51 protein-coding genes (2 of these 51 cut by a window edge) are annotated in these 57,671 nt (G+C 49.1%); 25 read left to right on the plus strand and 26 right to left on the minus strand.

Going from position 1 to position 57,671, the window contains the following annotated elements; genetic code table 11:
- The 3 genes from ribD to G459_RS0109110 all read right to left on the minus strand — a co-directional run.
- On the minus strand, positions 1-33 hold the 5' portion of the coding sequence (gene ribD / locus G459_RS0109100) for a bifunctional diaminohydroxyphosphoribosylaminopyrimidine deaminase/5-amino-6-(5-phosphoribosylamino)uracil reductase RibD (protein WP_026967378.1). It extends 996 nt beyond the left edge of the window; 33 of the gene's 1,029 nt are visible here — the first part of the coding sequence; the start codon lies at positions 31-33; its stop codon lies off the left edge, out of view.
- Positions 30-821 (minus strand): DUF4382 domain-containing protein, encoded by a 792-nt coding sequence (locus G459_RS0109105; protein ID WP_026967379.1) that lies wholly within the window; start codon positions 819-821, stop codon positions 30-32. Before G459_RS0109105 ends, ribD begins: the two co-directional genes overlap by 4 nt.
- Positions 822-907: 86 nt before the next feature.
- Positions 908-1,720, minus strand: coding sequence for a DUF4382 domain-containing protein (locus G459_RS0109110; RefSeq protein WP_026967380.1), 813 nt, complete (start codon positions 1,718-1,720; stop codon positions 908-910).
- Positions 1,721-1,826: 106 nt separating this feature from the next.
- Here G459_RS0109110 and dgt point away from each other — a divergent pair, with 106 nt between their 5' ends.
- Positions 1,827-3,173: a dGTP triphosphohydrolase gene (gene dgt, locus G459_RS0109115; protein ID WP_026967381.1), complete on the plus strand. Its 1,347-nt coding sequence runs from the start codon at positions 1,827-1,829 to the stop codon at positions 3,171-3,173.
- Positions 3,174-3,283: 110 nt separating this feature from the next.
- On the opposite strand, the gene G459_RS0109120 is transcribed toward dgt, so the two are convergent.
- Both G459_RS0109120 and hflX read right to left on the minus strand, forming a co-directional pair.
- Positions 3,284-3,484: a hypothetical protein gene (locus tag G459_RS0109120; protein WP_026967382.1), complete on the minus strand. Its 201-nt coding sequence runs from the start codon at positions 3,482-3,484 to the stop codon at positions 3,284-3,286.
- Between the two features lie 166 nt (positions 3,485-3,650).
- Positions 3,651-4,916, minus strand: coding sequence for a GTPase HflX (hflX, locus tag G459_RS0109125; RefSeq protein ID WP_026967383.1), 1,266 nt, complete (start codon positions 4,914-4,916; stop codon positions 3,651-3,653).
- Between the two features lie 315 nt (positions 4,917-5,231).
- On the opposite strand from hflX, the gene G459_RS0109130 reads away from it, so the two are divergent.
- From G459_RS0109130 to G459_RS0109165, 8 genes are all read left to right on the plus strand, one after another.
- Complete coding sequence (locus G459_RS0109130) at positions 5,232-5,981, plus strand: tyrosine-protein phosphatase (RefSeq protein WP_026967384.1); 750 nt, start codon at positions 5,232-5,234, stop codon at positions 5,979-5,981.
- A 10-nt stretch (positions 5,982-5,991) separates the two neighbouring features.
- On the plus strand, positions 5,992-6,951 hold the full coding sequence (locus G459_RS0109135; protein WP_026967385.1) for an NAD-dependent epimerase/dehydratase family protein: 960 nt from the start codon (positions 5,992-5,994) through the stop codon (positions 6,949-6,951).
- Positions 6,952-7,113: 162 nt separating this feature from the next.
- Entirely contained in the window at positions 7,114-8,529 is a 1,416-nt protein-coding gene (locus G459_RS0109140) for a tetratricopeptide repeat protein (protein WP_026967386.1), read from the plus strand.
- 17 nt (positions 8,530-8,546) lie between these two features.
- Positions 8,547-9,317 (plus strand): phosphosulfolactate synthase, encoded by a 771-nt coding sequence (locus G459_RS0109145; protein ID WP_026967387.1) that lies wholly within the window; start codon positions 8,547-8,549, stop codon positions 9,315-9,317.
- 56 nt (positions 9,318-9,373) lie between these two features.
- Entirely contained in the window at positions 9,374-10,306 is a 933-nt protein-coding gene (locus G459_RS0109150; protein ID WP_035455493.1) for a polyprenyl-phosphate transporter, read from the plus strand.
- Positions 10,306-11,043, plus strand: coding sequence for a shikimate dehydrogenase family protein (locus tag G459_RS0109155; protein ID WP_026967389.1), 738 nt, complete (start codon positions 10,306-10,308; stop codon positions 11,041-11,043). Before G459_RS0109150 ends, G459_RS0109155 begins: the two co-directional genes overlap by 1 nt.
- A gap of 9 nt (positions 11,044-11,052) precedes the next feature.
- Positions 11,053-11,922 carry a formyltetrahydrofolate deformylase gene (gene purU / locus G459_RS0109160; protein WP_026967390.1) on the plus strand — a complete coding sequence of 290 codons (870 nt, stop codon included), beginning with the start codon at positions 11,053-11,055 and terminating at the stop codon, positions 11,920-11,922.
- 46 nt (positions 11,923-11,968) lie between these two features.
- Positions 11,969-12,550, plus strand: a complete 582-nt coding sequence (locus tag G459_RS0109165; protein WP_026967391.1) for a DNA-3-methyladenine glycosylase I — start codon at positions 11,969-11,971, stop codon at positions 12,548-12,550.
- Here G459_RS0109165 and G459_RS0109170 read toward each other — a convergent pair.
- The 3 genes from G459_RS0109170 to G459_RS0109185 all read right to left on the minus strand — a co-directional run bounded on the left by G459_RS0109170 (position 12,547) and on the right by G459_RS0109185 (position 16,617).
- Positions 12,547-14,061, minus strand: a complete 1,515-nt coding sequence (locus G459_RS0109170) for a sodium:proton antiporter (RefSeq protein ID WP_026967392.1) — start codon at positions 14,059-14,061, stop codon at positions 12,547-12,549. The two genes, G459_RS0109165 and G459_RS0109170, sit on opposite strands and share 4 nt — an antisense overlap.
- A gap of 180 nt (positions 14,062-14,241) precedes the next feature.
- Complete coding sequence (locus G459_RS0109180) at positions 14,242-15,468, minus strand: Glu/Leu/Phe/Val dehydrogenase dimerization domain-containing protein (protein WP_026967393.1); 1,227 nt, start codon at positions 15,466-15,468, stop codon at positions 14,242-14,244.
- A gap of 75 nt (positions 15,469-15,543) precedes the next feature.
- Entirely contained in the window at positions 15,544-16,617 is a 1,074-nt protein-coding gene (locus G459_RS0109185) for an anhydro-N-acetylmuramic acid kinase (protein WP_026967394.1), read from the minus strand.
- A gap of 92 nt (positions 16,618-16,709) precedes the next feature.
- Here G459_RS0109185 and G459_RS0109190 point away from each other — a divergent pair, with 92 nt between their 5' ends.
- From G459_RS0109190 to G459_RS27120, 11 genes are all read left to right on the plus strand, one after another.
- A complete protein-coding gene (locus G459_RS0109190; protein WP_026967395.1) occupies positions 16,710-17,426 on the plus strand; it encodes a type III pantothenate kinase in 717 nt (238 codons plus the stop codon).
- Positions 17,416-18,699 carry a BamG family beta-barrel-assembly machinery protein gene (gene bamG / locus G459_RS0109195; RefSeq protein WP_026967396.1) on the plus strand — a complete coding sequence of 428 codons (1,284 nt, stop codon included), beginning with the start codon at positions 17,416-17,418 and terminating at the stop codon, positions 18,697-18,699. Before G459_RS0109190 ends, bamG begins: the two co-directional genes overlap by 11 nt.
- A 94-nt stretch (positions 18,700-18,793) precedes the next feature.
- A complete protein-coding gene (locus G459_RS0109200) occupies positions 18,794-20,095 on the plus strand; it encodes a tetratricopeptide repeat protein (RefSeq protein WP_026967397.1) in 1,302 nt (433 codons plus the stop codon).
- Between the two features lie 90 nt (positions 20,096-20,185).
- Positions 20,186-20,725, plus strand: a complete 540-nt coding sequence (gene lptC / locus G459_RS0109205) for an LPS export ABC transporter periplasmic protein LptC (RefSeq protein ID WP_051315146.1) — start codon at positions 20,186-20,188, stop codon at positions 20,723-20,725.
- A gap of 104 nt (positions 20,726-20,829) precedes the next feature.
- The gene (locus G459_RS0109210) at positions 20,830-21,039 is read left to right on the plus strand and encodes a hypothetical protein (protein WP_026967399.1); all 210 of its coding nucleotides are present in this window, start codon (positions 20,830-20,832) and stop codon (positions 21,037-21,039) included.
- Positions 21,040-21,041: 2 nt separating this feature from the next.
- Positions 21,042-22,325 carry a hemolysin family protein gene (locus G459_RS0109215; RefSeq protein ID WP_026967400.1) on the plus strand — a complete coding sequence of 428 codons (1,284 nt, stop codon included), beginning with the start codon at positions 21,042-21,044 and terminating at the stop codon, positions 22,323-22,325.
- 84 nt (positions 22,326-22,409) lie between these two features.
- On the plus strand, positions 22,410-24,518 hold the full coding sequence (locus tag G459_RS0109220; RefSeq protein WP_026967401.1) for a SurA N-terminal domain-containing protein: 2,109 nt from the start codon (positions 22,410-22,412) through the stop codon (positions 24,516-24,518).
- 88 nt (positions 24,519-24,606) lie between these two features.
- Entirely contained in the window at positions 24,607-24,873 is a 267-nt protein-coding gene (locus G459_RS0109225; RefSeq protein ID WP_026967402.1) for a DUF493 domain-containing protein, read from the plus strand.
- Between the two features lie 12 nt (positions 24,874-24,885).
- A complete protein-coding gene (locus G459_RS0109230) occupies positions 24,886-25,119 on the plus strand; it encodes a 4a-hydroxytetrahydrobiopterin dehydratase (protein WP_026967403.1) in 234 nt (77 codons plus the stop codon).
- A complete protein-coding gene (gene rsmI, locus G459_RS27115; RefSeq protein ID WP_051315147.1) occupies positions 25,116-25,862 on the plus strand; it encodes a 16S rRNA (cytidine(1402)-2'-O)-methyltransferase in 747 nt (248 codons plus the stop codon). Before G459_RS0109230 ends, rsmI begins: the two co-directional genes overlap by 4 nt.
- 110 nt (positions 25,863-25,972) lie before the next feature.
- Entirely contained in the window at positions 25,973-26,785 is an 813-nt protein-coding gene (locus G459_RS27120; protein ID WP_035455497.1) for an inositol monophosphatase family protein, read from the plus strand.
- Here G459_RS27120 and G459_RS0109245 read toward each other — a convergent pair.
- Positions 26,777-27,685, minus strand: a complete 909-nt coding sequence (locus G459_RS0109245; protein ID WP_026967404.1) for an AEC family transporter — start codon at positions 27,683-27,685, stop codon at positions 26,777-26,779. The genes G459_RS27120 and G459_RS0109245 overlap by 9 nt on opposite strands.
- A 105-nt stretch (positions 27,686-27,790) precedes the next feature.
- Here G459_RS0109245 and G459_RS0109250 point away from each other — a divergent pair, with 105 nt between their 5' ends.
- The gene (locus G459_RS0109250; RefSeq protein WP_026967405.1) at positions 27,791-28,018 is read left to right on the plus strand and encodes a hypothetical protein; all 228 of its coding nucleotides are present in this window, start codon (positions 27,791-27,793) and stop codon (positions 28,016-28,018) included.
- Positions 28,019-28,025: 7 nt separating this feature from the next.
- Here the strand turns inward: G459_RS0109250 and G459_RS0109255 are convergent, their stop codons facing one another.
- Positions 28,026-28,400, minus strand: a complete 375-nt coding sequence (locus G459_RS0109255) for a hypothetical protein (RefSeq protein ID WP_026967406.1) — start codon at positions 28,398-28,400, stop codon at positions 28,026-28,028.
- Between the two features lie 257 nt (positions 28,401-28,657).
- Between G459_RS0109255 and glyA the strand changes: the two genes are divergently transcribed.
- The 4 genes from glyA to G459_RS0109275 all read left to right on the plus strand — a co-directional run bounded on the left by glyA (position 28,658) and on the right by G459_RS0109275 (position 32,623).
- Positions 28,658-29,926 (plus strand): serine hydroxymethyltransferase, encoded by a 1,269-nt coding sequence (gene glyA, locus G459_RS0109260; protein ID WP_026967407.1) that lies wholly within the window; start codon positions 28,658-28,660, stop codon positions 29,924-29,926.
- Between the two features lie 17 nt (positions 29,927-29,943).
- Positions 29,944-30,810 (plus strand): twin-arginine translocase subunit TatC, encoded by an 867-nt coding sequence (tatC, locus tag G459_RS0109265; protein WP_035455499.1) that lies wholly within the window; start codon positions 29,944-29,946, stop codon positions 30,808-30,810.
- Positions 30,811-30,821: 11 nt separating this feature from the next.
- On the plus strand, positions 30,822-31,259 hold the full coding sequence (gene rpiB, locus G459_RS0109270) for a ribose 5-phosphate isomerase B (RefSeq protein ID WP_026967409.1): 438 nt from the start codon (positions 30,822-30,824) through the stop codon (positions 31,257-31,259).
- 281 nt (positions 31,260-31,540) lie between these two features.
- Positions 31,541-32,623 (plus strand): AI-2E family transporter, encoded by a 1,083-nt coding sequence (locus G459_RS0109275; protein WP_051315148.1) that lies wholly within the window; start codon positions 31,541-31,543, stop codon positions 32,621-32,623.
- A 140-nt stretch (positions 32,624-32,763) separates the two neighbouring features.
- Here the strand turns inward: G459_RS0109275 and G459_RS0109280 are convergent, their stop codons facing one another.
- The 16 genes from G459_RS0109280 to G459_RS0109355 all read right to left on the minus strand — a co-directional run.
- A complete protein-coding gene (locus tag G459_RS0109280) occupies positions 32,764-33,096 on the minus strand; it encodes a hypothetical protein (RefSeq protein ID WP_026967411.1) in 333 nt (110 codons plus the stop codon).
- Positions 33,097-33,156: 60 nt separating this feature from the next.
- A complete protein-coding gene (locus G459_RS0109285) occupies positions 33,157-34,791 on the minus strand; it encodes a S8 family peptidase (protein WP_026967412.1) in 1,635 nt (544 codons plus the stop codon).
- Between the two features lie 65 nt (positions 34,792-34,856).
- On the minus strand, positions 34,857-38,849 hold the full coding sequence (locus tag G459_RS27125) for an eCIS core domain-containing protein (RefSeq protein ID WP_051315149.1): 3,993 nt from the start codon (positions 38,847-38,849) through the stop codon (positions 34,857-34,859).
- Between the two features lie 8 nt (positions 38,850-38,857).
- Positions 38,858-39,043: a hypothetical protein gene (locus tag G459_RS0109295; RefSeq protein ID WP_026967413.1), complete on the minus strand. Its 186-nt coding sequence runs from the start codon at positions 39,041-39,043 to the stop codon at positions 38,858-38,860.
- A 10-nt stretch (positions 39,044-39,053) separates the two neighbouring features.
- Positions 39,054-40,403, minus strand: a complete 1,350-nt coding sequence (locus tag G459_RS0109300) for an ATP-binding protein (RefSeq protein ID WP_026967414.1) — start codon at positions 40,401-40,403, stop codon at positions 39,054-39,056.
- The gene (locus G459_RS0109305) at positions 40,397-41,962 is read right to left on the minus strand and encodes a contractile injection system tape measure protein (RefSeq protein WP_026967415.1); all 1,566 of its coding nucleotides are present in this window, start codon (positions 41,960-41,962) and stop codon (positions 40,397-40,399) included. The genes G459_RS0109300 and G459_RS0109305 overlap by 7 nt, the downstream gene beginning before the upstream one ends.
- Complete coding sequence (locus tag G459_RS27130; RefSeq protein ID WP_035455501.1) at positions 41,962-45,327, minus strand: carboxypeptidase-like regulatory domain-containing protein; 3,366 nt, start codon at positions 45,325-45,327, stop codon at positions 41,962-41,964. The genes G459_RS0109305 and G459_RS27130 overlap by 1 nt, the downstream gene beginning before the upstream one ends.
- A 12-nt stretch (positions 45,328-45,339) precedes the next feature.
- The gene (locus G459_RS0109315; protein WP_157373301.1) at positions 45,340-49,539 is read right to left on the minus strand and encodes a hypothetical protein; all 4,200 of its coding nucleotides are present in this window, start codon (positions 49,537-49,539) and stop codon (positions 45,340-45,342) included.
- 4 nt (positions 49,540-49,543) lie between these two features.
- Positions 49,544-52,939 (minus strand): baseplate J/gp47 family protein, encoded by a 3,396-nt coding sequence (locus G459_RS0109320; protein ID WP_026967417.1) that lies wholly within the window; start codon positions 52,937-52,939, stop codon positions 49,544-49,546.
- Positions 52,936-53,349 (minus strand): GPW/gp25 family protein, encoded by a 414-nt coding sequence (locus tag G459_RS0109325; protein WP_026967418.1) that lies wholly within the window; start codon positions 53,347-53,349, stop codon positions 52,936-52,938. Before G459_RS0109325 ends, G459_RS0109320 begins: the two co-directional genes overlap by 4 nt.
- A gap of 25 nt (positions 53,350-53,374) precedes the next feature.
- A complete protein-coding gene (vgrG, locus tag G459_RS0109330; protein ID WP_026967419.1) occupies positions 53,375-55,132 on the minus strand; it encodes a type VI secretion system tip protein VgrG in 1,758 nt (585 codons plus the stop codon).
- A 3-nt stretch (positions 55,133-55,135) separates the two neighbouring features.
- On the minus strand, positions 55,136-55,927 hold the full coding sequence (locus G459_RS28920) for a CIS tube protein (protein ID WP_051315150.1): 792 nt from the start codon (positions 55,925-55,927) through the stop codon (positions 55,136-55,138).
- Between the two features lie 10 nt (positions 55,928-55,937).
- Positions 55,938-56,093 carry a DUF5908 family protein gene (locus G459_RS29820; protein WP_157373302.1) on the minus strand — a complete coding sequence of 52 codons (156 nt, stop codon included), beginning with the start codon at positions 56,091-56,093 and terminating at the stop codon, positions 55,938-55,940.
- Between the two features lie 2 nt (positions 56,094-56,095).
- A complete protein-coding gene (locus G459_RS0109345; RefSeq protein ID WP_026967420.1) occupies positions 56,096-56,569 on the minus strand; it encodes a phage tail protein in 474 nt (157 codons plus the stop codon).
- Between the two features lie 3 nt (positions 56,570-56,572).
- Positions 56,573-57,007 carry a phage tail protein gene (locus tag G459_RS0109350; protein WP_026967421.1) on the minus strand — a complete coding sequence of 145 codons (435 nt, stop codon included), beginning with the start codon at positions 57,005-57,007 and terminating at the stop codon, positions 56,573-56,575.
- 35 nt (positions 57,008-57,042) lie between these two features.
- Positions 57,043-57,671: the end of a phage tail sheath family protein gene (locus G459_RS0109355; protein ID WP_026967422.1), read on the minus strand. 823 nt of this gene lie beyond the right edge of the window; the window shows 629 of its 1,452 coding nt (coding positions 824-1,452); its start codon lies beyond the right edge, outside the window; the stop codon is at positions 57,043-57,045.

The following is a 57,671-nucleotide window of genomic DNA, read 5'->3' on the forward strand; positions in this document are numbered from 1 at the left end:
CCGCAGCATGAAGCGTGCGTCCTGGCCGGTCATCTTTTTTCCAGTGTGATTCGCTCCAAGGTCGTCGTTTTTCCAGATACAACTGACACGTTGAGAAGCGTGTCTGCAAGGTACTTGCTGTCCTTGGGATTGATGTAGACCGTGTACGACCCTGGTTCCAGTCGAAATTGGAAATTGCCGGACGTATTGGTATGAGTGCTCACAGAATCCTGATCCTTGATCGCGTAGATCACCGGTTGAAGCTCCGCTGGACTGGTAATCCCCGCAAGGTCTCCTCTCCCGATGCCTGTAAAAGCCTCGATGGTCGGATTAAAATATAGCGTCAATGGGTCCGGGTCGGTCACCCGAATGGACTTTTCCAGGTCAAAATCGATGATCAGGTCGTAAGAAAATCCATTCTCCAGATCGACAAGGAGGGGTTGCGAATAATCAGTATTTCCGCCCGGAAGCTCCAAAGGATACCGATCTTCATCCAGATAAAGTGCATTTGCCGGGCCTAGTCGCAGTGTAATTCCGGTGATTTGTCCCAGATGCATCTCACTTCTGGCGACCGGAAGGGCGACGCCTCCCACCAGTTGGGAAATGTCGATTTCCTTGTCTCCCGGCTCGTAGGGAAGAAATATTTTCTGAATCTCCCCATCTCTGCCGTTCGGGACAAAATCGAGCTCTACGCCTTGAATCTCCACGATCACCGAATCCCATTGGGCGGGCGCATCGATCAACACGATGTTGACTAACGCTTTTGGGCTGTCGTCGAAGTCTTTACACGACCAGATGAGCAGAAGAAAAATTAAAAGCAGTAGGTTTTTGGTACGATTCACGGCCTAAATTTAGTCCAAAACTTTTCATTGCAGGGGTAGTGGACATTGGGGGGAAAAAAAATTGCCGGATTTACCGGCAATTTTTCTTAGGGCTTATGTTCCAGTGTGACAGTTTCCGGTGTGGTGACATCGTCCTCTGTCACTGTGATATCGGTCAGGGTCTGAGGAAGGTAGTCTTCATTTGGAGTAAAAGTGATCGAATAGGTCCCGGGAGCGAGGCCCATGATCGAGTAGTTCCCGGTTTCGTCCGCAAAGGAATTGACTTCCGTTCCCTCACCCGTGACGGTGATCTGAACTGGCTCGGCTTCCAGCGGAAAAACTTGTCCCTGGATTCCTTGAGTTTCCTGAAGATAGGCTCTTAAGACTGGCTTGAGTATCACATTTCCGGAGTTTCCAGCGGTGACGATTGATTTGGCCGCGTCGAAGTCGATGACCAGATCGTAGGATTCACCGCCGTGAATCTCCTGGTCGACCTTAATTTTCAAGCCGCTTTGCTGAGCGCTTGGTGTTTTTAGGCTGATTTCCTCGCCATCCTTCATGAGGTAGTTATTTTCTCCCAACATTAGTCTGATTTGGTCGATTTCTCCCTCTTGGAAATTTTCCGATCCCAGCAGGATCGAGTTTCCGCCTGTTAGATCCAAAAGATTTACCATCTGGGGGCCTTCATAGATGATCTCCTCCCAAGTGTCGTCATTGTCGTCCATTTCGCTGCCTTCGTGGTCAGCCTTCACGCGGAGCGCCAGCACTTCTATCCAGACTTCATCGTACTCCGCGGGGGCATCCACTAGCCGGAAGTTCACTTTTGCTTCAGTGGATTCGGGCTGGTCGTCGAATGCCTCACATGCGGTCGTGAGTAGCAAGATGGTAAAGAGACTAGATACAATGGCTAGTGTTTTCATTTGGTTGTTGCGTTTTGTACAGGCAGTTGAGCAAACCATATCTGTGCCAGATGCGGATTCCTGAAATTTTCCCGGAGGAAATCTATGGAGATTTCTAATTTTGGGCATGATGAAATGGGAGAAGCTTCTGGCAGACGGAAGATTTGGAGACAGCCTGCGGGCAACGACCTTGGATACGGCCAGAAGCGAATTTGAAATTGACTATGACCGGGTGATTTTTTCGGCTCCATTTCGGAATCTGCAAGACAAAACGCAGGTGTTCCCGCTTCCGGATCAGGCTTTTGTCCATACGCGGCTGACCCACAGTCTGGAAGTTTCCAGCGTGGGAAGGTCTCTGGGCAAAGGAGCGGGTGAACTGCTCTTGGAGAAATTCCCGACATTGCATAAACAGGGCGTCACTCCTTCTGCCATCGGATCGATCGTGGCTGCTGCAGCGTTGACCCACGATATCGGAAATCCTCCTTTTGGACACGCGGGAGAGGAGGCGATTTCGGATTTTTTCAGATTGCATCCGGATGGTCTTCGCTGGGAAAAGCATCTCCGAGTTGACCAATGGGCTGATTTGGTGAATTTTGAGGGAAATGCGCAGGGTTTTAGAATGCTCATATCGAAACAGTTTGGGTTGAAGCTGACCTACGCGACGCTGGCGGCGTTCACCAAATACCCCAGACCGAGCCTAATTGCCCAGCGTGACATCGCCCGCAAAAGCCAGAGGAAATACGGCTTTTTTATCAACCAACTGTCTGATTTTGAGCAGATGTGTGGGGTGCTTGGAATCGAAAAGACCAGCGCCGACTGCTGGGTGAGGCATCCGCTGGCTTTTTTGGTGGAGGCGGCCGATGACATTTGCTACAGTATCATTGACTTGGAGGATGGCTGCGCAATGGGCTTGGTGAGCTTTGAGGAGACGCTTGAGCTTTTGAAGCCTATTCTGAAAGGGAAATTCGATCCGGAGAAATTAAAAAACAGAACGAACACCCAAAATCTTGGCGCATTGCGGGCAATGGCAATTGGCCAGCTGATCGTCGAAACTGTAGGCGTCTTTGGGCAATATGAGGAGAATATGCGCAAGGGTAATTTTGACAAGGCCCTGACGGATATTATTCCATCAGCCAAGGCTCTGGCCGAGATCTCTGCAGTCTCGGTTCAAAAAATCTACCGGAGCAAGGTGGTTTTGGAAAAAGAAGCTGCGGGCTTCCAGGTCTTGGAAGGCTTGCTTTCGATCTTTTCGAGAGCGCTTTACCACCATTTCTACCAGCCGGATTCTTTCTCGGGCCAGGATAAAAGTGTGCTTCGTCTGCTGCCGGAGGATTTTCCCATGAAAGGCTGGGGAGCTGAAGTCAATCCCTATCCGATGCTAAGGACGTTGGTGGATCATGTCTCGGGAATGACAGATAAATATGCCCTGAACTTGTATCGAAAAGTCAACGGGATCTCTTTCCCGGGCATTTGATAACTATCAAATCTGTCGGATTTTATCCCCCAGCTCGTGATTGGAAGCTTTTTTGGCAAAGAAAAGCCGGTGCAGGATAGACCCACACTGGCGATTTCTTTCTGTGACGTTTACGCTGCGACTGTATCTACCGCGGTGGTGTCCATCATCGTAGTATCGGCTGGCGCCTCCTCGATGACCGGAGCCGGTTCCTCGATCGTTTCTTCTTCTATCACTTCTTCTTTTTTTGCTCCGCAAGAAGCAAGTGTGGCTGCGGTAAAGCCGACAGCAAATACCATCAATGTTACCGATTTGAATGTTTTCGTAATCATAGCAAGGGGTTGATTAGGTTAGAGTATTTTCACCCAAAAGGGGTGAAATGTTACATAAAATTAAAAGATATAGATCAAAAACAAACAGGTTTTCAAAGAGATGTGAATTTTTTTGAAAATCCTGAAGAGTTTTTACACCCGATTTTTTGAATACAATATCCGTGCCTTAATCCTGCTCGCCCTTTTCTGCCCAATCGATCACTTCATCTTCGAGGTAGTGGGGATAGATCTTACGGTGCTGTTTCTTGACTTCGGCGAGCAGTGATTCCCGGAATTCCTCCACATTCTCGGCGGAAGCCGCGGCCATAAATACCGGCTTGATCCCGGTTTTCTTTTCGTAGGCGTCACTGAGCGCTTTGAAGTCGACATAGCGGGTCTCCTGCAGCTCGTGCTCGCTGATGTGCTGTGCCTCTTCTTCGGAGGGCATCTGCAGTACCAGGTCGATTTTGTTGAAAACCAGTAAAACCGGTTTGTCACCTGCCTTGATTTCGTTTAGCGTCTGAGTGACCACGGCGATGTGCTCTTCAAAGGCGTGATGGGAGATGTCGACTACGTGCACCAGCAAATCCGCTTCACGAATCTCATCCAGCGTGGACTTGAAGGACTCAATCAGGCGTGTGGGAAGTTTGCGGATAAAGCCAACGGTGTCTGAAAGCAGAAACGGAATCGTGTCCAGGACGACCTTTCTCACTGTAGAATCCACCGTGGCGAAAAGCTTGTTTTCGGCCAGGATATCTGTTTTGGTGATCAGGTTCATCAGGGTCGATTTGCCCACATTCGTATATCCCACCAGTGCAACGCGGACAACGCCGGCGCGGCCTTTTCGCTGGGTAACGCCCTGTTTTTCGATTTCTTCCAGCTTTTCTTTCAGCAAGGTGATCTTAGCCCGGATGTCCCGCTTATCGGTTTCTATTTCTTTTTCACCCGAACCACCCCGAGTTCCGGTCCCGCCTCGCTGCCGCTCCAAGTGAGTCCACATATTCGTCAATCGTGGCAAGAGATATTGGAATCTGGCCAATTCTACCTGGGTTTTGGCTTGGGCGGTCTTTGCCCGCTGCAGGAAGATATCGAGAATCAGCAGGGACCTGTCATAGATCTTGACTTTGATTTCATTTTCCAGGTTTCGCATCTGCGAGGGAGAGAGGTCGTCGTCAAAGATGACCATGTCGATCTCAAAATGCTCGACATAAGCTTTGATCTCTTCCAGTTTACCCGACCCGACAAACGTCCGAATGTCTTGTTTTTCCATTCGCTGGGTGAATCGGTGGACCGTCTTGGCACCCAGCGTCTCTGCCAAAAAGGCGAGTTCGTCCAGGTGTTCCTCGACTTCCTGCTCACTTTGCTGTTGGCGTATCAGCGTGACCAAGATCGCGGTCTCTTGCTTGGGTGCGGTATCGTGGAGTTTTTGGAGTTTTCTTGAAAATTTACTCATATCGGGATCTTTTCGGGTACTTAGAAGGTCAAAACAGCGAATTTGGTTCCGCTTTTTCGGAAGATGTCAGTGAGAATCAAGTTGCTGGAATGGAGGTGGTCAAACTGAATGGGGCAAATTTGGGCATAATTCCTTAGAATAGATTAGGATAGTCTCTGGCGGAGTGGTTATTTTACCACCTCAAGCCGTAGAATTTATACCCAAAATGGCAGAATTGCGAAGCACCCCGATCTCAGGTCTCCCTGAGATTTTTCCCCACATATTCCCGGACATCAAAGGTTATTTCTTCCAATCCTTTAGACAAGGAGGTCGGTGATGGGATGGCTTGATATGTTCAAAAGAACCCCCGTTGAAATCACGCCGCTGGACCTGTCTTGGCTGCGGGTGGACATGCATTCCCACTTGATTCCTGGGATAGACGACGGATCCAAGACGATGGAGGAATCGCTGGACTTGGTGAGAAGACTGGCTGGATTTGGTTTGGAAAAAATCATCACCACGCCGCACATCATGTCCGAATACTACCGCAATACGCCCGAGATTATCGGGATGGGCCTGGAAGATCTGCGAAGAGCAGTCAAAGCTGAAGGGATCGCCATCCAGATCGATGCGGCGGCAGAGTATTACATGGATGAGATTTTCTTGGAGAAAGTAAAGGCCGGGGAAAAGATGCTCACGTTTGCCGACGATTATATCTTGGTGGAGACGGGATTTATCAACAAGCCCCAGATGCTCCTGGATACAATTTTTCAGCTCGAAATGGCGGGATATAAGCCCATCTTGGCGCATCCTGAGCGATATCAATATCTGATTGCCGATAAGAAGCTCCAAGAAGAACTGATCGATAGAAAGCTGCTCTTCCAGGTGAATTTGCTGTCTTTCACGGGCTTTTATTCCAAGCAGGTGAAGGATTTTGGAGAAATGCTGGTAGAGAGGGGAGTCGTAGCCCTCCTCGGCACGGATTGTCACAACACCCGCTATCTGGATATGCTGGAGACCTTGCCCAAGCATCAGAAAATCTACGAGAAGATCCAAAAACTTGATTTGATCAATACGCAACTGTAGCCGCAGCTAGATGAATATTCTGATTACCGGGATCACGGGACTGTTTGGGAGTCAGCTGGCTAGGGAATTTAGTCTGTTGGGAAATATTCATGGCTTAAAGAAAGAGCAATCGAGTCTGGCACTTTTGCAGGATATTGATTTCCCCATCAAATGGCATCAGGGGGAGCTTTCCGAAGTGGATTCGTTGCTGGAGGCATTGCAGGGAATTGACTTGGTTATTCATGCCGCCGGACTTGTTTCCTTTTCGTCCAGGGACAAAGAGCGGCTTTTTGAAGTGAATACCACTGGCACCACCAACCTCGTCAACGCCATGCTGAGCTCGGGAGTGACCAAGTTGGTGCATGTGAGTTCGGTCGCCGCGATCGGAAGAACTCCGGAATTGAATGTGCTAAATGAGAATTTTAAGTGGATCGAATCTCCTCTGAATACGACTTATGCCGTTTCTAAGTATTGGGCCGAGCTGGAGGCTTGGCGGGGCGAGCAAGAGGGCATCGACCTCATCGTGGTGAACCCGGCTGTTTTGCTGGGCAAGGCCAGCCACACCAAGAGCAGCTCGGCAATTTATTCCTATGTCTTGAAGGAAAACAAGTTTTATCCAAAAGGAGACCTGAACTATATAGATGTCAGAGATGCCGCGAAGCTCACGCGGCTGTTGGTTGAAAAGAAAGCATGGGGTCAGCGGTTTATTCTCAACAAGGAGAGTATCTCTTTTCGCGAGTTTTTCGCAGCGATAGCAGTAGCATTTGGCAAAAAGGGACCGAGCATTCCCTTGACTGATTGGCAGGTGGCGTTGTTCTCGGGGATCGTTTCTTTTCTCCGGATTTTTGGAGTGAAAAACATCCCGCTCAACAAGAAAAGCGCGATGCTTTCCCAGCAAAAAATCTACTTCGAGAACAACAAGGTCCAAGAGCTTTTGGACTATCGGTATTTTTCACTGAGGGAAAGTCTGGATTGGGCCAAAACGCCCTGACGCAAACTAATTTTTCGCCGGATTCGTTTAGGAATAAAGAAACCCAAAAATTACCATCCATTCCGTATCGGGAAAAACTCCTTCGGAAAGGCAAAATTTAACAAAAGCGAACTTTGAGATAGCCGTTTTATTGGTATCTTAAATAAACCATAACACCATCGAATGACCGGAGATCACGATCAAGACTGGGAAGAGGACAAAAAGCTCGTGGAGCGTTTCGAGAATTCCCTTAAATCAAACCTCGACCTCTATTTCGAAGAAGAAGAACTGGAAGACATCATCCGGTTTTACTTTGATCAGCAAAAATTTCTCAAAGCCCTTAGAGCCGCCGAGTTCTCTCTGGAAAAGTTTCCTTTTTCGGTGGAGATTCGTCTGCTCAAAGCGCAATGCCTGATCTTCAACGACGAACTTGAGGAAGGTTTGGGTATTCTGGAAAACCTCAGCAACCTTTCCCCAAACAACGAAGACATCGTCTTGGCGCTGGCCAATGCACACATTCTGGCGGGAAACCATCAGGAAGGGATCGAGCTATTGGAGAACTATTTGCCTATGGCGGAGGACAAAGCCGAGGTGTTTTATTCTCTGGGAAATCTCTACCGCGCCAAAGGCGACAACGCGAAAGCGAGTGACTACTTCAAAGAGGCGGTGAAAAACCGGATCAACCACGAAGACGCGCTCTTCCAACTGGCAATGATCACTGAGGAGGAAGGGTCTTTTGACGAGATCCTCCAATTCTATCAGGAATTTATCGACCAGGACCCTTATTCTGCTGGAGCTTGGTATAATCTGGGCGTGGTTTATAACCGGCTTGGCCGTTTTGAGGACGCTATTTCGGCCTATGAATATGCATTGATCATCGATGATGCGTTCGCTTCGGCGTATTTCAACATGGGAAATTCCCTGATGAATACCCAAAACTACGAAGCGGCGCTGGAGGCCTATCAAAACACCATCAACTGCGAAGGCGTCAATGCCGAAAACTGCTGCTACATGGGCGCCGCCTATGAGAAACTGGAGAAGATTGACGAGGCGTTCAAGTATTTTAAGAAGTCCGCAAAACTAGACGAGGAATACGATGATGCCTGGTTTGGACTGGGGATGTGCATGCTGAAAAAGGAGAAATTTTTCGAAGCAATCCACTATTTCAAAAAGGCGCTGAATCTGAACAAAGACAACGCGAACTACTGGGTCGGTCTGGCCGATGCGGAGTTTAACCTGGGAAATATGCAGGCCAGTTCCGATGCCTACGAAGAGGCTATCAATCTGGAACCCGGCATCATGGAGACCTATGTCAACCTATCGGTAATTTATTTTGAACAAAACCGCTTTGAAGAGGCGATCGATGTAGTCCGGGAGGGAATTGAGGAGGCACCTGAGGAGCCGGAATTGTATTATCGCATGGTTGTTTACCTTGTCAAGATGGGCAAATACAAAGAGGCGTTTTCATATTTAGAAAATGCGTTAACTTTGGACTTTGATAGGCATACCATCTTGTACGAATTGATGCCGGAGCTGAAACAACAAAAGGCCATCTACAAGATCATCGCCCAACACCGGGATGACCATTCCCAGCTCTAAACTTTAAAACCTGGCAAATGAATTATGTGCTGAAGAATATTCCTGTACGGACTGAGAAGCCACGTACCACGGGATTTACTATGGCTATGGACAAGGGTCTTAGCCTTCGGGAAACCGAGGATTTTGTAGATAGCTGCTCTGACTTTGTGGACATTGTCAAATTGGGATGGGCTACCTCCTACGTCACCAAACAACTCAATGAGAAACTAGCTGTCTACAAGGCTGCTGGGATTCCGGTTTATTTGGGAGGGACACTTTTTGAAGCTTTTATTGTCAGGGGTCAATTTGAAGACTACCAACGGGTACTCGACAAGTATGAACTGGAATTTGCTGAAGTATCCGACGGATCTATCTCGCTGAATCACGACAAAAAATGTGAATACATTCAGACGTTGGCTAAGCAGGTGACCGTACTTTCCGAGGTGGGTTCCAAAGATGCCGCCAAGATCATCCCTCCCTATAAGTGGATCGAGCAAATGCAGACGGAGCTTGCTGCCGGTGCCTGGAAGGTGATCGGGGAAGCGAGAGAAGGCGGGAATGTCGGACTTTTCCGTGATTCAGGAGAAGTTCGTCAAGGTCTTGTTGAAGAAATTTTGACGCAAGTGCCAGAGGAAAGAATCATCTGGGAGGCTCCTCAAAAATCTCAGCAAGTCTGGTTTATCAAGCTGCTCGGTGCCAATGTAAACTTGGGAAATATCAGTCCTTCGGAGGTGATTCCCTTGGAAACCATCCGATTGGGACTCAGAGGGGATACTTTTGATCACTTCCTCGGAGAAATAAAGCTTTAAAGAACACACCAAACCTATAGGCTGATCGATTCATCGGTCAGCCTTTCTTTTTGTATATGAAGTCGATCAAAAAATACGCCCTCACCTACCTCAAGGGAATGGCAATGGGTGCCGCAGATATAGTTCCGGGTGTCTCGGGAGGATCTATTGCCCTGATAGCGGGGATCTACCAGGAGTTGCTGAACAGTATCAATTCTTTTTCGCTTGAGAATCTCAAGCTGTTGGGAAGATTTGAGTTAAAGGCTTTTTTCAAAGCGGTCAACGGTGCTTTTCTACTGAGTCTCTTACTTGGGATTCTGACCAGCATTTTTGCGCTTTCCAGTGTGATTACGTACCTGATGGCTAACCATCCGATCCCGCTTTGGTCGTTTTTTACCGGACTTATCTTAGTCAGTGCATTTTTGATTTTGAAAGACATTAAGAGATGGCATTTGGGAATCGTATTGGCAGTCTTAATCGGGGCTGCAATCGCTTGGTGGGTCACCAACCTGCCTCCCACCACCACTCCCAACGCGATGTGGTTCACCTTCGTATCCGGATCTATTGCGATCTGTGCTATGATCCTTCCGGGAATTAGCGGGAGTTTTATCCTTTTGATACTAGGCCAATACGAGCCAATCCTCGAGGCGGTAAAGGATCGAAATATCTTGAAGCTGGCGGTTTTTGCGCTAGGTTGTGCCGTGGGTATCCTCAGCTTTAGCCGGGTTGTGTCCTGGCTTTTGAGAAAATATCACTCTGTCACCATCGGTTTACTTTCGGGATTTATGCTCGGATCGGTTAATGAGCTTTGGCCGTGGAAATTGGTCCTTTCGTGGAGAACCAGTTCTTCAGGCGAGCAGAAACCTTTTCTTGACGAAAATGTGCTTCCCGGAGACTACTTGGAGCTGGTCGGCAAAGAACCGCAACTGATGGCGGCGATTGCTGCATTTGCTTTTGGGATCGTTTTGGTTTTGGCAATCGAATGGCTTGCTTCTAAACTGCTGGACTGATGAGAAAATTTGGCCTGATCGGATATCCGCTGACGCATTCTTTTTCGAAGAAATACTTTTCTGCAAAGTTTGAGAAAGAATCCATCTGGAATTGCCAGTTTGACCTTTATGAGATTCCCCAAATCACGGATCTTGAACCGATCTTGGGAGAAAATCCAGAGCTGGAGGGCATGTCGGTGACGATTCCTTACAAGCAGGAGGTCATTCCTTTTTTGGATGAGTTGGATCCTGCCTGCGCGGCGATAGGCGCGGTCAATTGCATCCAGTTCCGGGACGGAAAGCGAAAAGGCTTCAACACGGATTACATCGGTTTCAAAAATTCCCTGCAAGGTTGGCTGGGAGATATCCTTCCAAACGCGCTTGTGCTCGGGACCGGCGGTGCGTCCAAAGCAGTGAAAGTGGCATTGGCAGATCTTGGAGTGACCTTTCTTTCCATATCCAGAAGCAAAGGGGAAAACCAGATCACCTACTCGGATCTTTCAAGCGATCCGGAGATTTTGAAAAATTATCCGCTGATCATCAACACGACGCCACTGGGGACTTTTCCCAAAACAGAAGAAATGCCCGAGATCCCGCTGGAGATGCTCAATGCGTCACATCGCGTCTACGACCTGGTGTATAATCCCTCCGAGACGACTTTGATGAAAGCCTGTGTCGAAAGAGGTGGTAAAGCCAAAAACGGCATGGATATGCTGGTGCTGCAGGCTGAAGCTGCTTGGGCAATTTGGAATTCCTAGTTTGGCGTTATGAAATCGACCACGACGAAAAAGGCCATCCTTCTCATCCAATGCCCTGACCAGAAAGGAATCGTAGCGGAAGTCTCCCGGTTTTTGTATTCCTACAATGGAAACATTCTGGAGGTAGATCAACATGTGGATGTAGAGATGGGGATGTTTTTCATGCGGGCGGCTTGGGAGTTGGATTCTTTTTCTCTGGGGAAAGATGAGATCCTGTCCAGCTTCGAAGCAGAGGTCGCAGAGCGTTTCCGCATGGAGGTCAAGCTTCATTTTGATTTTCCAAAGCCGAGAATGGCAATCTTCGTCAGCAAGCTGTCTCACTGTCTTTTCGATATTTTAGGTCGGCACCACGCTGGCCAGTTGGAAGTAGACATCCCGATGGTGATCTCCAATCACCCGGATTTGAAGACGATTGTGGAGGCTTTTGGGATTCCATTTTTCCACGTCCCGGTCACTGCTTCAGATAAAGAGACGATTGAGGCGCAACAATTGGAGCTTCTCGCCGCGCACCAAGTAGACTTTATTGTACTGGCCCGCTACATGCAGATCGTGTCGGGTGAGTTCATCCGACATTTCCCCAATCGGATCATCAACATCCATCACTCTTTTTTGCCGGCATTTGTGGGAGCAAGGCCTTATCACGCTGCCTATGAGCGGGGTGTAAAGATCATCGGAGCGACCGCCCACTATGTGACTGAAGAACTTGACGCGGGTCCGATCATAGAACAGGAAGTGGCGCGGGTGCGGCACCACAATACCATCGCTGAGCTGGTGCAGATCGGACAAGACGTGGAAAAAGTCACGCTATCCAAGGCAATCAAATACCATATTGAGCGGAAGGTCCTGTCCTTCAGAAATAAAACAATTATCTTCTATTAATCTTTTGCCAATTGCTTCCTGTGGGAATATTGGTGATTTTTCGGGTATGGAAAAATCAACTGAAATCATCCGCTGCCCCTGGTGCCTTGGCTTTTCCGAGTACGTGGCCTATCACGACACCGAATGGGGAGTGCCTGTCTATGACGACCGAATCCATTTCGAATTTTTGATATTGGAAAGTGCCCAGGCGGGATTGAGTTGGGCGACTATCTTGAAAAAGCGGGACGGCTATCGCAAAGCATTCGCAGATTTCGACTACAAAATTGTTGCGGAGTTCCCGGAAAGTTATGTCCAGGAATTACTTCTAGATCCCGGAATCATCCGAAATACCTTGAAGATTAAAGCTGCGATCAACAATGCCCGCTGCTTTATGAAAGTTCAGGAGGAATTCGGCTCTTTTTCAAATTACATCTGGGGTTTTGTCGGCGGAAAGCCAATTCAAAATTCTCTGAGATCAATGGGAGGAGCACAAGCTACTACGCCGGAATCCGATCATTTGGCTAAAGACCTCAAGAAGCGTGGATTCAAGTTCCTCGGAAGCACCACCATCTACGCCCATATGCAGGCGACAGGTTTGGTCAACGACCATTTGACCAGTTGCTTCAGATATGAGCAAGTGAAGATTTAGACAAAGGCAAAGAAGGCCAGCCAGACCAAAAACAGGATTGGGAGAAGGATTGGGATCGTAAATCGGATCAGATAGCCAAAGAAGGAAGGCATCTTGATACCGCTCTGCTCGGCGATGGATTTGACCATGAAATTGGGACCGTTGCCGATATACGTCATTGCTCCGAAGAATACCGACGCGATGGCGATGGCAGCCAACTGGAAGGTCGTATCAGTGTCATTCATCGAATTGTCGGCAAACTCACGGACCTCAGCAATACTGTTGATATTGGCACCTTCAGACGCCATGGCCGCAGCCAGGAAGTTGAGATAGGTCGGAGCATTGTCCAGTACGGCAGAGAGGGTTCCGGTACCCCAATAAAGCGTATTGACGGTAATCATCTCAGCGCCTTCTGGCGACTTGGCGAAATTGCCCACCAGTTCCAAAGCTGGCATCATCGTCCCAAATATTCCCACGAAGATAAAAGCTACCTCCCGGATCGGCTCAAAATTGAATTCGTTTCCTTTGATGGCCCGCTGGTCGGCAAACTTGTAGGAAAAGAATGCAACAGAAAGCATGATCACTTCTCTCAGATAGGAGAATTTTTGCCCGTCATACACGATGGCAGGCACTCCTTCGATGACGTTGGGGTCCAAGAACACCGCGCAAATGATGATCAGCAACCAGCCGAAATTTTTTGCCCCGATGAGGGTGAATTTGTTGGTATAGGTGATTTCTTCGGTGTATTCGTCCTCATTGGCTTTGCCCAGCTTGCGATCCAGGAAGTAAAATCCGATGGCCAGCAGGATCAAGGCCATCGCCCAAGCCGGCCAGTTGTGCTCGATCGTCCAGAAGAACGGCACGCCTTTCAAGAAGCCCAAGAACAACGGAGGATCGCCGATCGGGGTCAACGAACCGCCGACGTTGCTCACCATCAGGATAAAGAACACGATGTGATAGGCTTGGATATTTCCTTTGTTCAATCGGATAAACGGGCGAATTAGCAACATCGAAGCGCCGGTCGTGCCGATCAGGTTGGAGACCACGGCGCCGATCAAGAGCAAAGAAACATTTGCCAGCGGTGTGGCTTTTTTGTCTATCTCAATCAAAATCCCGCCTGAAGCCACATAGAGGGAGGCAAGCAGCGCAATAAACTGGATGTACTCGGCCAGCGCATGCACTGGGGCGTGGACATTTCCCAACACAAACAGGTAGTAGAGCACGACTAAAATCGAAAACCCGACCGCCACTTTTGGATAGTTGTGATGCCAGAAATGCTCATAAAAAAGCGGTCCTGTGGCTATCATCAACAGCAAGGTGACAAATGGGATAACCAACCAAGCCGGAGCGTAATGATGAACTTCGGCGTCGATGGGATCCACTGCCCCGTCAATGTGCCCTTCAGAGGCATCCGCCTGAGCGATCAATTCTGGAGTATTTTCTGCCAAAAAAGCATACGAATCCGCCGGGTTGACCATTCCAAAAAACAATATTCCGAAAAGTATGGATAAACTTATAAGATATTTCTTCATTTGATCGGTTTGATATGCTTGGGCGTACTTTTCGGAATATTAAGCAAATTATAATCGGGGTCTTTCCTGGATTGCCGTTCGCTAAACTACTGATTTTGATGCAAACTGTCCAACATATGAAAGAGCTGGCACAGGAATTCATCAAAAATTAACTCAGGACAGGGATCTTGCGGTACGGTTTTACACGAGTTGTGTCAAAGCTATTTTAAAGGACGTTTGAGCCAGTTTGGTTTTTTGGGGATTTTCAGAAAACGTTTTTTCCATCGCAGTTTTGATGGTGTGGGACACATCCGCGAAAATCGCCTGGTCCGTGACTTCGGCATCATCACTCATCAGGTAGGCAAATACACGGGCCATCCCGCAGTTGGCAATGAAATCGGGGATGACCGCGATCTTCTTGTCCGCCCAGACACCGATGGGACCAAAGAATATCTCCGAATCGGCAAACGGTACATTGGCACCGCAGGAGATCACCTCCAAGCCGGCGGCTACCATCCGGGATACTTGGTCCTGAGAGAGTAGCCTTGACGCAGCGGCGGGAATGAAGATTTCACTTTTCAGATCCCAGATGCTTGCGTTGATTTCTTCAAAGGGAATCAGATCTTCTGCTGCCAGCTTGTTTCCAGTTCTTTTCAGGAAAAGCTCTCGGATTTCATCCAGTTGGAATCCTTCGTCTTTGATCAATCCTCCCTCCCGATCGATGATTCCGACGATTTTCACACCGGATAGGGCCAGAAAGCAGGCGGCAGCAGCGCCTACATTTCCCCATCCCTGGATGATTGCGCGCTTATTCCGGATGTCTCCACCCCAAATCGAATAATAATGAGATACCGCCTCGGCCACACCATAGCCGGTGATCATATCGGCAACCGTATATTTTTTCGGACCGTTTGGGGTAAACTTCGGATCCTCCAGCACCTTGGACACGCCCTGTCTCAATTGCCCGATCTTTCGGATCTTTTGCGGTTCATTGGCGTGTAAGTGGCCGTTGACGATTCCTTCCTGCGGATGCCAAAGACCATAAGATTCGGTGATCGGGATGACCTCATGAATTTCGTCCACGTTGAGGTCGCCACCGGTTCCATAGTAATTTTTGAGCAGGGGCATCACTGCCTTGTACCAGCGCTCCAAAACGCCCGCTTTTCTGGGATCAGCTGGATCGAAGTTGATTCCCGATTTTGCTCCGCCTATCGCCGGACCAGACACCGTAAACTTTACCTCCATTGTTTTGGCCAGCGACTCAACTTCCCGCTTATCCAAACCTTTTCGCATTCGCGTTCCCCCGCCGGCTGCACCGCCGCGAAGGGAGTTGATCACCACCCAGCCCTCGGCTTCGGTTTCCGAATCACTCCATTCAAATACAATCTCGGGTTTCTTGTTTTCAAATTTCTCCAGCAGGTCCTGCATTGTTTTTTGGGTTTACATTTTGGCCCAAAAATAGAAAAATTACCGGTCAGAGATCAATCATCTTCGGACGGCCGATCAGCCATAGATCGTTCCGCCACAGCTATCTCTGGAGGCACCCGTCACAGAAGCGAGACAGTTGACTTCGCCTCGAAGCCGCAAAACTCCCAAAAAGGCGAATATCAGCGCCTCTTTGAACTCGATCAGCTGGGTAGGCGCGTCAAAAAGCTGCCAATCTCTTTCGAGGTAGTGATCGAGACGCTCGATAAAGTAGGTGTTGAAAGCGCCTCCGCCGGTGATCAGCACGAGCGGGGATTTTTTAGTGGAAAAAGTCCGGATCACCGAGGCAATCTGGAAGGCGTAGTGCTCGACCAAGGTGCTCAGTTTGTCAGCGGGACTTAGGTGAGATCGCTCGACCAGTGGAAAGTAGTCGTTCTCCATTTCCTCCCTACCCAGCGATTTTGCGGATTTTTTGGAGTAAAAAGGAAGCTCGTTGAGCGCTTCGAAGAGCGGCAGGTTGATCTCACCCGAGCGGGCGATAGAGCCTCCATCGTCGTAGCTTTTCCCAAGTTTTTTGGATTCAGCGTTGAGAGGAAGATTAAACGGGCAGCAGTCAAATGCGATGCGGGAGCCGTCGTATTCCATGGAAATGTTCGCAATTCCTCCTAGGTTGAGGCAAAAGTCCACGCTTGGAAAGAGCAATTTGTCGCCGACCGGAACCAGGGGCGCCCCCTGTCCACCTAGCTGGACGTCTCCCATGCGGAAGTCATTGATGACTTGCAGACCGGAGGCTTGGTGTAGCGCCCAGCCGTTTCCGATTTGCAGGCTGAGCCCCTTTCCCGGCTGGTGAAAAACCGTATGTCCATGCGATGCCACTGCCATAGGCTTTAGGCTAAACTCCCTGCAAAAGTCTCTTACCTGGGTTCCCATCCATTTCCCAAAATCCACATCCAACTGGGACAATTCCAACCCGGAAAGCGAGTGGGCACGTGCTAGATTTTCCCCCAACTCACTGGGAAAAGGGCGGGTCTGTGCCTGAGCAATCTCAAAGCTCCATCCGTGCTCATTCTCAAAATTGACAAAGGCGATGTCAAGACCGTCCCCGGAAGTTCCCGACATCAATCCGATCAAGTTATATTTTTCCGAGGACATGGGTTAAAGATTGTTAAGTGCAGAGGCGAGCCAAAGATAAATTTAGTGACTGAAAAGTCCAGTTTTTTATTAATCTCTAATTTGCGTGAATTATGAGAAATCTAGTCATTGACATTGGCAATACGAGGATCAAGTCGGGGCTTTTTGAAAACGATACACTGATCGCTGACCATGTTTTTGAAGAGTTGGGCGCAGGGCTATCCGTTTGGGAGACACTGGATTTCGATGCCTGCATGATCAGTTCGGTCAGATTTAGGTTCGAGGAACTGGCTGAGCTAGTCCCGTTTCCTTTTCATTTTCTCAGCCCAACTACTCCCCTGCCGGTGACAAATGGATACGCGACGCCGCATACACTGGGTGTCGATCGGATCGCTGCGGCTGCGGGAGCCTGGCAACTGGCCGGTAAAAAGGCGATCCTTGCCATAGATATGGGAAGTTGTATTACTTTCGAGTTCGTGGATGAGCTGGGAGTGTACAGAGGAGGCGCGATAAGTCCCGGGCTGAAGATGCGCGCCAGTGCCATGAATTCATTTACTGCGAGACTTCCCTTGGTTGATGTAGACCGAAAAGCGCCAGATCTCACCGGAGATTCTACGGTCAGCTGCATGCAGGCAGGAATCTGGTACGGAGTTGAGTTTGAACTGACTGGCCAAATCGAAGCCTATCGTCTTAAAATTCCTGAAATAACTGTCTATATCTGCGGGGGTGATTCTCAATCTTTTGAATCATTGGCAAAAGACCACATATTTGTAGTCCCAAATTTAGTCCTTCATGGACTCAATTGTATACTAAACCACAATGTCGAGTAAAAACTGGTTGAAATCGCTGGGTGTGCTATGCACCCTTTTAGTAGTAACAGAGGCCAGAGCGCAGACCAGCTCCTCTACTTACAGTGCCCTGGGAATCGGGGAGTTTAACTATTCCGGCCTTACCCAAAATCAAGGAATGGGCGGAATGGGGATCAGCTATGGTACCGGATGGAACGCCAACAACGTCAATCCCGCGATCACCACGAAAAACACCATCTTCAACTTTCAGGCGGCGCTGAATTACAAGCGCATCAACGTGGACAATGGGACGGAAACTTCCAAGGTGGACGGGGGAGGACTCTCCTACATTGCGCTTTCGTTTCCAATCAAGGTAGGGAAGATGACCTCCGGTATGGGATTGGGGCAGATCACCAGTGTCAACTATCGGCTGAGAGTCGAGAGTGAGGTAGCCAATTCTGATCTTATAGCGAATAATTTTCTCCGCGGTGACGGGGGGATCTCCGAAGCCTATCTCAACTTTGGGTACCTTCTGGCCAAAAACCTCAGCATCGGGGTTCATGGCTCCTACCTTTTTGGCTCCACCATCCGATCCAATACCTTGATCGTGTCAGATGAAGAAGGGGCAGCTGTAGGCAACAATTCGGAATATTACGAAAGATTGACTGTGTCGGACGTGGGGTTCAAGCTCGGTGCACACTACCAGTTAAAAGTTTCTGACAGAGGGAATCTCCACTTAGGAGCCATTTATCAGAAATTAGGGGACGTTAGTGGAACCGGATTTGCAAAACTTGCCGAGATTGGCCAAGCTAGCAACCCGGACTCACAAGGAGACCTGATCGCCAACGATGAGAAGGGAAGCATTTATATTCCCAATCGCTACGGATTCGGTGTGACATATGAGAAAATGAATAAATTTGCCGTCGCGCTTGAAGGTCAGTTTCAGGATTTTGCGAAATACCAGAATTTCTTTGGTGAAGAACTCGATCTGATGGAGGCGAAAAAAGTGGGATTGGGCTTCCAGTTTATACCAGACTACCTTTCGTTTGACAATTTGTTGATGCGGGCAACTTACCGGATCGGGGTGGAATGGATGCAGACTCCCTATTATCTGAATCAAACCAACATCGATGATATCGGCTTGACGCTCGGGGCATCGATACCGGTCAATCAGCTTTCATTGGTCAATATGGCGTTCAAAGCAGGCCGTAGAGGCACGCTGGACAATGGATTGATCAAAGAAAATTACATCAGCTTCACACTCGGATTCTCCCTGAATGACAACAGCTGGTTTTACAAGCGAGTATTTGAATAACATAATTTAAGAATTGAATTAAAAGCAAGGCCTGATACTTGCAACATAGAATTAAGATCAAACCAAAGAAACCGAAATTAAAACCTTACTGAATATGAAAATCAAATCTACTCTTCTAGGACTGGGAGCCTTGCTCCTCTCAGGGTTGGTTCAGGCTCAAGATGGCTGGAACTGGCCAGCTGATGCGGCGCAAGAAGCAAAGGCGAGAGAGCTCAATGCGGCCTATGTGGACTACATGAAGTCCGAGCAGTTTGTGGAAGCTACCAGGCCGCTCAACTGGCTGCTGGTGAATACACCGGAGCTGAACGAATCCATCTACATCAACGGAGTCAACGTGTACAAAGGTGCCGCTGACAAGACTGCCGATGAAGCGAAAAAAGTGGTTTATCAGGACAGCGTGATGGCGATCTATGAGAAAAGACTGACGCTCTATAATAATGAGGCGAAGTGGATAGAAAACAAAGCCTACTTCGGATACTTGTTTTTCAAAGGCGACAAAGCAAAAATTCCTGCAGTCATTGCTGATTTTGAAAAAGCCATTGAATTGAACGGCAATATCAACCACCAATTGGTTGGTGCATATTTCGACCTGGTCTACAGAAACAATGCTTTGAACCAAGCCTACACCGGTGAAGAGGTATTGGCCAAGTATGAGATGGCAAATGGACTCTTAAACAAATCTGAAGCTGAAGGAAAGGATGTCACCAGTTCCAGAAATTTATTGGAGCAAGTATTGGTGAACATGGAACTGATCGACTGCGACTTCATTGAGAACACCATGGGACCTAAATTGGCTGCTGATCCTACCAACGAGGAGTTGGCTAATCAGATCTTCAAGTATTCTGTACAATACAAGTGTTATTCTTCCAATTCTTTCCTGACGGCACTGGAGCTGATCGACTCTAAAAAGCCAACCTTTGCAACATCTCAGGTGAGAGCGATGAGATACATGGCTCAGGGGGATTTTGAGAAAGCTCAGCCTGTGTTGGAAAAAGCCCTGACCTTGGCGGAAAATGACAAGCAAAAAGGCGAGATCAACATGGAATTGGCCAAGGTCCATGCGAAAGCAGGGAGAAAAAGTGATGCTAGAACTTCAGCAAAGACAGCAGCTTCGTTGGATTCCGAACTCACCAGCTCCGCCTGGGGTCTGATCGGCGACCTGTATATGTCAGCATCCAATGATTGTCGTGGCGGTACCAGCCGTGCCAAAGATTATTCAATCTTCATCGCAGCTTACAACGCTTACCAGAAGGCGGGTGATTCCAAAGGAATGGGTGAGGCGAGAGCCAGATTCCCTTCTAAAGAAGAATTATTTACCGAAGGGCTCCAAGTGGGCAGCTCCATCAGCACAGGATGCTGGGTAGGTGAGACAGTGACTTTGTCTACGAGAGATTAAGAATTTCTTTAAAACTAAAAGAGAGGCAGTCCAAAAGGCTGCCTTTTTTCGTTAACCTGAATTGAGACTATTCGATTATCTTTGGCATCAATGAAGTACCGGTATCTGTTTCTTTTGCTCGGAATGGGATTATTTTTCTCCTCTTGTAGAGAAAGTGTAGATCCTGATGCGCTCAAGGTCTACGACGGCCCAATCAGCTCCTCTACCAATATATACTTGGTCAACAGTGACTCAGCGATCGTCAGGTCAGAGATCAAGGCTGGCCGTCAACTGGAATTCCAAAATGGCAACATGGAATTTCCAGAAGGGATCGAAATCAAGTTTTTCACCAAAGACGGAGAATTGGAGACCACGATGGTAGCGGACCGGGGGTACTTCATCAAAGACGAAAACCTATACCGTGGCGAAGGTGATGTCCAAGTCGAAAATTTGATCAAAGACCAAAGTCTAAAAACAGAACTGATTTTCTGGAATAGGGCGACAAAGAAAATCTATACGGATAAGTTTGTGACTATTCGGGAAAGAGGAACCTTGTTTAACGGGACCGGCATGGAATCCGACGACAGCTTTGCCAAATATCAACTCAAGTCGGTCACCGGCCGCACTGAACTACCCGGAGAAGGACTATGAGATCGCGCATGTGGCACACACTGTGATGATTAGTAACTGTGCGAGATTCTCCCTCAGACAGATCGGGACAGGCTATATGACCATTGAAGACAATTATTAAACAGATGAAAATAGGAGATGTATTGATCCTTTCGCTGGCTTTGGCGCTTGTGGTGATCGGAGTTCACCAAAGTATGACCGTCGGAGTAGGCGGATCTTATCCGATTTTCATGTTTGCGGTCGCGATGTTATTTTGGTTTCAGCTGCGAAGAAACAAGGCCGTGCGGACTGACGACGAACCACCGGCTAAACCAGAAAAGAAAAAGAAACGCTGAGCATGGAAACAACCTATTTGCTTTATGTAATCATCTCGTTGGTTTTCTCGGCGTTTTTTTCCGGGATGGAGATTGCATACATCTCGGCCAACAAGCTACAGATCGAGCTTCAGAGTAAGCAAGGCATGCTAAGCGGCAGGATTCTAAGTCAGTTTGTTCAAAAGCCGGGGCAGTTTATCGGTACGACGCTGATCGGAAACACAATCATGCTGGTACTCTACGGCACGTTCATGGCCTTTCTGCTGGACCAGCCACTCAGGTTGATTCTCCCGGATTGGCTTAATAACGAAGCCGTCATTTTGGTGAGCCAGACGGTTCTGTCCACCATGATCGTGTTGGTCACCGGGGAGTTTCTCCCCAAGAGCTTTTTCATGCTGAATCCCAACAGCATGATGACGGTTTTTGCAATTCCGTTTTTTGGCATCTATTACCTGATGTACCCGATTGTCTGGTTGATTGTGGGCCTTTCCCGGCTTTTTATCACCAAGATCCTTCGCTTGGATTACAACGAAGAAAAGCCCGTCTTCACTGTCACCGATCTCAATTCCTTCATCAAGGAACATTTCCGTCAGGCCAACTCCAACAGCAAGATGATGGAAATAGACTCCAAGATTTTTGACAATGCGATCGAGTTTAAAACCGTCCGGATCAGGGAATGCATGATTCCGCGTACGGACATCGTAGCGGTGGAGGTAGACGATACGATCGAAGATCTGAGAGCGGTGTTCTTGGAAAGTGGCCATTCCAAAGTAATCGTCTACCGCGAGACCATCGATGAGGTGATTGGCTATTGCCATCAGTTGGAGCTTTTCCGCAAGCCTAAGACCATCGAGGAAATCCTGACCCCTATCATCATCGCTCCCGAGTCGGCACTGGCCAATGAACTGCTGATCCAGTTTATTCAGGAGCGAAAAAGCCTCGCTTTGGTGGTGGATGAGTTTGGCGGGACGAGCGGGATCGTTTCCATGGAAGATATTATTGAGGAAATTTTCGGAGAAATCGATGACGAATACGATCAAGATGACCTGATCGAGCAAAAGGTCGATGCCGATGAATATCTTCTGAGCGCACGGCATGAGATCGATTATCTCAACGACAAATATGGTTGGGATCTGCCATACGGAGACTTTGAGACGCTTTCCGGGTTGATTTTGTCGCTGACAGAGAACCTGCCAAACAAGGGAGAACATGTGACTTTTGGGAGATACACCTTCACGATTGTGACCAAGTTGGCTCATCGGTTGGAGACTGTCCGGCTGAAAATCAACGAATCAGGGAATTTTTAGATCTGACTTTGTTCTGGGGGAAATTTTGAATTTCGCCCCTAATGCTATTATTTTGCGACACTTCTAAAAAGCGTAGTATCAATAATGGCGTTAATTAAGCAAATAAGACAGCGAACAGGTCTCGCAATCGGTGTAATAGCCGGCGGGTTAATCTTATTCCTTCTCGGTGGGGATCTCTTGAGTCCAAACTCTTCCCTTCTCAATTCCAACCAAAACATCGTCGGTGAAATCGCGGGTGATGAAATCACGCTTGAAGATTATTCTCTCAAAGTAGAGGAGTTCAAGGGGATGTTTCAGCAACGGACTGGACGGGTAGCCTCGGAGCCGGAAATGGTATCGGTAAGAGAGCAAGCTTGGCAGGCGATGATTGTCGAGCGAGTGTTTGACGAGGAATACGAGAAACTCGGTCTGGAGATATCCAGTCAGGAATTGGTGGACATGGTGCAGGGCAAGAATATCGTGCCCGAGCTCAGAGGCCAATTGGTCAATCCACAGACAGGCCAGTTTGACAAGACTCAGCTGATTGCTTTCCTTCAGACCTTGGAGACAGCCGATCCTGCGCAGCAGGCAGCTTGGGCACAGCAAGAGAAGGTTTTTGCCCAGTCTAGACTACGGATCAAATACGACAACTTATTGGCGACTTCTGAGTACGCGACGACCGCGGAAGCGAAACTCGAATACAAAGCCGCAAATACGATCGCTGACGCATCTGTTCTTTTTGTGCCCTACTATGTTATTCCTGACGGAGAGATCAAGATCGAAGACAGCGAGTTGACAGCTTATTTGAACAAAAACCAGGACAAATTCACGGTTGGAAATACCGCAAACTTGGAATACGTCTCTTTCAGCATCTTGCCAAGCGGAGAGGATTCTGCGGAAGTTATCTCCAAGATCAACGAACTGACTGAGGAGCTGAGAACTGCTACAAATGACTCTGCTTTGGTCAGCCAAAATTCTGACATCCAGAATCCATTTGCAACCTTCAGACCAGGTGATCAGCTTCCAACTAGCCTTACCTCGAATGCAGGTGAGATCGTAGCTGGACAGACTTACGGTCCCTATGTCACTGCAAATTCCACGTATGTGACCTACAAGGTGTCTAGCCAGTACGAAGGAACTCCAAGAATGAGAGCGTCCCATATCCTCTTCAGTACCGAAGGAATGGACGAAGCCGGCAAGGCCGCTGTCAAAACTCAGGCTGAGACGGTGCTAGCCGATGTCAAAGCCAACGGAAACTTTGCCGTCGCTGCCAGACAACATGGTCAAGACGGTACCGCACAGAACGGCGGAGATCTGGGTTGGTTCGCCAAGGAAGATTTCGTAGACCAATTTTCAGATGCTGCCTATGGCGCCAGTTCTATCGGCCTATTGCCTAGTCTAGTTGAGACCGAATATGGTTACCACATCATTGACGTGACAGAGCTTCCACAATCAACCTACACCAAGCTTGCTGTGTTGGAGCTCGAGCTCGTTGCCTCAGACGCAACCAGAAACGAAGCATTTAGAAACGCGGATGCATTCGCAGCGGAAAGTGGAAACAGAAATGAATTCACTGAAAATGCTACTGAAAAAGGCTACAGAATCCTTCAGGCAAATGGAGTAGATGCTACTTCAAGAAACCTCAACAACATGCAAAATGCCCGTGAGATCATCATTTGGGCGTTTGGTGAGGCATCTCCGGGTGAAGTGTCTGATGTCAAAGAATTAGACAATTCCTATGTAGTTTCAGCTTTGGTCAGCAAGAAAGAAGAAGGCGAAGCCAAACTGGAAGACGTACGAGACCAAGTGACCCAAGAGGTACTTAAGGAGAAGAAAGCTGCTCTTATAGCTGAAAAATTGGCCGGAAAAACTACGCTGGAAGAAATGAAGGCAGTTTATTCAGATGCAGCCATCAATGAAGTTCCTGATTTGAGATTGAATGCCTCGGTCATTGCCGGTATCGGTTTTGCGCCAAAAGCAATTGGATCCATCTTCGGTCTGCAGTCTGCCGGTCAGGTGACTAAGCCTGTTCAGGAAGACATCGGAGTGTTGGTAGGCCGACTAAATAGTCTGACCCCTGCTGCCGAGATCGGAGACTATACTTCTTTCCAGACTCAGTTGTCAATGGGTGGTGCTCAGAGAATGACCTATACCATCATGATGGCGCTTCAGGATTTGGCTGATGTCAAGGATTACAGATACAAATACTATTAAGGAATAATTTTCCAAAAGGGAACCCATGTCGTAAGGCATGGGTTTTTTTGTTGGTTTAAATTTTAGACAGAAAGGAGTAAGTTTACCCATGGATAAGAAGTTTGACAAAGCTGCGTTTAAAGAAAAGCTGGAAGCTTCGGGCGAGTTTCCGATGCTTTACATGTTCAAGTTTATCGTACCCACTGGAACTGAGCATGAAATCGCAGCCCTGTTTCCCAAAAACGAAGTGGTTCTCAAGCCGAGTTCGGGGGGCAAGTACATCAGCACCACCATTCAGGTGATGATGGACAGCGCGGATCAGATCATCCATATTTACGAGCGGGCTTCAGATATCGAAGGCCTAATTTCATTCTAAACCAAAGGGACCATGTGGAAAGAAGAAGACAACCGATTGAAAAAGACCTTCAAATTTTCTGATTTTCAGGAGGCATTTGCTTTTATGACCCGAGTGGCCTTCTTGGCGGAAAAACAGAATCACCACCCGAATTGGTCTAATGCCTACGACACCGTCGAAATCGAGTTGACCTCCCACGATGCGGGAAACAAGGTAACGGACCGAGACCATAAGTTGGCCAAGGCGATTGATAAGATTTTGGAATGAGCGAGTCACGAATCAGTCTTTTTCTGGTTCCGACACCCATCGGGAACCTCAAAGACATTACACTTCGGGCCATTGAGGTATTAAAGACCGTCGACATCATCCTGGCCGAGGACACACGCACAAGCGGAATCTTGCTCAAGCATTTAGAGATTTCCAGACCGCTTCAGAGCTATCATATTTTCAACGAGCACAAGGCCGTGGAGAAACTGGTGGAGCGAATGAGGAAAGGAGAAGTCTTCGCGCTGGTCAGCGATGCGGGCACTCCCGCCATTTCAGATCCGGGATTTCTGCTCGTCAGGGAGGTGTTGTCTGCGGGGCTGGAAGTGCAGTGCCTGCCAGGCCCGACGGCTTTCGTTCCTGCTTTGGTCAACAGTGGCTTGCCCAATGACCGCTTTGTCTTCGAAGGCTTTTTGCCACACAAGAAGGGGCGGAAAACCCGCATAGATTCGCTTCAGGAGGAAACTCGGACTCTTATTTTTTATGAATCTCCACACCGTCTGATCAAGACATTGGAGCAACTCGGGGAAGCCTTTGGTGCCGACCGACAGGCCTGTGTGTCGCGGGAATTGTCCAAGCTGCACGAGGAAAATGTGCGCGGTAGTCTGGCGGAGCTCATCGAGTACTACGAAAGTAATCCGCTGAAAGGCGAGATTGTGCTCGTCGTCGCGGGAAAAGAGGAAAAGAAAGAAACCCGTGAGGAAAGGCAGGCGTCCAAGATGGAAAAGTGGAACAAGTCGGAATAGGTCTCAGACGAGCATTTGCCTGCGATTCTTAAGTTTGTCTTTCGTGTTTTATTTTTCAAAACCATTAACCATTAACCATTAACCATTAACCATTAACCATTAACCATTACATGCATTCCCAAGAACAACTTAGTACACTCTTAGAGCAAACTCAGGAAGTCGCAAAAAGGGTCGGAGCGTTTATCCGAAAAGAGAGGCAACATTTTGACATTGGGAGGGTCGAACACAAGGGGTTCAATGACTTGGTTTCTTACGTGGACAAAGAGGCCGAGCGGCAAATCGTAGAAAGTCTGATCGAGATTCTACCCGAAGCAGGATTCATCACCGAGGAGGGGACGAATACCACATTGGCGGAAGTGTACAATTGGGTCATCGACCCACTGGATGGCACGACGAATTTCATTCACGGGATTCCTTTTTTTGCGGTAAGCATCGCCTTGATGGAAAGAGACGAATTGATCTTGGGCGTCGTCTACGAGGTCAACCGCCACGAATGCTTTTACGCGATGAAGGGCGGCGGGGCGTTCTGCAACGATACCCGCATCAAAGTAAGCGCTGCTCCGACACTTTCTGCATCGCTGATTTCCACTGGATTTCCCTATTACAACTTTGACCTGATCGACCGATATCTCAACTCAATGAAGTCTCTGATGGAGAAAACCCACGGATTGAGACGGATGGGTTCGGCGGCTGTGGATCTCTGCTATGTGGCCGCTGGGCGGACAGAGGGCTTTTTTGAGTACAATCTCAACTCTTATGACGTCGCCGCCGGCGCTTTGATCGTACAGGAAGCCGGAGGCATAGTCACTGATTTTTCCGGTGGGTCCGACTTTGTCTTTGGGAGAAAGATCGTCGCCAGCAACGGGATTATCCATGCTGAATTTCGTGCGGCGCTGGACGAACATTGGAAAGATCTATCCTAAAAAGTAGTACCACGCCACTAGGCTAGCAGCCGAGATCGGCATTCCCAAGCCTGAAAGCAGGGTTGCCAGCTTCGGGTTTAGCCCAAACTGCATGGCAACGATGGACCCGGTTATCATCGGGGCCATCCCGCTTTCCATGACCGTGACTTTGAGATCGAGGGAATCTGTGGGAATAAAATTTCGGTAAAGCAACCAAACTACCGCAGGTGCCAGGATCAGCCGATAGCCGAGCCCATACCAGAAGAACCGCGAGGCAAGAGAGTCTCTATCTACCGAAAACTTCAATCCAATAGCCAGCAGCGCCATCGGCGGCATCGTTTTGCCGATCAGCTGAAGGAAAGGAATTAGGAATTCGGGGGTTTTGACCTGAAAGAGACTCATCAATAAAGTACCCACGAGGAAGCCGAAAGGCGGGAATTTGATGATCTTCAGGGGTACTTTTGCCAAGCTCTCGCTGTGATTGCCGTAGATCGAGCCCACCAGAATTGACAGGGACGATACGATCAAAAAGGACCCGCCCTGGTCAATTAGCAGCGCCGTCGGCAAACCTACTTTTCCATAGAGTCCCTCGATGACCGGAAAACCCAAGAATGAAGTATTGGCAAGTCCGGCGACGATGATCAGACACCCAGTGGTGTTTTTCCCCCAGTTTAATTTTTTCCCAAGCAATCCGAAGATCAGCCAGGAAAGCAAAAACGTGAGCCAAGCCGAAGAAATAGGAATCAATAAGCCCCAAGTTGGTTTGATCTCCGGAATGTAGAGAAGAGCCAGTGCCGGTAAGACGATCTTGATGAGATAAGATTGGACCCAGTCCGAGGCAGTTTTGGTAGGGAAGCCGGGGAGCTTTTGGAGGAAAAGCCCCAAAAAAAGACAGCCCGCAGCGATGATTACTCCTGTCATGCCCGAATATGTGTAAACTTATTTTTAAATAACATAAAATTAACGAAGCGCTATTGTATACACTTGAATATCAATATACTTTTGTGGCGAAGCAAAATTTTTCCTATGACTAAATTGATACCGATTTTTATAGATGGCAAGACCTGGATTCAACTTTCCCAGCTCACCGTCGATCAGGCCCGATCCCTCAAGTCTTTCCTTCCAGTACACAGCCTCACAAAAATCCTTTTCCAGGGCATAGAGCTTAGTGACTGTCTTGACTTTGACACTTACGAATATTGGTTCAAAAGCCAGCAAATCACAGGGCAGCGACAGGCTACGCTCGATTTCTAAGTCGGACCTAATCTAACCCGTAGTTTTTCCGCTTTTCAGCAAAGTATTTGGACAGCTCGGGATAGACGTCACTTTCAGCCTGGGGAATGCCATCCAGCACCAATTCGATATTTCCCTCCACCGCGTCCTGATTGAGCTGCATTCCCTCGATCAGATAAATTACATCTTCAAACGACAGCGGTTCCCAAGTGCTCGACGGGTAGAGCATGTACTCGTTGCCGTAGAAATCCACCACTTCGAACTGAATTTTCCCCTCCAAAAAGTGCGCATAGAGACTGATCTGCTCACCCCAGGTGCTTTCCGGATAGCGCAGTCTCACCAGCAAGACAGACGTGCTGTCATTTTTAAAGTAGGTTTCGGGTTGATACTTGAAATCAAACATGGTCTAAAATTAAGGTGATTATTCACAATTACGACCCTGCGGTAAGCTGAATGAAGTTGTCGGACACCGGCGCCTCAAATGTCGGGAAATCAAGGGTTTTTTCCCGTCGGTGGAATTTCCCTGACAACTTTGACGCCTGGCCTTTTTCATTCCTTTTTTCACATTGGATAATAAGGACTTTAAGGCTATTTTTGGGCTCGTTTTCAAAACGACCGGATTTCTACCGGTAATCTTTCTTTGCTTTCAAACCCCTGATTATGAAAAGAGATTCGCTTGTTTTCGACCTTATTGCCAAAGAAGAAGACAGACAAAAGAGAGGCATCGAGCTGATCGCTTCCGAAAATTTCACCAGCAAACAAGTAATGGAAGCTGCTGGCAGCGTCCTGACCAATAAATATGCGGAAGGCTTGCCCGGCAAGCGCTACTACGGCGGCTGCGAAGTAGTCGATGAGATCGAGCAGATCGCGATTGATCGGGTCAAAAAACTTTTCGGCGCCGGTTGGGCCAACGTTCAGCCGCACTCCGGAGCTCAGGCCAATGCCGCTGTGATGCTGGCATGCCTTAAGCCGGGCGATGCAATCTTGGGTTTTGACCTTTCCCACGGTGGACACCTGACTCACGGTTCTCCGGTGAACTTCTCCGGTAAGCTCTATCAGCCGAATTTCTACGGCGTGGAAGAGGAGACCGGTATGATTGATTACGACAAGGTGGAAGAAAAAGCTTTGGCAGTAATGCCGAAGATGATCATCTGCGGAGCTTCGGCTTATTCCAGAGACTGGGACTACGAAAGATTGAGAGAAATTGCCGACGAAGTCGGAGCGCTTTTGCTTGCGGACGTCTCCCACCCAGCCGGATTGATCGCCAGAGGACTGCTCAACGATCCTTTGGAGCATTGCCATATCGTGACAACCACGACTCACAAGACGCTCAGAGGCCCTAGAGGCGGCTTGATCATGATGCGGGAAGATTTTGACAACCCGTGGGGACTGACTACTCCAAAAGGAGAAATCAGAAAGATGTCGGCCCTTCTCGATATGGGCGTGTTTCCAGGTACGCAAGGCGGACCACTGGAGCACATCATCGCTGCCAAAGCGATTGCTTTCGAAGAGGCGCTTTCGGATGATTACATGGAATATGTGCTTCAGGTGAAAAAGAATGCATCCGTAATGGCGGATAAGTTCGTAAGTCTCGGATACCAGCTTATCTCTGGCGGTACAGACAATCACCTCATGCTCATCGATCTGAGAAATAAAGAACTGACTGGAAAACTTGCCGAGGAAACTCTCGGAAAAGTGGACATCACGATCAATAAAAACATGGTTCCATTCGATACCAAGTCGCCTTTTGTGACCTCCGGTATGAGAATTGGCACCGCCGCAGTGACTACGCGTGGACTGAAAGAAGACGATATGCTAAAGATCGTCTCCTTGATCGACCGTGCGCTTGTCAACCATTCTGACGAAGCCGAGCTTGCCAAAATCAAAGCCGAAGTCAATAGCTGGATGGTTCAATTTCCTTTGTACTAACTACTGAATCCCCAAAAGTGGCCCTAGACCAAAATCAAGACGAAGAGGAAGAAGGCGGAATGTCGTTTTTGGATCATTTGGAGGCATTGCGCTTCCACATACTTCGATCCGTTGCTGCGATACTGATCCTCTCCGTTGCCGCCTTCATGGCGAAAGACATCGTATTTGGAATGATCATCCTTGGTCCTTCCAAGGTTGATTTCTTCACATACAGAATTCTCTGTGAATTGAGCAATTACCTCGGAGTTTCCGCTCTTTGTATCGACGAACTGCCGTTTACGATCCAAAGCAGGCAGATGACCGGACAGTTCACCATGCACATGACTTCCAGTTTTGTCGTGGGATTTATCGTCGCCTTTCCCTACGTTTTCTGGGAAATCTGGAGATTCATCAGCCCCGGACTGTATGACAAGGAAGCAAACGCAGCAAGAGGCGCAGTACTCTTCGTCAGCTTCCTGTTTTTGACCGGAGCGGCATTTGGGTATTTTATACTCTCGCCCCTATCGATCAATTTCCTTGCAAACTATCAACTGGATCCCACGATTCTCAACGAGTTTGACATTACTTCCTATGTGACCACGCTGACAATGCTGGTATTGGCCTCGGCCATCATGTTCCAGCTGCCGGTGGTGATTTATTTCCTATCCATGTCGGGCTTGGTGACGTCCAGGATGCTGAAGGATTACCGCAGACATTCGATTGTCGTGATCCTGATAGTCTCTGCTATCATCACTCCTCCGGATGTGATCAGCCAGCTCTTGATCGCCATGCCGATCTTGGTGCTCTATGAGGTGGGAATCGGGATCGCCAAGCGACTGGAAAAGAAGAGGGCAATTAAAAAAGCACTGGAAGACGCTGAAGAAGCAGCGGCAACAAACGACTAATTCCAAGGACTATGGCTAAGAAAATCGCAATCGGTGGAGACCATGCAGGATTTGAATACAAAGGTCAATTGATCGAAAAGCTGACTGGTCTTGGCTACGAGGTGAAAGACTTTGGCCCGTTTTCTACCGCTTCGGTGGACTATCCAGACTATGTGCATCCGCTCTGTACCGCTATCGAAGGCGGAGAGTACGAGCTTGGCGTTGTGATCTGCGGAAGCGGCAACGGGGTCGCAATAACAGCCAACAAGCATCAGGGAATCCGTGCCGCACTTTGCTGGAACGAGGACTTGGCTGCATTGGCCCGCCAGCATAACAACGCCAATGTCATCGCGCTTCCCGCACGATTCATCTCCTACGAACATGCGGAACGACTCACCGAGATTTTCCTGACGACCCCGTTTGAGGGCGGAAGGCATCAGAATAGAGTGGACAAAATAGCCTGTAGCTAAGCTCTTGCTAGAACTTATATTAATGGCCCCGGAGATCTCTCCGGGGCTTTTTTTTGAAGAGTCTGTTCCTCACAGAAAACCCAATTGTTCGAGAAGCTCAAGCCCTATTGTTGCAGAGCCAGCGTGTTTAGTGAATTGCTTTGTTTGTTGACCCGGACGATTTGTATCCTCACGGGGTACAACTAGCGGGATGGTTTCATTTCCTGATTTTTATCAGGGTTTCACTTGCTGCTTAGAATGGAATATTTGCTGTAAATTTTAGGCATACAACCCACTCGAACATGTATCCCGACTCCGGCTCTACTCCCACTCCGTCTGGTTCCAACCAGGTGATTCACTATGCTCTGCAGTTGTTGGCTCTGGCAATCCTGCTGGTTTGGAGCTTCAATATCCTAGCGCCATTTTTGATCCCGATGCTCTGGGGGGCGGTTTTTGCGTCCTCTTTTTTTCCGATTCATGAAAAACTCATCGGAAAGTTTGGTTGGAAAAATGGGCTTTCGGCCACGTTTATCACCTTGGTGGCTCTTGCGGTTTTGATCGCTCCGGCGGTATTCTTCATGATGGCGGGAGCAAGTGAGATCAAAGAACTCGCAGAACACATCCGGGACGGGGATTTGGTGATCCCTCCTCCAAATGAACAGATAAAATCTTGGCCATTGATAGGCGAGAAAGCTTTTGCTTTTTGGACTGAGGCCTCCACCAATGTGACGTTGACTATTCAAGAGCACCAAGACCAGCTGAAACCTTTACTTCTGAAGCTGGTGGCACTCCTCAAAAATACTGCTGGCGGGGTTTTGTTGCTGATGGTTTCTATCATTATCAGTGGGATCATGTTGGCGTACGAGAAAGAGGAAAGCGATTTTGCCCGTAAATTTTTCGTGAGGCTCGCCGGTAAAAAAGGCGAGGAAATGGCAGGCGTAGCCACGCAAACCGTCCAAAATGTGGTCAAAGGTATCCTCGGAGTAGCGGCTATTCAAACAATTTTTGTAGGAATTGGCCTGCTGGTGGCGGGAATCCCATTTGCGGGACTTTGGATTATTCTTTCCTTGATTCTGGCGATTGTTCAGATTGGAATTTTGCCGGTGTCCATCGGGGTGATCATCTACATCTGGACGACAGGCGACACGGTCACCGCGACTATTCTGACCATTTGGATGCTCGTCGTCGGTTTGATGGACAACGTGCTAAAGCCGATTCTCTTAGGAAAAGGGGCTACAGTGCCTATGCTAGTGGTGTTCTTGGGAGCGATTGGTGGCTTTATTTACTCCGGATTTATCGGACTGTTTACAGGAGCGATCGTCATGACACTGGCCTACAAGCTCGGTGTAGAATGGCTTAATTCTGGAAGTCGACCTCAGAGCTAGTATTTTTGCTCACCATTTCCTGTTTATTGAAAAGTTAAGTAAAGTGAACAGATTCGCTGAACTTACCCACTACTGGCAAAAAAAGCCCCAACAAGCTGAAAACTTATTGGGGCTTTTTTATGAGGTTCAGGCCTTCCGAATCAATTGGATTCGCGATGATTCTTGTGTTGGGATTTGATTTCCTCCAGCTCTTGCTTTAGATCCTCGAGAGCTGCTTTTGCAGAGACTTTTCCGGCGTCAATTGATTCTTTGATTTCTTCCTTGGTCAGGCCTTCTTTTTCAAGATCCTTGATGAGTCGTTTGATTTCCCGATCCAGTTTTTTGTCATTGATTTTTTCACCGTTGATGACCAGTTCATCGCTGGCAGTGATCTCGATCCTGAAGCCGTCCTTCTTTTTGGAGGTCTCGATGGTGCAGGAGTTTAGGCAGAAAGCTGCCATCAGTCCCAGAGCGGGTATTAGGTTTTTTTTCATCGTTTCTATCTTGAACGAGGACTTTTGAAATTGGATTTGTTGAAAAACGACATTTGGGTACTAAAGAGTGGCGTCGCCTCGGCTTACCTGATCTGCCAGAATGATCGCGTTGTACAAGTTGGCGATCTTGCCGGTTTTGGATATTTCCGAAAGCGGCTTTTCGAGTTCGCCGAGCTCGCCTATCGTTACGACGACTTGCGGAGCAATGCCGGATTTCATGATGATTTGCTTGACTTGTACCGCGGTAAGTTGCGGATAGTAGGATCTGATCAACGCCGCCATTCCCGCTACAGCTGGCGCAGCCATCGAGGTGCCACCCTGAAACTCGTAGGTATTGCTCGGCATCGTAGAATAAATTTCATCACCTGGAGCAAAGATGTCTAGACTTTCCTTCCCATAATTGGAAAAAGAAGCGACCATATCCGTGTCGAAGCTTGGAGTGAGCGCTCCAACGGTAATTACATTGTCCACAAACTCAGGTGAAATTTGAGACTTGTTGTCATTGGGGAAATTCTTGTTCTCTGGATTATCCAGGTCTGCGCCGTCATTTCCGGCGGCCTGCACAAACAATACGTCCTTGGAAGCTGCATATTCCAGAGCTTCATAGACCCACTCGGCATTTGGAGAAAAGTCTTTTCCAAAGCTCGCGTTGATCACTTTCGCACCATTATCCACGGCATAGCGAATAGCCAGCGCCACGTCTTTGTCATATTCATCTCCATCGGGCACGGTGCGCACGCTCATGATCGAGACATTTTTGGCCACCCCGTTTATTCCTTTTTTATTGCCACGTGTGGCGGCAATGATTCCGGCGACATGGGTTCCATGGCTCTCGTCCTTGTCTCGGAAATTGGGATTTCCATTTCCGTACTTCGTGTCGTTGATATCGTAGGGATTGTCGCCGACCGAAGTTCTGCCATCGTACTTGACATTTAAGTGATACTCCAATTGACTTTTGTAGTAGGTGATGCCATCATTCAGGTCTTTGAGCGCGGTGGGGATATCCTGTCCCATCCCCATGACCTGCTTCAACACGCCGACGAGCTGTTCTTGTTGGGGATTTTTGGGCTGATATTTTTCAAGATCTGCCAAAGAATAGTATTCCTTTCCCAGTTCTTTCTGAATATTCTGATGTGCCATACTTACAAACTGCTGGATCTCCTCCAGTTGAGGCAGGGATTCTTTTGCTTCAGGCAGTTCACTTTCCAAACTTGCTTTGGCTTCGGCTTGGTAAGCAGCATCACCGATCTTCAAGCGGATGATCCTGGTGGACTCCTTTTGCTCATGATAGGATTCGCCGAGGAAATTATAGCCATGGATATCGTCAATATAGCCGTTTCCATCGTTGTCGATGCCATCGCCGGGGACTTCGTCTTTGTTGACCCAAAGTACGTCTTTGATGTCCTCATGAGCCAGGTCTATGCCGGAGTCGATGACTCCCACGATCACTTTTTCACCTTTTCGTTTTTTCAAGAGCTCGGTATAGGCCCGATCCACGCTCATGCCGGGCACAGTGTCCGTGGCCGGATCCAAATGACTCCAATATTTGGCCTGGGATTCGGATAACTCTGAGATTCGGGGGGAACTGGTTGAATAGGAAATCGGAGGGGCGGTAATCACAGCAGACGAGCTGCAACCCATGACCAGCAGCCCGAAAGTCAAGCCAGCCAGTGATTTAGAAAAGGATTTAATCATAACCCAAAAGTAACGATCAAACCGGAATAGGGGGATAGGAAAGGGTGTTAAAAATGGTGAATCCGTCACCCTCTGATCCTGACCATAGGTTCTGCTCGCAATAATTCCACAGTGGTCGGTCCGATACCGGAGGCCTCTTCCAGCTCATCGTAGCTGTTTATTTGTGTGTGTTTCTTTTCGATTTTATCTTCCCTATAGTCAACAATCGCCTGAGCCCTCGTTGGACCGACACCTTTGATCCTTTGAATTGCTCTTACGTCTGCAGTATTCAGGTTAACCATGAAGTTTAATTTTCCAGTGCCAAAGCCAGGTATTGAGGTTTTTGCATGCGGAATGGAAGCGGGGATATTCCAGTTGCTCGGTTGAGTAGCGGCTGGCTCCCAGTTGCTGTTCTTATACTCCAACTCAGTCAGGGAGAAATTTAGGTTTTCTGCTATGTAGGCATCAGGATCGGAATAGATTCCAGCATCAAGATTTTTTCCGTATTCGACTTCCACCTCATATTTTACCACTTTCCCTCCGTCCAAAATGTGCTCCTTCGCAAAGCGTTCGAATTTGGAGTTCATGTCAGAATTGGTCTGTTTGGCAATGGGAGTAAGGTTCCAGGAGACATTGCCAGGTCCATGAAGCTTATGGTTAAGTAGGTGGCCCTCTACGATGTAGTCAGGATAGTTGAGCTTCAATAGTGATCCCAGCCCTGTGGTGTAAGTTGGCTGGCTACCGGCCAGACCGCCAGGATCAAGGCTAAGCGGAGAAGCAATAAGGTGTTTTCCCATCTCCATTCCTGCACCGGTAACTTTATCCTGACGAACCAACGTCGTCCTTGGAATTGGCGGACCGCCGATCGCGTTGAGTATGGCGACTATTTTTTCAAATTCTCCCATTATTATCCTGCCTTTTTCTACAGTTTGGGGTTCCCTATTTGCATCAATTGTCGAAGCTGAAACTTGAAGTTCCGCAACCTTGTCGTCAGGAATGTCTTTTCCATTCCATGATTTTGAAGAAATGATTTGATTAATCGTTTTTGGATCAGCACTTGCAATAATAAGACTCGCATTAGGACTGGAATCTTCAAAATAGGCCTCATGCCTTTCTCCATTTGGAAGTGTGAATGGTCTTCTAAATCCAAGCCAACCCATTACCGTATCCACCGCATTCCTTCCCATCGTCAGTAACGCTCCACCCACAGCCAGTGCCCGATCGATTAGCCAGTCAATGGCTGCATTCACCCGATCTCTCAGGCCTCCGATCATCTCGGCGATTCGCGTACCTAGGCCTCTCAGTCCAACTTGATTTGCCAAAAATCCGATGGCGACCGGCACTGCTCTCGCCAAGGCCGCCTCTAAGAAGTTGGCTGCATCCCCGATGTTTCCACGGGCGATGTTGGCCACCCCGGCCACGAAGGAATTGACGATCTCGAGCATTTCGCGGAGCTTCTCAATAAAGGACTGGACCGCCCGATAAAATGCAATAAAGCTGTTGACCACGGCCATGATACCCGTGGGATCCAGCATCGAAAGGAGCCTACTGACTACTTGTTCCACGATCCGGGTCATGATCCAGTTTTGGATCTGCTCCAGCACCATTGTCCAGAGATTGCTCAGCTGCTCCTGTACATACTCCCAGATCGCGATTGGGCCACGTTCCCACACATCTTTGATAAAAGTCCAAATGCCGGACAGCGTATCGATGGCACCGCGGATTTGATCGACACGCTCTTGGCCGATTTTCAGAGCGAGCCGCTCCCAGACGTTGTCCATCGAAAGCCCCAGCACATCCAGCACAAAACCCAAAATAGACTGGAAGCTCAGATCTGCCGGAGGAGTGATCCCTGCGGTAGCCAATTCCCCAAAGAGCCAATCTCTCAAGCCGCCCAACAGGTGTGTGACGATGTTGTCGAAGAACTGGACGAAACCCTGTTTGACTGCCGCCAAGAGGTTTTTCAGGAAGCCAATCGGATCACGCTTGATGTCCTCGAATGCCGATCGGGCATTGGCGATGATCTGATTTACGGTGTCTATCGGGAAGTTCATCACCACCAGTAGCACTTCTACCAAGATCTGAACGATCGTGACTACGAAAGCAAGCAGCCGTTGAATCGGCTCGGCCAAGGTCTGGACAATCCGCACAAAAGCATCAAGTGGATGAAATACATCCGCAATCGTGAAGCTGTTCCACAGCGTCATGAAGAGGCCGGTGAGATAGGCCCACGTGAAATTGAGGGTCGCGACAGCGGCATCGATGCGTGAAACTGTCTGCTCGATGGCCCCGGTTTCTTTCATCTGCTGGAATTGCTCTTCGCCTCCCGGCATCAATCCCATAAATCCACGGATGACATTTTCCGTAGTTCTGGGGACATCCTCACCGGTGAAGGGGTCTTTCCCAAGAATCACAGTGACAAGATGGAATCCTTGCTGTTCTCGGGCGTAGGCGGACAATTGAGCTAAAAGAGCTTCCTTGATAAACTCCAGTACCTTGATCGCCACATTGGCCGCAAAAGTGAATACCCGCGTCGTGAAGGGGGTGAAAATGGCAACTGTACGGTTAAAGGCCGCGACAGGATCTCTCAGGTCTTCCAGCGAGAAGGCGTTCCAAGCTTCGTCAAAAAGTCCTTTGACTTCGGTAAAGCTGAAATTGAGCGCAGCCAACTCGGCGTCGATCCAGTCAGCTGTTTTCTGAATAGTGCCCTCCGCCTGCATTCGCTCGAGCTCCTGTTCTTTTCCGATCAGGATAAGAAAAGCTTCTATCTTTTCGGCCGTGGTCGAAGTGATTTCTTCGCCCGTCAAAGGGTCCTGACCGAGCAGTTTGCAAAGCAGGGGATAGCCGGGGAAAGTATCCGCCAGCGCTTTCAGGGCAGTCATGAGCGCTTCCTTGATCAGCTCAAAGACTTTGTCCTGAATCCGTCCTGCAAACGAAACGATATTCCGATAGAGCTGTCCAAAAGTCCGGTCTAGGACCGCCATATTTTCGTCCCAGCCAGAGAAAACACTCGCTTCATCCCATGCTTGCTCCAGCGTTCGTTCCAGTCTTCCGGTAGTCAAGTCCAGGGAGGCCATTTCGCTTTCTACCCACGTCAGCGCAGATTCTATGATTCCCAGCTCGTTCAGTTTATTGAAAAGCAGGGTACCAAATACAGGAATCAACCCAAGCAATCCACCGATTAAGTTGGTGGCATTCCGCTCGACTGCCTCCCCGAGAAGGGGATTGTATCCAATAATGACGCATAGCAGCGAGTACCCCGGAATGTAGCTGGCAAACCGGGCAAGTCCTTCCCGGACTGCCCAAGGCAGGCGCTGAACCTGGGGTTGAGTGGAAGAGATTTGCGTTTGCGGAGAGCGTCGCACTGCTGCTCCCTGTTGGACGGTGTGCGTCAACTCGTGTGCAAGCAAATGCTTCCCGTCGGAGGTTTCGGGCTGGTATTTACCTTCATTGAAGTAGATATCGCTGCCATGGGTGAAGGCCTGCGCACCCAGTGCCGAACTCATCGAAGCGGCCTGAGGTCCCGTGTGGACTTTGACACCCGAAAAATCCGCTCCAATCCTGCTTCCCATATCCTGCTGTACGGGTGGAGGCAATGCCGCACCTGATCCTGCGCTTTGCTGGATTTGGGTAGAAAGCTGCGGAGAGACAACTCCCACACCTTCACCGGAAAGCTGGACAGATTCGTTTTTCAATTGGACGTCCTCATCTTCCTGCGAAAGTTGGATTGGAGGCGCTTGCTCCGCAAAAAGCTGAACCTCGTTAGCCTCTTCATCGACACTTAGCTGAACTGAGTCTTCCTCCTCCTTGCTCAGATGAATCATTGAAATCCCCGCAGAAAGCGGCTGCATCTGAACTTCTTCCTCCTGAGAGCGCATCATCTGAAACCCACCCGGACTCGCAGACATGATGGGTGAGGCTGGTGCCGGAGACATCATCACCTGATCGGCGACAGACTCCGCTTCTACCTCGTATTTATCGTTGGGCTTGCCGACCTTAAGTGATGGCTGAAGCACGCCGATGCCCGGCCCGGTAAACCGGGATTTGGGCGGGGCGATTTTTTCAGCGGCGGCTCCCATTGGTCAGTTTAGGATTTGATTGGGTTCATGACTTCGCCGGGCTCCAGGGCTTTCATGCCATGGCGTTCCTGCTCCACAGGACTCATTTTTTCTTCCTCTTTTACTGCTTCGGAGGTTTTTTCCTTGTCCACCACGACCACGACCGGCGCTACTTCTTCCTCCTGATCCGGTTTTTTTCTGACTTTCTTTTTCATCGCCTTCGTGTTAAATGGTTCGGCCTACTTTCTGGTATTCACGGCGGATTCCTTCCCGGATGTCCTCCAGGCGGATGACCTTGTCATCGTTTTCCAATGCCATCAGCAAGCTGTGTTGGATGACATTGATGATCCCTCCCCCGCTTAATTCGTGGGACGAGGCGATTGTTGCCAAGTCCACTTTGGATTCGAATTTTGCCTGCTCCGGAAATCCCTTTTCCCACAGCAGCAGCCGCTCTTCGGCCTGGGGCATGGGAAAGAAAATACTGGCCTGAAATCGACGCATGAAGGCATCATCCAGGTTGTTTTTTAGGTTGGTGGCCAAGATCACCAATCCGTTATATTCTTCGATTCGCTGCAAGAGATACGAAACTTCCTGATTGGCGTAGCGGTCGTGGGCATCGTTGACCGAAGTCCGCTTTCCAAAAAGGGCATCCGCTTCGTCAAAAAATAAAATCCACCCTTGATTTTCTGCCCGGTCAAAGACTTTCGAGAGGTTCTTCTCCGTCTCTCCGATGTATTTGGAGACCAGTCTGGACAAGTCGATGCGATAGACGTCCAGCTCCAGTTTTTTCCCAAGTAAGGCAGCGGTGAGCGTCTTCCCTGTCCCCGGCGGGCCAAAAAATAGCGCTTTGTATCCGGGCTTCAGGATTCGGGACATTTCCCATTCCTGCATCAAAAAATCCTTATGTTTCAACCAGATCTCCAACTCCCGCAGTTGTATCCAAGTTTCCTCGGGAAGTACGAGATCTTCCCAGCGCAAAGGAGTCTGGAGACGCTGGGCTGGAAATTCAGAGTTGAATGCAGGCTTTTGGATTTTGCCTGTGGTGATTTGATCGAGGATCTCTCTCGAAATCGTCAGAGCCCCATTGAGGAAAGATTCCTCTGCTTCCACCTCGCCTAGCCTCAGGATATTTTCCTTGAAAAGGACACCATTTGCATCGAGCAGGTTTTGGTACTGGAACCGCTTCTTGAGCTCATTGCCAGCGAGGATAAAAAGCACCGTTTCACCCGTTGGGATAAAGCCGTTGTGGGACTTACCCTTTCTCCCGCCAAACTCGGTGTAGATTTGCTGCGTCAGCTGATTGCGGCTCATAAACATGTCCAAAAGCTGCGGACGGATGTGGGGCACCGCCGCCAGGATCATCAAAAACCGCTCCTCTGGCCCGAGATGAAGCTTGGTCACTAGATCCGAATAGGTCGAATCCATTCCGCTCAGATCCGGCGGCGGAATCTGCAGCAGATCGGTGGAGCCGGAGGCAGGATTGGCATTGAGCGCAGATCTGGCTTTGAGGATCTGCTGCAGCCAGTCAAGCTCCAGTTGGATCGTTTGGGCGTTATCGTGTGCCTTGCTTACCATTCGACAAAGAGGGTTTCGTTCATCCAGGGAAGTTTGATGATACTGATCGTCCAGGAAAGTCGGTTGAGCAAGATGTCGATCGAGATCCTCGGAATCTGGAGTTGATAGCCTTTATCTACTTTGCGGAGGCTGCCCTCTCTTGGGAAAAAGCCCTGCGCCATCGAGCGTCCAGAGGTTGATTTCAAGGCCGTCCATTGTTGGGTCATGGAGTCCAGGAGATTCGGAATCTCTTCCTTCTCCAGATCAGTCGGAGAGAAAGCTACCGGAATAGCTTCACCGGGAGCAATGCCGCAGAGGATTTTGTTCAGTAAAAGATCGGATTCTTCGTAGTCGTGACTTTCGTCCAACAGCGCCTGAATCAGCAACGCGGCACGGTTTTGAGCGTCTGTAGATACAAATTCTTTCTTCTCCAGGAGTCCGAGACCAGCAAAGAAATACGGCAAAAAGGGTGCGGTCAGTACCAAGCCCGCGTTGGAGATCGGAAAGGTCTCTTCCATTTCCAGCGGGCGGATTTGCTGGGTTTTTTTGAGGGAAAACGAGTGCTGTTTCTCTTCTGGCAGCACAGTTATTTTGGTTGATTTTTCGGAAAAGACTCCCAGAAATTCCTGAATAGCCACTTCCTTTTCCGCTCGGGAAATGCCGCTGCGAAGCTCGGTATGTGTTAGCACAAAGGGGCTGTCGAGCCATCTTTCAGCTGCTCCAGCCAAAAGTGCTTTCGTTGCAATCGGTTTTCCGCGAGAAGCAACCGCTTCCAAAAGGGGCAGAAAGACCTCGGTTTTTTGGATCTTTCCACCGGAAGAAAAGGCCGGAGATTTCCTAAGCCAAATGCTGGTTGGAGCGATTGACTCAGATTTTCTGACCAAAAATGACTCGATGAGGATTGAGGACAAAAAGACGGATGCCTGAGCTTTTGAGTAGATCTCAGGTGTCAAGGCTTCTTCTAAACTGGCGGAAAACGATCGCCAAGCGACCTCGCTTCTGGGGAATACCCAAGCGATCAAATCGAGCAATTCGCTGTAGTTGAGATGATTGATCAACCTCTCGGCGGCTTGGGAAGAGAGCTGTTGAGACTCCAGCCATGTTCTGAGAGACGGACTCTTCTCCTGGCGGAAAAGCTTTTGGAATAAGCTTTTGACCCCAGCCCTCTTGGATGGCAAAGCCCACCAAGGTTTTCTGCCTGTTTCCAGGAGATAGACTAGAAGCTCCAAGTCTTTTTGATCGTCCAACGCGAATGGATGGAACTGAGATTTTGATTCTTTTTCAGGGCTCTCTCTCCTGAGTTTGGGGACTTCTCTTAAGATTTGGGTTTTGAGGGCTTCTTTGAGTTTTTGCTTTAGGACATCCGGATCGAGATTTCCGGAGATTCTCCCTAGATCAATCTCCAGCTTGTCTATGCGGGTCGTTTCCCCAGGAATCTCCAAGTCATCCAAAACTTCGGCAATCACCGGTAGAAATTCCCCCTGATACCGCGCTCCCCAGTCATCCAAATCAGCCTTCGCCTGCGTTACACGGGTGTATCGCAGGTCTAACTTTTGGCTATGGATCAGGTGTCGGGCCATTATTTTCCAGAAATCAGATTAACCAATGCGGTCTTGGTGGTGTTGCTTCGGTACTTCAGGTCTTTCTCGTCTGCGATGATTTTTAGCGTGTCATTCTTGAGGACTACGAGCTCTTCCGGTACCAAAACCACCTCCTGTTTGCTGTCTTCGATGAGTTTAATGAGCTCGTTTCGGTCTTTTGTGGGGTCATTGACTGAAAGCAATCCTCTCGACGAAGCCAATCGCATCATGTCGTCATCAGCCAGCGTGTTCACCGCGACCACGATACCTGTGGCTGGTGGAGCTACTTGAGTCTCGGGGGTCATGATTACGGTAATGTTTGATTCGCTGCAGATCGCTCTCGTCGTTTTTACAAATCGGCTGGCTTCGAATACAAGCGTTTGTCCGGGGCTTGGGAATTGAATTGAGAAAACCCCATTGTCGTTGGTAGGAACTGAGAGACTGGATCCTTCGACGGAGACTTTTGCTCCACCGATCGGGGTCCCACTCGGTGCCATGACCGTGCCGAAGACGAAGGTCGACGTGCACGTCGGCTCCGGAGGAGCTGTCTGCGCACCGCAATTGGAGTTTTGATAGTTGAGGATGGCCTGACCTTGGGCTTCGTAGGTCATTCCGTCTTGGAAAAGGCCAAGGCAACTCAGAAGTTGCTTGCGTGCTTCCTGGTCTTCCAGGAAATCGCCCTGAATTTCATCCGAAGTGAATCCTTTGGTCTCAGCCAAACTTGCCAGCAGGCTTTGCACGGCGGACTCAAAACTGTTTCCGGGATTCAATCCCCGCGCTTTTATTGCAGTCTGGACATTGGCCTCACCCCAACAGGTGAGGATTTCAGCTGAATAGCAAGTCGTGGTTTTCGGCCCTTTTACCCAGATCGTTACACGGCCTACGTCCGAAAGTCCGCTGTCTTCATCGATCAATTGATAGGAGAATGCATCATCTCCAGAAAAATCCTTCGGAGGTTCATATAGAAATGCTGCTGCTTCTTCCTGTTTAACAATTCCACCCTTTTCAGTTGTCTCCAGGATTGGCTTGACAGCATATTTTCGCTCGACAGCCAGGCGGTCATTGACCATGATTTCGATTCGAATGGGTATATTCTGAAGCGTAATCGCAAAATCAGGCCGGGCAAAGGGAGGCAATAGGCTCCAGTTGTCTTCTCCGCAGGCTTCCAGACACAGACAATCACAGGCGGCTCCGGGAAGGCTGAAATCGCCGATAATCCTGCCCGAGCTTTGCATGTATAGTAAGATGAAAGTACCTCCTTTGTAGACCCCGGCCTCATGGGTCATACCGGGATTTTGGATGAGGTATTCCGAAAACTTCCGGGAGTTGCGCAGTTTGGCTTTTCGCTGCAGGAAGCTGAGGTAGAGCCGCTGGATTTTGGTGAAATAGAACAGGTCCAGAATCCGATACACCAATGGCGAAACCCGGGCCATAAGACCGTTGTACAGTTCCAAGGTCTTGTCCTGCTCCTTTTCGTTGATCTCGATCTTGTCCAAAAACTTCATCTGGATCAGCAGGAAGTCCAAAAGGGTCTGGAGGATCTTTTTGTAAGATTCCTGAAACTTGTCCCAATCCAGGTCTTCCATACATTCGGTGAGCGCTCCCACCAGATTTTCGAACAGCTCGAAAGCTTTTAACACTTGCTCTTCCGCCTCATCTTCAAACAGCTCTTCCTCGCTTCCGAAGTCTTCGTTGATTTTTCTCAGAAAATCGATAATCTCACGGATATCCCTGACGAGCCCCAGCAGCAAGAGTCGATGATGCATGTATTCTTCCTGGAGATCATTCCAGCCGCAGTTTTTGTCCTCAGCCGCTCCTCCGGTATCCAAGTGAAGCGCTTCCAGATGAATGGGAAGGTTAAAGTCTTGGATGAATTTGAGGATCGCAGCTTTGGCGGCCTCGACCTCGTAGTCCAGATGGCCTTCGATCCGCAAAAACGGATAGGCGTCCCAGTCGTAAGAGAGCGGAGATTCCAGAAAACTGGGATTGGCGACAGGAGTGTCCGGCTGATTATCATAACTCAGGACGCTTCCCCGGGAGTTAGACCAGAGTTGTTGCTGCTCTGGGTCTGCCCAGTTTTTCTCCAGAGAAAACCAATTGCCCAGGCTTCCATTTGACTTGATGTTGTAGTAGTATGGGACGGTGCGTTGGCCGAGTCGTCCGTATTTTTCTTTGCTGGGAGTGATCTTGACGGGATATTGATCCGGCTTTGGATTTCGGAGCAGATCCAGCTCGAAGTTTTCGATCATCTGCAGCAGTCGACGGTATCTTTGCGCCAGTGTTTCTTTGAGCAGTCTTTGACCATTGAAGATTGGCGGCTGGATGAAGCCGTGACGGTATCTGTAAAACTCATCGGCTGACTCGCTGGCTGGGACTGCTTTTCCCAAAAGCAAATGAAGCGGAAAAAGAGAAGGATCCGTCGGGCAGGAATACCAGAGCGCCAGACCACTTTCCAAAAATTCCTCCCAAGCCAGATTCAATTCTTTGAAGAAATCATAGAGATATTGTGTGCCACGGACGCTGGCTGGTGCATCCGTCAGGCTTTGGTTGATCAGGGCGATTTTCGCCACGAGCACAGGCTGATCAAAGGGATTTTGGAATCCAAAACTTTTGGCCAAGAGTGGCTCAAACACGTTGAATCCACTTTTCATGTTTTCCCAGAAGGCGGCATTCACGGTCTCCAAAATCGTCTTTTGGTAATGGTTGATGAATGCGCCGATTTGGTTGGATTCCGGTCCAGCTGGCTTGAAGAGTGGCTTTTTGAAAGTAAAATGCTTGAGATCCGGAGCGCTGGGAAATGGACTGGAAGCGTTGGCGGACCGAGTGAGAATCAGATCCAAATCAGCTTTGCTCACGAGCAATCTTCTCAGGGAAAAAATCCGGTCCTTTCCCTTGTCATCGCAGGCATTGCCAAGACATGACTTCAGATCACGGTCAAATATTTCGAGGTAGAGCAGGACGAACTTCTCATTGAGAAAATTGGCAGGATTATTCAGTTTTTTGACCTCAGGCTCATCTTCGGGTTTTTCGGAAAGCATCTCCCAGAGTTGCACGTCCTGCTCGGGAAAACCAAAAGGCTTGTACGTCACTCCCACGGGTAGTGTATACGGGCGGTAGTGTGTGGCGCTGAAGTCGGTGCCAATCTGAATCAAAAATCCCTCTGACGTGATGCCGAGGCCTTTGGAGATCTTCAATCCAGCGGTCAGCGGTTGAATCTGCAAACCGCAGACGATCCCGATCCCGATCAGTTTGGATCGGGTGAGCCTGTTTTGCTGATCCAGATAGGCGCCCAGCTGATTGAGCTGGTCACTGGTGAGAACCTGGCTGCCTTCGAAAATCGGATAAGATGGAATAATCTGGCTCATAGGACTGTGGGTTTAAAATTCTCCCAAGGAGGAAAAATTGAGAATAATGGCATTGGCGAGCGAATCGTCTTCGGCACAATCGTGCAGTGTACCTGAAGGATAGACATTGCGGACTTTTTCCAATACCTCGATCAGCTGGGAAAGTGCTGTAGATAGCTGTTTTGGATGCTGGGGATTTTTGAGCGATTCGAGCAGCCAGATTTTCCAGGCATGCTCCAGCTCCTCCATGTGCTCTGGGCTGATCCAGCAGATCGTCAAAAAGACGTGCGCCGGAGCCTCAATTTTAAGTTTGTTCTCCAGGAATTTTCTAAAATCCCGGTTAATAAATCTATCCGTCCAAAATGGCAGCAAGACATGGGCGATGCAGGTATAGGGATCGTCCAGCGTACAGTGACATTCTTCTTGGAAATGCGGGTCCAGCAGCCGGTCTTCGATCACCTCGGTGACCGGGACATCGGATTCATCGACAAACTTGTATTTCCCTTTGTGTCTAGGCCGTAAGAGAATGTGCTCCAGTAGGTGTGTTCCTTCGTGGCTGAAAAATTCCTGCAGGACGAATTCCTGTAATTCTTCCATGGCTTTGATCTCCTCTCCCCCAGCAACCAGAAACTCACTCCCGCTGACGGAAAGCACCTCAAACCCTCTGGAAAGCAGAATTTCCCCACCCACAAGATCCTCTCTGGGTATGGATTGCGTCGTGATCACGGTGTCCCCATCGATCAGCTCGAGCTTGAAGACCTCGTATGAAATCAGGAATTCTTCGCCGTTTAGCTCGGTGCTGATCGTGATGCTCGGGGCGTGGGCAAGGACAATTCGATGGTCCCCGGCGACGGTGAGCTCGTGTTTTTCGACGTCTGCATCGAGGATTTCCAGTGCCTGCTCGAAGTGGATCAGATCGCCTTCTACGGGATTTTGGTCGGCGGTGAGTTTGATCTTCGAGCCTTGGGCCACAGCCGTGGCAAGCGTCAAGGGAAGTGGAGCAAAGCCACTTTGGACCAGCCAGCTGTCTCCCCAGCGGCCGTCGAGAAGCTGTGCGGCGAGCGGACCGTTGAAGTCCGTCTCCACGCTTTTGGCCAACAGCCCACCACGGACTGGGTCAACTACGGAGAAATGGTAAGGTGACTCAGTGTCCGAGTCAGCCTGATACCCGCTTGGCCGGGAAGCGGCGGCAATCATATCCCAAACGTGTTCTTTGATCCGCGCCTCGGCCAATCCTAAAAGCTCTTCGTCAGACACGGCGTCAGCGACTTCTTGTTCGATCTGACTGGAAAGTATCGGGTTTCCAACCCCAAACGGAGCATCGAAAAACTCAAACTCGATCACATACTTTGGTGGCGCGGGAGCCATCGATGTCGTGATGACGTATTCATACCAATCCTCTAATCCTAGGCTGAGATTTTTCCGATTGGCTCGTGGATTCTCGATGAACTCTGTCCTGAAGATCTCCTGAATTTCCTCCAAGGCGAGCGCGGCATCGCCACCCTCAGCAAGTGAAGCGAAATCTTTTTTAACACTTTCCCCCAGGATTTCATCTTCAAAGACCAGATCTAAAAGCAGACCTTCTCCGCCGTCAACTACTCCCCAATTTCCCGCATCCGAACCGATCAAAAGGATTTTCTCCAAAGCTAATTTCGCAGAATTGTGCGTATCATATCCATCAAAAATCTCGAAAATCGGTTGATCTGAGGAGTCTAGCACCACGATTGACCAAATTCCCGCATTTTCGGAAATGTCAAATTGGGGACGAAAAATCAGCCATTCGGCATCTTTTTGCCGAATGCCGTATAGTCCTGCAATCCTGTTTTCCAACCCGGAGAGATTCTCCATGTGGTAGAATTCATTGGGAATGGCATAGTCAAACCCCTGTCCACGCTCGTCACTCAGCTGTGGATAGTTGTTGAGAAACTGGAGTTTGTCTTCAATCAGCCTTTCTTTCCCTTTTTCCGGGCTGAGACGGACGGTCAACAAGGCGTAGTCTGTCAGTCCCTCCGCAAATCGGGCGAGCAGATGATTTAAAAATTGATTTCGCCGCTCGAGGTAAAGTTCTCTTGGTTCCGTCAGAGAATTCAAGATATCCTGCAGTCCTACGAGATCTTTCCACAGATCAGCAGCGTCGGGTACTAGTGTTTCGAGATTTTGAGAAAAATAGGTCTGGGTGATCAATGGATTGCCAAAGGCGTCTTTTTCCAAGGAGATGGAGAAAAGATCCCGTACGTGGGCGAGCTGCGCTAGATAGTTGGCGAGAAACTGCTCGAAGATGATCAGATACGCCTTCAGCTGTTTGACCTGATATTCCTTTGGGCGTCCTTCCCCTTGCGGAAGCATGCCCTCTTCACCGACCCCATAGACGAGCGGGAACTCATTCTGGATGGAATAGTATTGGCCAGAATCTGTGAATTCACCGGTGATTTCATCGAAATCGAGCTGTGGATACCTGATTTTTTGAGGTCGCTTTGCATCCTGTATTTCATCCAAGAGGTCTTCTACTTCCTCCCGGTCTGCCTTGAAGGGCAGGCCTTCTTTATAATAGACCAGCTTACTTCGCTCGGAGTTGAGCCGTGGCACATAGTTCTGCTCAAACGCTAGGTCAAGGCACCATCTAACGCTTTTGGTTGGGATTTTCCCTTCCGGATCATCCTGCGGAACGTTCGCGATTTGAATGCTTTTGACAGCCAACACTCCTTCGATGTCCATGATCAGGTGAATCAGATCAGAGACATGGATCTTTGATTTTCTGTCGGCTTTGAGAAGCTCGCTAGTATCGACAAAGCCGTGCTTGAGCAGTGGACCTTCGAATATCTCCTCCGTCGGAAGACATTGCTCGGCATCCCAGTCGCCAAAGTACACCCGATCATCCTCGCGTATCAACGGGCTGGTGAAATTTGGAGAAAGGAGTATTTCTGCCAGTCCGGCCTCTTTGGGAGCGATCTTGATTTCCAGGATTTGATAGGTGCCGGCGTTATTACCCGATCCGATGATACTTAGAGTCGAGCCGGTTTTTGGGAAGGCGTCGGGATCAAGTTCCATCCAGAGTTTGGCTGGATTTTGCTGGATTCTCACCACCGGAAGTGTACCCGATTTGCAGCGATGGAGCATCTCCTCCAGTGAATAGAAATTGACTTGTGGTGAAAGAAAATCACCGATTGTCGAGAAAATCCGGGCCTCGGTCAGCTCCACGTCAGCTTCTTGGCTGAGTTCGATGTCAGCGCAAACCAGGATTTCTTCCACCCGGAGCGCATGAAATTCTACAAAATCCTCGCAAAGATTCCGATTGGCGTTCAGTGTTTTTTTGACCTCGGCGAGGATTTCTACGATTTTTTCAATCTTGATCAGGTAAAAGGAGAGAATACCCGTGGCATCTTCGAACACGAACTTATTGACGAGTTCATTCAGCTCGGCGATCTGCTCGATCTCTTCCAATCCGCTTGGCGTCAGCTCGGTGCCGGTGATCTCGATATCGTTTGCCGATGAAAGGTCGAAGGTGAGCTCAAAGCCGGATGGAACGTTTTGAAACTGGATCGAAATCCCCTGAATCGCTTTTTTGATCGCCTCTGGGTCCTCCCAATTGATGGGTTCATCCCACCTCGGAAACTCCACCTGAACGTCGATGACTACCCCTGACAAATCCGGATGCTCGTCGATGGAAATCTCCATGCTCAGCTTGTTTTCATTGAGATCTCCCAGCTCTTCGGTCGTATCAAATTCAAGCAGGACGTCATACAGAATCCCCAGCTGAAGTGCTTTTTCGGAACTTGGGAAGGGTTTATAGGCTAGCTTTTTGGCTTTCCTGTCGGGAAAAACCGGAATCTCATTGCTTTCCCGAAGAGTGATCCAGGCATTTTTCACCCCTGCAAATTTTTTGATCTCCATGTCTTCCCAGACCACCTCTACATCCATAAGGAGTTTTCGGTAATCTGATAGCGTCAGCGCTTTGCCGGGAAGAATTTGGGATGCTTTGAAAAACTGTCCCGCCAGAGAACCCGACTCCAGCGCCAGTAAGTCCTGAATGGGTTTATTGGCGCGATAGCTCAAGTCTGTGATGGCATAGCAAAGCACCTCCAGGATGGTAATTCCCGGATCGTGCGCATTGTAATCCGTCCAGATATTGCCGGAGATCCGCTGTATATAGGCGATGGCCTCTTTGCGGAGCAGCTCAAAATCCATGGCCGGATTGGCGGGTTTTGCTTTTGATATCGTGATAGATTCCTGCATATCCTTAGGTTTCAAAAGCTTCATCCATGTCTGAACTTTCTGTGGAGGCGATGGAAATGATAGCCGGAACTTCGTTGTCGGCACATTCGCAATCTTCCGTCTCCAAAATCGTGATCAAATGATCTCCATAGGTATCGATAGCGCCCACAGACCCCAATAGCGAAACCCCGGTACTGCCTTTAGCTTCCTCGACTTTTGTTCGGGAAAGTATCTCTCCGTCCACCGGGTTTTTGATGATGTGATATAGTTCAAAACAGGTTAGATAGTCTACATAGGCCAATTTCTCAACAAAATGAAGTGCGACCGAGCTATGTATTTCGCCTGTAAAAGAGAATGCTTCGGGAGACTGGAAGGCCCAGGGAGAGAGAAAAGCCTTGAGATCATCTTCCAGTTTTTTGGCGTAAAAGGAGCGATCCACGCCAGACAAAAAGCGCACGTTGGTCTTGACTTGAAGTTCTTCGTAGACAGGATTGACCACATGAAGAACAACTCCGGCAGAGCAGATACCGGATAGGAATTCCCGCACCTGGGCAATCAACGCCACACTCGCCTTGGGTCGCAGCGGGTCGATTGCATTCTTATTTTGGACGTTTGCCACCAGCACGACCGTCACGTGTCGCGGGGCCAATGCCCGGTAGTTTTCTAGATTTCCATCGTATTCGGTGTGATTTTGAACTTTGACCTGATAGATCTCGGGGAAATATTCCAGTACGAGATGCTCGTAATCCCAGCGGGTGATCGCCCGCTGCTTATGTCGAAGCCGCTCGGATATTCTCGTGTAGAAATTCTCAGACGCTTCGGCAGTTTTACCTCCAAAGGAGGCAAAAGGCTGGTCAATTTTACTGACCTGAGCCTGGGATATCTTGAGCTTGGCGATGGTTTTGGCAGGGAGTGCTGCAGCCAGACGATTCGGATCATTTCCCTGATCCTCAAAGATCACGCGCATGGCCTGCGCTATTATCTGAGTAAAATCCGGAATGGCGTCGCTGTTTTCTTTGACAGTCGCCATGATCCAGGTCAAGCCATCATCCAAGATGGTGTGCGTCGTGTCTGCGGCTCTGGGCATGGTAAGTCCTACGAGGCCGGTCTGGATGAGCCCGTTTGTTTCGTCCAAGACCAAATCAAGCTTGTCAAAAGACTTCCAATCATTCCCGCCCAGATACTTCCACGTGACGGTAGGCACGGCCTTTTCTGGATTTGAGCTGCCGTCCAGGACATGGATCAAGAGTTGGATTGACTGACCGAGCACGTGATTTTTCAACCCAATCAGCAGGTAGCCCTCATCTGAATAATCCCGTAGCAGTAAAGTCGGGCTGACCTCCTGTTTCGCTTCTCCAAATGGGCCGATATGGAAAAATGAGTTCCAGTTGCTTTTGCCCGGAATAAAGGAATCAGACGCAGTATAGTCGAGCTTGACGCTTTTTATTTCGGGTGTGTAGGGTTCGTTGGGGAGCGCTATTACCGATGGAGTCGTAGTTTCTTTGGACTTCTCAATGGCTTGGTTGGCAAAGAGTTTGGGATATTCCGTGTGGCCAAAGTCAGCACCGGAAAGGGAGAGTTTTAGAAAACCCCTTTTGGAGGAGGGGGACCAAGCGATAAATTCCGCCAGCTCCGGCTCTGGCGCGATCGTGCCTAGATCCGAACTGTCAAGTTCATAGCTCTGAATCGTCGCTGGTGCGGCTGATCCGGCGAAAAGTGTAATTGTTTCCTTGGAATTTCCCCAAGACCTGTTATCCAGAAAATAAGCTTTGGCTTGGAAGGATGAGTTGGATTTTGCAGGGGAATATCCCGTGTAGTGCACACCGAATCCGGTCGAGCCGGTCGGAAGTCCATGCCATTCCAAATGAATCTTCAGATTTTCCAGACTTTTGCTGAAAACCTCCCGACTTCCGATGTAGAAATTGGAGCCGATTACGGGCCTGAAGCCAAATGGATTTATGTTTTTCCCAATTGGCAATGTGGCCAGATCGTTCTGCAAAATCAGGTTTTCCACCCCTTCCACATCGACACGGATAGTGACAGAAGACAGTTCCATGCCCTGTAGAACAGGATAGGCGTAGCTTTGTAGAGTGTCGGCGAGTTCGATCTTCAAGACCGGCTGTCCTGTGAGGAATTTCTGCAGCAGGACTTCCCCGTGGTAGTTTACCACGGCGTCTTGATCTGGGATCAGATGGCATTTGAGGATTAGCTGCATTCCCTCTGAGCCCAGGTTCTTGAGCTCGTGTTTTTGGGTCTGAAAGCTAAAAAGAAGGTCGGCGATCTTGTCCGGTCCAACACCCTTCACGGCTTCTACCTGACTAAGGGAGGTAAATTTTTTGCTCGGCAACAGAGAATCACGCTTAGCCAGGATGTTTTTGGCGGTGACTTCACCGATGTCATAGCCATTAAATGGTTTGTGATCTCCTATCTCCGGATTGTCAAAGACGGGCCCGGCCTGAGGTTCCAAGCCTGCAATATCCTGCCATGTTTTCGCATTGTTGAGGAAAGCAAGCACTTGATCGAGTACTTCTTCTTCGCTGCTCGGAAAGCCAATCCAGGCCTCGATCCATTCCTTCTCTCCACTCAGTAAAAATCGAAAGGTTGAATTCAGATGGAGACTTTTGAGCTTCTCCAATAATCTTGGCTGAGGTTTAAGGAGGACTGTCAGCGATATTTTGCGGAAACCCTCCGCCAAGGCCAAAACGGGTGAAGCAACGGCAAATCCGAGAATGGCGGATTGTCTGTCAGAAGTCGGGAAAAGTGTTTTCGGTCTTCCAAAGGGATTCCATCTTCCATCCGGGTGGAGGATTTCCGCCCCGTTTCCGTCAGCGGAATTGGCAATCTGCGAGAGGTAGAATCGGCCGTTAGCATCCCGAAAGAGCGACTTGAGTGCTGCAACCTCGGCTTTGTTAATTACTTGATCGACTTGATTTTTGAATAGGATTTCTTTGCCGATGTCATCTTTTCCGGCTTTGAACACGGAGTTTTTGGGCAAAGCGTGCTCTCCCACATGCTTGGCCAGCTGCAGGATCAGGTAGGCTTGATCGGCTTCTGCGGATTTTTCCTTTAGTCTCAGGACATCCCGATAGAAGAAATCCAGATGCTTTTTGGTCAACCCGTTCAGGTCGGCCTGAGCCAAAAGGTAGTTTTGCAGAAAAGCCAGAAACAGAGCGAAATGGGGGTCGGTCTGTTGAGCTGGGTCAATTTCCTTTTCAAAAAATGACCTCCAGTCCCCATCCCATATGTCTCCTGCGGCGCGGAATTTAAGCTGAGCAGCCAAGCCTTTTGAATACTCTTTTAAGCCATCAAATTTTTGCCCATCTACAGCCACATAGTCCGGCAGCAGACTTTCCAAAAGCCTGTTTGCACGGTTGGTTCCGCTTCCTGGGACTTGGGTGCTATGGCAGCTGTCGGTGCTCATTTGGGTACGTCAGTAGCTTCGAGGAAGAGATAAGGATAGACTAGGTTTTGGCGGTTGTTGGTAGAGATGATGAAGTAGCTGATCAGAATTTCGATCCTGCCTTCCTGAAAATCTGGCTTCATGTCGATCTCTTCCACTTTCACACGCGGTTCATGAAAGAGGATAGCCCGCTTGATCCGATTGGTGATCATCGTAGCGGTGGTGACATTGAGCGCTTCGAATAGCAAGTCCTCCATGTTGGCACCATAGTCAGGCCGGAGCACGCGCTCCCCGATGGTCGTATTGAGGAGGATAATCAGACTTTGACGGATGTCTTCCTCGTTTTCCACAAGACTAACTTGATTTGCATCCCGAAGAAATGCCACCGGAAAAGCCCATCCACGTCCCAGAAAAGTGTTTTTTTCAGCCATTTTTTCAGTGATTAACTTTCATGGTCTAGTTGATTTGGACTATTGAACCCTTCACAGTAGTGCTGCCCGAGGAGGTAAACTCTGCTCCGGCACCTCCGTCAGCCTTCAGTTGCGCTGAGGCCTTGATCTCGATGTTTACGCCTTCGATTTTTACATCTCCAGATGCTTTTAGAATAATGTCTTTAGCTGATTCGAGCGCAATGCCGTCTGCACTCAATGTGGCCTTGTTTCCGTTTTCATCTTCCAAAAGGATACTTCCTTCGTCGTCGCTCAGGATGATCTTTTTTCCGTTTGGTGTTTCAATTGAGATCGATTTTTTCTCGTCGTCAAATACCAATTTCAGCTGGCTTCTGGTGACAATGCCTTTCTGGAAATTGTCTTCGTTTTGGGTAAAAGGAGCCGGCTTTGCCGAGCTGTAGAGTTGTCCCAAAATGACTGGATCTCTCGGGTCTTCATTGATAAAACCGACAATGACTTCGTCCCCGACTTCTGGCAGGAAGAAGATTCCGCGGGCATCGTCACCCTCGCCGGCGTCCGGAGTGGACATTCTCGCCCAAGTTCCTTCCGAGCTTGGATCGATGACGGGGATATAGATCCTCACGCGGTGCTCTCCATCAGGATCTTCCAGACTGGTGACGACGCCAACATGGAGTCCTCTGATCGCGGGAATCAAACCGGCTGCGGGAGCATCCAGCACATCATCATACAGACTGGCTACAAACCTAGAATCCAGACCCAGCCCCAGATGGGTAAACCATTTCCTACTGGGAGAAATCTCGTGATAGACTGAGGACACGAAGGCTTTTCCGTTGAATCTGCTTCCAAACCCAGTCAGGGAGACCATATCCCCCGGCTTCAGGGTGTTATCTCCGAGGATCTTCACTTGACCCTGGATCTTTGAGAGACGGCTTCGCATCAGCTTGGCGTCGGCCCAAGCCTGAAGTTCCTGATCGTCCAATCCACCGCTGTGTTGGAGTCGAAAATCGCTGAGTCCAATCACATCGGCCAGATCTGCGCCGCTGATGTTGCTTTGGAAGTCCATCCCGGGATCACTGCCCTCCGTCTCTTTGAGTTCCTGATTTGCCAGGTCCCAGCTCGTACTCTTGGAGGTGGAATATTGGGTTCGGGCATCCATCTCTGCCTGAAACTCGACGACATTAGTGCCGTATTGAAGTTCCAACTTGGCTTCAGCACTGGTTTCAGGTTTTAAAATCTTCACTTTGCTGTCTTCGACCAAGATGAGTTTCCCATTGACCTCAGCTCGAGTGAGTATGAAATCCCAGTCTGTGACATAATATTGAACCATCTCGGGATGAGTCGTGGTAGTTGCCTCTACATCTGGAGTGAGCCCACTATAGGCACCAAGAATTTCCTCGATGATGTCGGAATCCTTTGATTCAAAAAAGTACTTGTTTTTGCGCCCGACGGTCATCTTCACTGCAGGATCCTTGAGATCGAGGACCAGTTTGGAAGCCTTGTCGGAGACCTCCAATCCGTGTCGGATGATAATTCCTTTGAAGATAGACTCCTCCAGATTGTTGTAGCCGGCCCGGATTTCGAGTTCTTTTCCGGGTACAAAAAGTTCTCCGCCACTAAGCTCAAAGTCGCTGGCGGAAACATCGCCGTCGTACAGTACCAGCCTGGCAGCTGGGATTTTATTTACTGCCTTTTGGATGGAAATCATGGCAACGCCGACTGACGCAGGCAACTCTGTTCCTCCAGAAAATATCTTGTAGGTAGCGAGGCTTGGGTTGGTTTCGGTGTTGACAGGTACGAGCGGCATAATTTAGGATTTAGCTAGGGGTGGAAAAAATACTTCCTGACCAACTTCCAGATTTCGGAAGTTTCTCAGCTTGTTTACCCGGGCGACTTCCAGATAGAATTCTGTCGAGCCATAGATGCGCTTGCACATGATAGGCAGCGTATCGCCGGCATTCACTACCCGGACATGGGTGAGGTCGGGAGACGTTCTGCCTGCCTCTGCGGCCTGCTCTTGTCGGGAAAGAGACTGGTCAAAATTGGCCGAAACCGTAGCCCGAATTGGAAGTCCGGCGGAGTTGAAGAGCTTGTAGTTGACCGTGGCCGCCCCAAGTACGCCGCGAAACTGAAATGCTCCCCAGTTGATCTGCAGGTAGTTGGGCTTATGCGTGTCTGACTGGATGTTTTGGGTGATGTCGAGAAACTTGCGTATGGCGCGATCTACATGCTTATCTTCTTTGATCAAGTCAATCGCGGAGACTTTGTTGCCACTGATGCGATCCCGGTTGGGAGAGCTGCTTCCGAGATAGCTCAGATTGACATCTCCCGGGACGTCATTTCCGGGAGGAGAGGCAGCGGTGGCGTCGAATAGGAATTCAAACGTAACGCTGTCCGATTCCAAGGTTCGGAATTGGTACTGTTTGCCATCTGTCAGCCCCTCCTCAGGAATCCACTTGGATTTGAATTCTTGACTGAAAGCGGTAGGATTGTACATCACCACATACGTTTCCGTGGACGTCTCGTAGGTGTCGTCCGTGAATGCGGTGATTTTCATCTTTTCCAATCCTCCCAAGGGAGAAAAAATATCTTTCAGGGCCATGAGCTAAGAATTAGCGTTCGTTTTTTTCCTTGATCAATCGGGCAAGCTCTTTCATTCCCAATAGGATAGACTCCGTCCCGGGCTGAGGTTTTCCCGTGCCGGTTGGTTTTTCTTCCGCTGCATCTACTGTGGTGCGGATGATGAGTTCTCTAATTTCTATGGGCATAATCAGATGGGTAAAAGGTCCTCTGGAGAGATCCTGCGGAAATATTGATAGGCAAATTCGATGGATTCAATCATCAGCGTATTTTCCATCGCATTGAGTCCTTCGATGCTCCACTTGACAGGCCAGGCATTGATAAAATTCCACGCCTGAAGCGGCAAATGATTTTCATTGAGTAAAATCACGGTGATGTCATGCGCCTCAAACTGAAAACCTTCTACCGCGTCTTTGAACCATTTCATTGCCTGCGATCCTATCAACATTCCCCGCTTCATCGTGAGATTGGGGTAGGAGACGGGGCCGGGCATCCGGTGCTTGAACCGGTTTTCACCCCCTTCAGCATATTCTTCGACGCCGATCTCTACGCTAAGCCCTCCTACTTCCTGAAATCCGATATCCGGTAGGCCGGGGTAAGCAAGCAAGAGCCCTTCAAGTCTGACGAGAAAATGGAAACCGGTAGGCGGGTGGAAAATGGCCATCGTTTATGGAGTTTCGATCGCTAGACCTTCGTGGCAAAGTTCGACCGTCTCGATCGCCACTTCGTTTCCGGTAGAGTTCAGCGTTGGGCCTTCCACCTTGCATGGCCAGGCTTCTTTGACCTTCCACACCATGACCGGCTCGTGCTCTTCGTTGAGTAGGCTGATGGTGAGGTCACGACGCTCGATGTTGTTTTTCTTGACGGTGTTGAGCCATTGGAAAAATTCGTTGTCAGACCGAAAAACTCCTCGTTTGAGGACAATATTGCTGAATTGCGGTATGCCGGGCATCTTGGTCACGTGGTATTCCAAGGAGCTGCCTTCCCGGTAGTCGATGGACTGAAGCTCGATGGTGAGGCCGGAAACTTCCGTGAAGCCGATGCGTGTGCCGCCCCATTCTACCTGAAAATGAAAGACGGATACTGGATATGCTACTGCCATGATATGTTGGATTTAAAAGTTTGCTGATGGGTTGATTAGGATTCCTGAAGCTTGTGGGAAAACTTGAGGATGATAAATTCTGCCGGTCTTACGGCCGCCAGACCGATCTCGACATTCATTCTGCCTTCGAGGATATCCTGGGCAGTCATCGTGATGCCGAGACCGATCTTGACGAAGAAGGCTTCGTCGGGCTTGGCACCGGCGAGCGCTCCGTCTCTCCAAAGTTTGGTAAGGAAGTTTTCGACCATGGTTTTCACCCGGAGCCAGGTATTGGCATCATTTGGTTCGAAGACGACGAATTCCGTGGCTTTTTTCACGGACTCTTCAATGAAAATATAGAGGCGCCGTACTGGCACATATCTCCACTCATTGTCATTACCGGCCAGTGTCCTAGCTCCCCAAACCAAAGTACCCTTTCCGGTAAATGTCCGAATGACATTGATGGACTTGCCGGAGGAAGCATCGACGTTCAGCGAAGCTTGTTGTTCGTGGGATACCTTCACAGCGGGACCTATCACTGAGCGGATGTCTACATTGGCAGGGGCTTTCCACACGCCTCTTTGACTGTCGACTCGGGCATAGACTCCCGCGACCGCTCCTGAGGGAGGCACAACCACGTACAGTTTGCTGATTTCAGAAAGAATCGCCCGATGAAGGCTGGGGT

Origin of the sequence: Algoriphagus terrigena DSM 22685 (genome assembly GCF_000429445.1) — a bacterium.
Classification (GTDB): Bacteria; Bacteroidota; Bacteroidia; order Cytophagales; family Cyclobacteriaceae; genus Algoriphagus; species Algoriphagus terrigena.

Coding starts and splice junctions, on each gene's coding strand:
- G459_RS0109180 (WP_026967393.1), bottom strand. CDS start 15,468: ATGCAGGACCTGCTGGAGAAATTTGAAAACAAGAAACCCGAGATTGTA.
- purU (WP_026967390.1), top strand. CDS start 11,053: ATGAAATCGACCACGACGAAAAAGGCCATCCTTCTCATCCAATGCCCT.
- G459_RS0109220 (WP_026967401.1), top strand. CDS start 22,410: ATGGCGTTAATTAAGCAAATAAGACAGCGAACAGGTCTCGCAATCGGT.
- G459_RS0109140 (WP_026967386.1), top strand. CDS start 7,114: ATGACCGGAGATCACGATCAAGACTGGGAAGAGGACAAAAAGCTCGTG.
- bamG (WP_026967396.1), top strand. CDS start 17,416: ATGTCGAGTAAAAACTGGTTGAAATCGCTGGGTGTGCTATGCACCCTT.
- G459_RS0109210 (WP_026967399.1), top strand. CDS start 20,830: ATGAAAATAGGAGATGTATTGATCCTTTCGCTGGCTTTGGCGCTTGTG.
- G459_RS0109155 (WP_026967389.1), top strand. CDS start 10,306: ATGAGAAAATTTGGCCTGATCGGATATCCGCTGACGCATTCTTTTTCG.
- G459_RS28920 (WP_051315150.1), bottom strand. CDS start 55,927: ATGGCCCTGAAAGATATTTTTTCTCCCTTGGGAGGATTGGAAAAGATG.
- G459_RS0109255 (WP_026967406.1), bottom strand. CDS start 28,400: ATGTTTGATTTCAAGTATCAACCCGAAACCTACTTTAAAAATGACAGC.
- G459_RS0109215 (WP_026967400.1), top strand. CDS start 21,042: ATGGAAACAACCTATTTGCTTTATGTAATCATCTCGTTGGTTTTCTCG.
- G459_RS0109300 (WP_026967414.1), bottom strand. CDS start 40,403: ATGGTAAGCAAGGCACACGATAACGCCCAAACGATCCAACTGGAGCTT.
- G459_RS0109120 (WP_026967382.1), bottom strand. CDS start 3,484: ATGATTACGAAAACATTCAAATCGGTAACATTGATGGTATTTGCTGTC.
- G459_RS0109230 (WP_026967403.1), top strand. CDS start 24,886: ATGTGGAAAGAAGAAGACAACCGATTGAAAAAGACCTTCAAATTTTCT.
- G459_RS0109200 (WP_026967397.1), top strand. CDS start 18,794: ATGAAAATCAAATCTACTCTTCTAGGACTGGGAGCCTTGCTCCTCTCA.
- G459_RS0109280 (WP_026967411.1), bottom strand. CDS start 33,096: ATGAAAAAAAACCTAATACCCGCTCTGGGACTGATGGCAGCTTTCTGC.
- G459_RS0109185 (WP_026967394.1), bottom strand. CDS start 16,617: ATGTCCTCGGAAAAATATAACTTGATCGGATTGATGTCGGGAACTTCC.
- G459_RS0109145 (WP_026967387.1), top strand. CDS start 8,547: ATGAATTATGTGCTGAAGAATATTCCTGTACGGACTGAGAAGCCACGT.
- G459_RS0109345 (WP_026967420.1), bottom strand. CDS start 56,569: ATGGCCATTTTCCACCCGCCTACCGGTTTCCATTTTCTCGTCAGACTT.
- glyA (WP_026967407.1), top strand. CDS start 28,658: ATGAAAAGAGATTCGCTTGTTTTCGACCTTATTGCCAAAGAAGAAGAC.
- G459_RS29820 (WP_157373302.1), bottom strand. CDS start 56,093: ATGCCCATAGAAATTAGAGAACTCATCATCCGCACCACAGTAGATGCA.
- lptC (WP_051315146.1), top strand. CDS start 20,186: ATGAAGTACCGGTATCTGTTTCTTTTGCTCGGAATGGGATTATTTTTC.
- vgrG (WP_026967419.1), bottom strand. CDS start 55,132: ATGCCGCTCGTACCTGTCAACACCGAAACCAACCCAAGCCTCGCTACC.
- G459_RS0109295 (WP_026967413.1), bottom strand. CDS start 39,043: ATGAAAAAGAAAGTCAGAAAAAAACCGGATCAGGAGGAAGAAGTAGCG.
- G459_RS0109150 (WP_035455493.1), top strand. CDS start 9,374: ATGAAGTCGATCAAAAAATACGCCCTCACCTACCTCAAGGGAATGGCA.
- rpiB (WP_026967409.1), top strand. CDS start 30,822: ATGGCTAAGAAAATCGCAATCGGTGGAGACCATGCAGGATTTGAATAC.
- G459_RS27125 (WP_051315149.1), bottom strand. CDS start 38,849: ATGGGAGCCGCCGCTGAAAAAATCGCCCCGCCCAAATCCCGGTTTACC.
- G459_RS0109315 (WP_157373301.1), bottom strand. CDS start 49,539: ATGCAGGAATCTATCACGATATCAAAAGCAAAACCCGCCAATCCGGCC.
- G459_RS0109305 (WP_026967415.1), bottom strand. CDS start 41,962: ATGGCCCGACACCTGATCCATAGCCAAAAGTTAGACCTGCGATACACC.
- G459_RS0109165 (WP_026967391.1), top strand. CDS start 11,969: ATGGAAAAATCAACTGAAATCATCCGCTGCCCCTGGTGCCTTGGCTTT.
- hflX (WP_026967383.1), bottom strand. CDS start 4,916: ATGAGTAAATTTTCAAGAAAACTCCAAAAACTCCACGATACCGCACCC.
- G459_RS27120 (WP_035455497.1), top strand. CDS start 25,973: ATGCATTCCCAAGAACAACTTAGTACACTCTTAGAGCAAACTCAGGAA.
- G459_RS0109110 (WP_026967380.1), bottom strand. CDS start 1,720: ATGAAAACACTAGCCATTGTATCTAGTCTCTTTACCATCTTGCTACTC.
- G459_RS0109285 (WP_026967412.1), bottom strand. CDS start 34,791: ATGATTAAATCCTTTTCTAAATCACTGGCTGGCTTGACTTTCGGGCTG.
- G459_RS27130 (WP_035455501.1), bottom strand. CDS start 45,327: ATGAGCCAGATTATTCCATCTTATCCGATTTTCGAAGGCAGCCAGGTT.
- G459_RS0109275 (WP_051315148.1), top strand. CDS start 31,541: ATGTATCCCGACTCCGGCTCTACTCCCACTCCGTCTGGTTCCAACCAG.
- G459_RS0109350 (WP_026967421.1), bottom strand. CDS start 57,007: ATGGCAGTAGCATATCCAGTATCCGTCTTTCATTTTCAGGTAGAATGG.
- dgt (WP_026967381.1), top strand. CDS start 1,827: ATGATGAAATGGGAGAAGCTTCTGGCAGACGGAAGATTTGGAGACAGC.
- G459_RS0109135 (WP_026967385.1), top strand. CDS start 5,992: ATGAATATTCTGATTACCGGGATCACGGGACTGTTTGGGAGTCAGCTG.
- G459_RS0109245 (WP_026967404.1), bottom strand. CDS start 27,685: ATGACAGGAGTAATCATCGCTGCGGGCTGTCTTTTTTTGGGGCTTTTC.
- G459_RS0109325 (WP_026967418.1), bottom strand. CDS start 53,349: ATGGCTGAAAAAAACACTTTTCTGGGACGTGGATGGGCTTTTCCGGTG.
- rsmI (WP_051315147.1), top strand. CDS start 25,116: ATGAGCGAGTCACGAATCAGTCTTTTTCTGGTTCCGACACCCATCGGG.
- G459_RS0109320 (WP_026967417.1), bottom strand. CDS start 52,939: ATGAGCACCGACAGCTGCCATAGCACCCAAGTCCCAGGAAGCGGAACC.
- G459_RS0109190 (WP_026967395.1), top strand. CDS start 16,710: ATGAGAAATCTAGTCATTGACATTGGCAATACGAGGATCAAGTCGGGG.
- G459_RS0109130 (WP_026967384.1), top strand. CDS start 5,232: ATGGGATGGCTTGATATGTTCAAAAGAACCCCCGTTGAAATCACGCCG.
- G459_RS0109225 (WP_026967402.1), top strand. CDS start 24,607: ATGGATAAGAAGTTTGACAAAGCTGCGTTTAAAGAAAAGCTGGAAGCT.
- G459_RS0109170 (WP_026967392.1), bottom strand. CDS start 14,061: ATGAAGAAATATCTTATAAGTTTATCCATACTTTTCGGAATATTGTTT.
- G459_RS0109250 (WP_026967405.1), top strand. CDS start 27,791: ATGACTAAATTGATACCGATTTTTATAGATGGCAAGACCTGGATTCAA.